Annotated in this window: 46 protein-coding genes and 2 pseudogenes (2 of these 48 cut by a window edge); 29 read left to right on the top strand and 19 right to left on the bottom strand. The window is 40.4% G+C overall.

What is annotated here, in order from left to right; translation table 11 throughout:
* Positions 1–1176, bottom strand: partial view of a gluconate transporter gene (gene gntU, locus H5158_RS05520; protein ID WP_182739631.1) — the 5' portion only. The gene continues 168 nt to the left of window position 1, outside the view; only the first 1176 of its 1344 coding nucleotides appear in the window; the start codon lies at positions 1174–1176; its stop codon lies off the left edge, out of view.
* Between the two features lie 150 nt (positions 1177–1326).
* On the opposite strand from gntU, the gene H5158_RS05515 reads away from it, so the two are divergent.
* Positions 1327–1839 (top strand): gluconokinase, encoded by a 513-nt coding sequence (locus tag H5158_RS05515; protein WP_310736229.1) that lies wholly within the window; start codon positions 1327–1329, stop codon positions 1837–1839.
* Positions 1840–1921: 82 nt separating this feature from the next.
* Here the strand turns inward: H5158_RS05515 and H5158_RS05510 are convergent, their stop codons facing one another.
* Both H5158_RS05510 and H5158_RS05505 read right to left on the bottom strand, forming a co-directional pair.
* Positions 1922–2317: a DUF2750 domain-containing protein gene (locus H5158_RS05510; RefSeq protein WP_145233101.1), complete on the bottom strand. Its 396-nt coding sequence runs from the start codon at positions 2315–2317 to the stop codon at positions 1922–1924.
* 72 nt (positions 2318–2389) lie between these two features.
* Positions 2390–2971 (bottom strand): TetR/AcrR family transcriptional regulator, encoded by a 582-nt coding sequence (locus H5158_RS05505; RefSeq protein WP_145233102.1) that lies wholly within the window; start codon positions 2969–2971, stop codon positions 2390–2392.
* 145 nt (positions 2972–3116) lie between these two features.
* On the opposite strand from H5158_RS05505, the gene H5158_RS05500 reads away from it, so the two are divergent.
* From H5158_RS05500 to H5158_RS05455, 10 genes are all read left to right on the top strand, one after another.
* Positions 3117–4160 carry an alkene reductase gene (locus tag H5158_RS05500; protein ID WP_149982560.1) on the top strand — a complete coding sequence of 348 codons (1044 nt, stop codon included), beginning with the start codon at positions 3117–3119 and terminating at the stop codon, positions 4158–4160.
* Between the two features lie 367 nt (positions 4161–4527).
* Positions 4528–6897, top strand: a complete 2370-nt coding sequence (locus tag H5158_RS05495; protein ID WP_182717389.1) for a TonB-dependent receptor domain-containing protein — start codon at positions 4528–4530, stop codon at positions 6895–6897.
* Positions 6898–6963: 66 nt separating this feature from the next.
* Positions 6964–8091 carry an alkaline phosphatase family protein gene (locus H5158_RS05490; RefSeq protein ID WP_182717390.1) on the top strand — a complete coding sequence of 376 codons (1128 nt, stop codon included), beginning with the start codon at positions 6964–6966 and terminating at the stop codon, positions 8089–8091.
* On the top strand, positions 8088–9152 hold the full coding sequence (locus tag H5158_RS05485) for an alkaline phosphatase D family protein (RefSeq protein ID WP_182717391.1): 1065 nt from the start codon (positions 8088–8090) through the stop codon (positions 9150–9152). The genes H5158_RS05490 and H5158_RS05485 overlap by 4 nt, the downstream gene beginning before the upstream one ends.
* Positions 9153–9319: 167 nt before the next feature.
* Complete coding sequence (gene recC, locus H5158_RS05480) at positions 9320–12628, top strand: exodeoxyribonuclease V subunit gamma (RefSeq protein WP_182717392.1); 3309 nt, start codon at positions 9320–9322, stop codon at positions 12626–12628.
* Positions 12615–16235 carry an exodeoxyribonuclease V subunit beta gene (gene recB, locus H5158_RS05475; protein WP_182739630.1) on the top strand — a complete coding sequence of 1207 codons (3621 nt, stop codon included), beginning with the start codon at positions 12615–12617 and terminating at the stop codon, positions 16233–16235. The genes recC and recB overlap by 14 nt, the downstream gene beginning before the upstream one ends.
* On the top strand, positions 16232–18205 hold the full coding sequence (recD, locus tag H5158_RS05470) for an exodeoxyribonuclease V subunit alpha (protein ID WP_182717394.1): 1974 nt from the start codon (positions 16232–16234) through the stop codon (positions 18203–18205). The genes recB and recD overlap by 4 nt, the downstream gene beginning before the upstream one ends.
* A 135-nt stretch (positions 18206–18340) precedes the next feature.
* Positions 18341–19207: a CARB/PSE/RTG family carbenicillin-hydrolyzing class A beta-lactamase gene (gene blaCARB / locus H5158_RS05465; RefSeq protein WP_182734283.1), complete on the top strand. Its 867-nt coding sequence runs from the start codon at positions 18341–18343 to the stop codon at positions 19205–19207.
* A 164-nt stretch (positions 19208–19371) separates the two neighbouring features.
* Positions 19372–20235, top strand: coding sequence for a PhzF family phenazine biosynthesis protein (locus H5158_RS05460; protein ID WP_182739629.1), 864 nt, complete (start codon positions 19372–19374; stop codon positions 20233–20235).
* Positions 20236–20350: 115 nt separating this feature from the next.
* On the top strand, positions 20351–20755 hold the full coding sequence (locus tag H5158_RS05455) for an MAPEG family protein (protein ID WP_145233112.1): 405 nt from the start codon (positions 20351–20353) through the stop codon (positions 20753–20755).
* A 25-nt stretch (positions 20756–20780) separates the two neighbouring features.
* On the opposite strand, the gene H5158_RS05450 is transcribed toward H5158_RS05455, so the two are convergent.
* A complete protein-coding gene (locus H5158_RS05450) occupies positions 20781–21980 on the bottom strand; it encodes an Nramp family divalent metal transporter (RefSeq protein ID WP_013464769.1) in 1200 nt (399 codons plus the stop codon).
* Between the two features lie 408 nt (positions 21981–22388).
* Entirely contained in the window at positions 22389–23651 is a 1263-nt protein-coding gene (locus tag H5158_RS05445; protein WP_182739628.1) for a valine--pyruvate transaminase, read from the bottom strand.
* A gap of 234 nt (positions 23652–23885) precedes the next feature.
* Here H5158_RS05445 and H5158_RS05440 point away from each other — a divergent pair, with 234 nt between their 5' ends.
* The 4 genes from H5158_RS05440 to H5158_RS05425 all read left to right on the top strand — a co-directional run bounded on the left by H5158_RS05440 (position 23886) and on the right by H5158_RS05425 (position 30172).
* The gene (locus H5158_RS05440; protein WP_182739627.1) at positions 23886–24899 is read left to right on the top strand and encodes an endonuclease/exonuclease/phosphatase family protein; all 1014 of its coding nucleotides are present in this window, start codon (positions 23886–23888) and stop codon (positions 24897–24899) included.
* A 355-nt stretch (positions 24900–25254) separates the two neighbouring features.
* Entirely contained in the window at positions 25255–26259 is a 1005-nt protein-coding gene (locus H5158_RS05435; RefSeq protein ID WP_128583623.1) for an HlyD family secretion protein, read from the top strand.
* Positions 26259–29048: a ribosome-associated ATPase/putative transporter RbbA gene (gene rbbA, locus H5158_RS05430; RefSeq protein WP_182739626.1), complete on the top strand. Its 2790-nt coding sequence runs from the start codon at positions 26259–26261 to the stop codon at positions 29046–29048. The genes H5158_RS05435 and rbbA overlap by 1 nt, the downstream gene beginning before the upstream one ends.
* Positions 29049–29050: 2 nt before the next feature.
* Positions 29051–30172, top strand: coding sequence for an ABC transporter permease (locus H5158_RS05425; RefSeq protein ID WP_182739625.1), 1122 nt, complete (start codon positions 29051–29053; stop codon positions 30170–30172).
* Positions 30173–30472: 300 nt separating this feature from the next.
* On the opposite strand, the gene H5158_RS05420 is transcribed toward H5158_RS05425, so the two are convergent.
* Entirely contained in the window at positions 30473–31639 is a 1167-nt protein-coding gene (locus H5158_RS05420; protein WP_182739624.1) for a DUF3103 family protein, read from the bottom strand.
* Between the two features lie 279 nt (positions 31640–31918).
* Here H5158_RS05420 and H5158_RS05415 point away from each other — a divergent pair, with 279 nt between their 5' ends.
* Positions 31919–32338: an MAPEG family protein gene (locus H5158_RS05415; protein WP_182717402.1), complete on the top strand. Its 420-nt coding sequence runs from the start codon at positions 31919–31921 to the stop codon at positions 32336–32338.
* A gap of 47 nt (positions 32339–32385) precedes the next feature.
* On the opposite strand, the pseudogene H5158_RS23285 reads toward H5158_RS05415, so the two are convergent.
* A pseudogene (locus H5158_RS23285) lies at positions 32386–32616 on the bottom strand (EamA family transporter); the annotation flags it as partial.
* On the opposite strand from H5158_RS23285, the pseudogene H5158_RS23655 reads away from it, so the two are divergent.
* Positions 32613–32830, top strand: a pseudogene (locus tag H5158_RS23655) (ClbS/DfsB family four-helix bundle protein); the annotation flags it as partial. The pseudogenes H5158_RS23285 and H5158_RS23655 overlap by 4 nt on opposite strands.
* 4 nt (positions 32831–32834) lie before the next feature.
* On the opposite strand, the gene H5158_RS05405 reads toward H5158_RS23655, so the two are convergent.
* Positions 32835–33464 carry a trimeric intracellular cation channel family protein gene (locus H5158_RS05405; protein WP_182717403.1) on the bottom strand — a complete coding sequence of 210 codons (630 nt, stop codon included), beginning with the start codon at positions 33462–33464 and terminating at the stop codon, positions 32835–32837.
* A gap of 387 nt (positions 33465–33851) precedes the next feature.
* Between H5158_RS05405 and H5158_RS05400 the strand changes: the two genes are divergently transcribed.
* Positions 33852–35741, top strand: a complete 1890-nt coding sequence (locus tag H5158_RS05400; RefSeq protein WP_310736695.1) for a peptidase M61 — start codon at positions 33852–33854, stop codon at positions 35739–35741.
* A gap of 107 nt (positions 35742–35848) precedes the next feature.
* On the opposite strand, the gene H5158_RS05395 is transcribed toward H5158_RS05400, so the two are convergent.
* Positions 35849–37159 carry an amidohydrolase gene (locus H5158_RS05395; protein ID WP_145233121.1) on the bottom strand — a complete coding sequence of 437 codons (1311 nt, stop codon included), beginning with the start codon at positions 37157–37159 and terminating at the stop codon, positions 35849–35851.
* Between the two features lie 51 nt (positions 37160–37210).
* Between H5158_RS05395 and H5158_RS05390 the strand changes: the two genes are divergently transcribed.
* The 4 genes from H5158_RS05390 to H5158_RS05375 all read left to right on the top strand — a co-directional run bounded on the left by H5158_RS05390 (position 37211) and on the right by H5158_RS05375 (position 40471).
* Positions 37211–37885 (top strand): Crp/Fnr family transcriptional regulator, encoded by a 675-nt coding sequence (locus H5158_RS05390; protein WP_182739623.1) that lies wholly within the window; start codon positions 37211–37213, stop codon positions 37883–37885.
* 585 nt (positions 37886–38470) lie between these two features.
* On the top strand, positions 38471–38974 hold the full coding sequence (locus H5158_RS05385) for a DUF962 domain-containing protein (protein WP_182739622.1): 504 nt from the start codon (positions 38471–38473) through the stop codon (positions 38972–38974).
* A 19-nt stretch (positions 38975–38993) separates the two neighbouring features.
* Positions 38994–39785, top strand: a complete 792-nt coding sequence (locus H5158_RS05380; RefSeq protein WP_182739621.1) for an SDR family oxidoreductase — start codon at positions 38994–38996, stop codon at positions 39783–39785.
* Between the two features lie 230 nt (positions 39786–40015).
* The gene (locus tag H5158_RS05375) at positions 40016–40471 is read left to right on the top strand and encodes a DUF4826 family protein (protein WP_220491234.1); all 456 of its coding nucleotides are present in this window, start codon (positions 40016–40018) and stop codon (positions 40469–40471) included.
* Positions 40472–40650: 179 nt separating this feature from the next.
* Here H5158_RS05375 and H5158_RS05370 read toward each other — a convergent pair whose 3' ends face one another.
* The 8 genes from H5158_RS05370 to H5158_RS05335 all read right to left on the bottom strand — a co-directional run bounded on the left by H5158_RS05370 (position 40651) and on the right by H5158_RS05335 (position 49358).
* Positions 40651–41109, bottom strand: coding sequence for a GNAT family N-acetyltransferase (locus tag H5158_RS05370; RefSeq protein WP_145233126.1), 459 nt, complete (start codon positions 41107–41109; stop codon positions 40651–40653).
* A 12-nt stretch (positions 41110–41121) separates the two neighbouring features.
* On the bottom strand, positions 41122–42267 hold the full coding sequence (locus H5158_RS05365) for a cupin domain-containing protein (RefSeq protein WP_182739620.1): 1146 nt from the start codon (positions 42265–42267) through the stop codon (positions 41122–41124).
* Between the two features lie 82 nt (positions 42268–42349).
* Entirely contained in the window at positions 42350–43720 is a 1371-nt protein-coding gene (gene purB / locus H5158_RS05360) for an adenylosuccinate lyase (RefSeq protein WP_182739619.1), read from the bottom strand.
* A 32-nt stretch (positions 43721–43752) separates the two neighbouring features.
* The gene (hflD, locus tag H5158_RS05355; protein ID WP_149982535.1) at positions 43753–44355 is read right to left on the bottom strand and encodes a high frequency lysogenization protein HflD; all 603 of its coding nucleotides are present in this window, start codon (positions 44353–44355) and stop codon (positions 43753–43755) included.
* On the bottom strand, positions 44355–45455 hold the full coding sequence (gene mnmA, locus H5158_RS05350; RefSeq protein ID WP_182739618.1) for a tRNA 2-thiouridine(34) synthase MnmA: 1101 nt from the start codon (positions 45453–45455) through the stop codon (positions 44355–44357). Before mnmA ends, hflD begins: the two co-directional genes overlap by 1 nt.
* 321 nt (positions 45456–45776) lie before the next feature.
* Entirely contained in the window at positions 45777–47624 is a 1848-nt protein-coding gene (locus tag H5158_RS05345) for an ABC transporter ATP-binding protein (protein WP_145233131.1), read from the bottom strand.
* Positions 47625–47737: 113 nt separating this feature from the next.
* Positions 47738–48049 (bottom strand): DUF962 domain-containing protein, encoded by a 312-nt coding sequence (locus tag H5158_RS05340; RefSeq protein WP_149982533.1) that lies wholly within the window; start codon positions 48047–48049, stop codon positions 47738–47740.
* Positions 48050–48068: 19 nt separating this feature from the next.
* Positions 48069–49358, bottom strand: a complete 1290-nt coding sequence (locus H5158_RS05335; protein ID WP_149982532.1) for an anti-phage deoxyguanosine triphosphatase — start codon at positions 49356–49358, stop codon at positions 48069–48071.
* Between the two features lie 176 nt (positions 49359–49534).
* Here H5158_RS05335 and H5158_RS05330 point away from each other — a divergent pair, with 176 nt between their 5' ends.
* From H5158_RS05330 to H5158_RS05305, 6 genes are all read left to right on the top strand, one after another.
* Positions 49535–50341 (top strand): glucosaminidase domain-containing protein, encoded by an 807-nt coding sequence (locus H5158_RS05330; protein ID WP_182717413.1) that lies wholly within the window; start codon positions 49535–49537, stop codon positions 50339–50341.
* A complete protein-coding gene (locus tag H5158_RS05325) occupies positions 50334–51002 on the top strand; it encodes a DUF2987 domain-containing protein (protein ID WP_182717414.1) in 669 nt (222 codons plus the stop codon). The genes H5158_RS05330 and H5158_RS05325 overlap by 8 nt, the downstream gene beginning before the upstream one ends.
* Positions 51003–51207: 205 nt before the next feature.
* Positions 51208–51684, top strand: coding sequence for a GreA/GreB family elongation factor (locus H5158_RS05320; protein WP_149982529.1), 477 nt, complete (start codon positions 51208–51210; stop codon positions 51682–51684).
* Positions 51685–51941: 257 nt separating this feature from the next.
* A complete protein-coding gene (locus tag H5158_RS05315) occupies positions 51942–53336 on the top strand; it encodes a RimK family protein (RefSeq protein ID WP_149982528.1) in 1395 nt (464 codons plus the stop codon).
* Positions 53336–54442 carry a ribosomal protein S18-alanine N-acetyltransferase gene (gene rimI, locus H5158_RS05310; protein ID WP_149982527.1) on the top strand — a complete coding sequence of 369 codons (1107 nt, stop codon included), beginning with the start codon at positions 53336–53338 and terminating at the stop codon, positions 54440–54442. Before H5158_RS05315 ends, rimI begins: the two co-directional genes overlap by 1 nt.
* Positions 54443–54456: 14 nt before the next feature.
* Positions 54457–54969, top strand: a complete 513-nt coding sequence (locus tag H5158_RS05305; RefSeq protein WP_145233140.1) for an MgtC/SapB family protein — start codon at positions 54457–54459, stop codon at positions 54967–54969.
* Positions 54970–54980: 11 nt separating this feature from the next.
* Here the strand turns inward: H5158_RS05305 and H5158_RS05300 are convergent, their stop codons facing one another.
* Positions 54981–56213, bottom strand: coding sequence for an EAL domain-containing protein (locus H5158_RS05300; RefSeq protein WP_182717416.1), 1233 nt, complete (start codon positions 56211–56213; stop codon positions 54981–54983).
* Positions 56214–56570: 357 nt separating this feature from the next.
* Between H5158_RS05300 and H5158_RS05295 the strand changes: the two genes are divergently transcribed.
* Entirely contained in the window at positions 56571–57389 is an 819-nt protein-coding gene (locus tag H5158_RS05295) for an ABC transporter substrate-binding protein (protein ID WP_182717417.1), read from the top strand.
* 93 nt (positions 57390–57482) lie between these two features.
* Here the strand turns inward: H5158_RS05295 and H5158_RS05290 are convergent, their stop codons facing one another.
* Positions 57483–57671 carry the final stretch of a GlxA family transcriptional regulator gene (locus H5158_RS05290; protein ID WP_149982524.1) on the bottom strand. The gene runs 822 nt beyond the window's last position, so 189 of the gene's 1011 nt are visible here — the last part of the coding sequence; its start codon lies off the right edge, out of view; it ends in the stop codon at positions 57483–57485.

Here is a 57671-nt window from a genome sequence, read left to right as displayed (position 1 = left end):
TATCGCAATCGTAATTGCAGCAAGTTGCGCACCACTGAGCCCAAGAGGCGCTAACATTGGGGTAATTAAGCCACATGCTGTTAGCATAGCAACGGTTGCAGAACCTTGAATTACTCTAACTGCTGCGGATAAAACAAACGCTAAAATAACAATGGGTAAACCTGAACCTGCAAGATAATTACCCAATGCATCACCGACACCAGAATCAATTAATACTTGTTTGAACACGCCACCTGCACCAGTGACAAGAATAATCACGCCAGCGGGTTGCAGCGCACTACCACAGATCGCCATTATTCGGATATTAGGCACACCTCGTCTGGCACCAAGAAGATAAAAAGCCATTAAGCAAGCGGTTAAAATGGCAGTAAAAGGATGACCAATAAATGCAAGCCAATGTGCGATGCTCGAGTCGTTTTGCACAAACCGGCCACCTAAGGTGTTTAAGCTGATCATAAACAAAGGTAGGGCAATTAAACCAAGGGCAAGAGCGAAGCTAGGAATGCCTTTACCTTCTCTTATTTCGCTCTCTGTTTGAGCATGAGCGGGCAGTTCAACATCAATAGATTTTGAGATAAACGCTCCCCAGATAGGGCCGCCAAGTAGCATCGCGGGAATACCTGCAAGTAAGCCAAACAAAATCATATAGCCATAGTCAGCCCCTAATTCAGAAGCCACTAAAATAGGGCCCGGCGCGGGAATTAAAAATGCTTGGCAAGATGCTATTCCTGCTAGTAAACCAATGCCAATTTTAATTACACTGCCGCCGCCTTTTCTGACCACCGCAAAAACAATCCCAATTAAAAGCACCACAGCAACATCAAAAAATAATGGTAAAGCACAAATGAAACCAGTAAAAGTCAGTGCCCAATTGGCATTTTTATCACCAAACCTGTGTAAAAGAGTATGTGCAATGCGATCCAGTGCACCCGTTTCTTCCATAACCTTGCCAAACATAGCACCTAAGGCAACCACTACAGCTACAAAGCCGAGTGTCCCAGCCATGCCTTTTTCAATTGTTTTTGTGATCATTTCAGGGCTCATGCCTGAGCACAATCCTGCGATCATCGAGACTAATATCAAAGATACAACGGCATGAAGCCTTACTTTCATTACGAGAAAAAGTAATAAAAAGATAGAGCCTACTGCAGTTAAAATTAAAGATAAATCTGACATATACTTCCTACTAATACGATCTTAATCATTTTTCGGTTAATTTTGTTTAACTTCACATAACCAATTGTTACGGGTAACATACTACCTGTAACTTAAAATAATAAATACATTGAACAGCAATGAATTTAAAATTAAATAGAGGTTAATCAAGTGAGCCAAACAAAAACTGGGCGTATATTTATTATTATGGGCGTATCAAGCACTGGTAAATCAAGTGTTGGTTCTGCATTAGCAAAAAAAATGAATGTTAAGTTTATTGATGGTGATGACCTGCATCCAAAAGCAAATATATTAAAAATGTCTGCTGGGGAGCCACTTAATGATAATGATAGAACGCCGTGGTTAGAAAGAATTCGTGATGCTGCTTTTAGTATTGAAAAGAAAAATGAAGTCGCAGTGATAGTATGCTCTGCCTTGAAGCAAAAATACCGTCAGCAAATATGTGATGGCAATGTGGGAATTACGTTTTTACACCTTCATGGTGAGTTTGAACTAGTGAAAAAAAGAATGCAGGATAGAACAGGCCACTTTATGCCAGTTGAATTGTTAAAAAGCCAATTTGATACGCTTGAAATGCCGGATGAAAACAATGTTATTACTATCGATATAGACCAACCATTTGCAGACGTAGTTGAAAGTTGTTTTAAAGCGACCTTGAAATAAACTGTAAAGTGCTTCTTTCAGAGGATGTGTGAGTAATAAAAGTCGCAGGAAACCAAGTAACCTGCGACTGATACATATTCAATTAGTAACGCTTTTTAGGTGCTTTTAGTTGTGAATCAAATTCATCAGGAAATAAAATTGTGCCGTCGTCTTCTTCGGTTGGAAAAACGGCGATAAGTAAGTCATCTTGTTCAAGACCGGGTGTCCATCGGGTTGTCCAATCTTTCAATGGAATTGCTTTAGCTGTGCAATTTTCCCACTCACCGGTAGCCCATGCCTCGGCATAAATACGTTCAGGCCATACCGGTACACAATCATCATCTTCGTTGGCGAGCATAACACAGCCATCGTCGTCATTTAATATCCACACTTGTTTGAACTCTTGGACGGTCTCAAACATAAAAGCCAATCTTTTTTTGGCTCCTAAATTTAAGATTGTCTCGAATTTTTCAGATGCGGTTGCAGTTGCATTACTCATTAATAGACTCTCTCTAGAATGGCTTAGGTATAGTATATTGACTAATATGACAAAATGTCGATTAGTTAAAAATTAATTACACATTGCGTGGTATAAATCGTCAGCGAGTTGGCTTAGATCTTGTTCGCAGCGGTTAGTCAGTGCATAGGTTCGCAAGCCGTAAAGGCCCATTGCTAAAAAACGAGCTAGATGCTCAGCTGTGCGTGTGTTTGGTATTTCACCTTCTTTTATCGCGCGCTCAAATTGTTCGGCGAGGGCGTTTTCGTAGGCGTTTAAATTTGTCATCAGTACGTGGCTGATCTGTGAATCTTGCCCTTCAACTTCACTAATACTTTTAGTCAGTAAACATACTTTCATCGCATCACCACTGATGCACTCGTTGACTATTGAGTCTAAGTATTGGCGTAGGCTTGGTAAAACGGGTTTATGTTGACAAAAAAGTGCCGTAAATTGCTGATTTCGATCAGCCTGATATTGCTCAATAGCCGCTAAAAAAATACCTTTTTTATTGCCAAACGCAGCATATAAAGATCCCGGATGAAGTGCTGTAACTTGCGTTAATTTTTGCATACTCGTTTTAGCATAACCGTGTTGCATAAAAGCCAGCATCGCTTGGCGAAGTACAAATTCACGGTCAAATTCGGCTATTCTCATAGGGCGCTCTGTTGCATTCTATTTGACTTATAAGGTGTATGTGGGGTTAGTTTACTTAATCTTGAACAAATATTCAAAAATAGACTTGAATGTTTTATTGTTCGCCCTTATCTTGAATGTACACTCAAGATAAGGATTGATAAGAATGACCACTGATCTACTGCAACCGTTTAAGCTTAATGACACGATTGAATTACAAAACCGTATACTTATGGCACCGCTAACGCGTTGTATGGCTGACGATAACTTAGTGCCAACCCAAGCGATGGTTGATTACTACGCACGCCGTGCTGAAGCCGGTTTAATAATTAGTGAAGCCACGATTATTCGCCCTGATGCGCAAGGTTACCCGAATACGCCAGGTTTATTTACCAGCGCACAAATTCAAGGCTGGAAAAAAGTAACCGATGCTGTGCATGAGCAGGGCGGTAAAATGTTTGCACAACTTTGGCATGTTGGTCGGGTTGCACATCCACACTTTTTTGATGGCGACGTTTTAGCCCCATCTGCGATTGGTGTTGAAGGCTCTGTACCACGTATGCGTGAGCTTACTTATATTACCCCAAAAGCAGCAACCACTGCCGATATTAAGTCATTAATTGCAGATTATGCAAAGGCTGCAGAGAATGCGCTTGAAGCTGGGTTTGATGGCGTTGAGATCCATGGTGCGAATGGTTACTTAATCGATCAGTTTTTACATTATGCAGCCAATGAGCGTGATGATGAATACGGGCAAACTCCAGAGAATATGTCGCGTTTTGCACTTGAAGTTGTTGATGCGGTAATTAACGTCATCGGCGCAGATAAAACTGGGCTACGTTTATCTCCTGGCGCTTACTTTAATATGAGCGAAGATAGCCGCGATAAAGCGGTATTTGATTACCTCTTAAACGAGTTGAATAGCCGAGCACTCGCTTACTTACATGGCGGTATTTTTGACGATAGCATGCGCTTTGCAAGCCTTGCAGATAAAACGACGTCAGAATATTTACGTGCGGCTTATTCAGGTACTTTAGTGGGTGTTGGTAGCTATGATTTTGACACGGCTAAAGCTGCTATTAACGCCAATAAGTTTGATTTAATTGCTATTGGTCGCCCGTTTATTGCAAACCCAGATTACATCAGTAAAATCAAAAATGCTGAAGAAGTGGTTCCGTATAGTGATGAAATGTTGGCTGAACTAATTTAAACGTAATTTATTTTAGTCACTAAACCACCTACGCCCGTAGGTGGTTGCATTAACGCCATGCATGTTGATTGCAAACTCGTTTTAGGTATTTATTTGCGATTAGCAATATTGCCTTTTAATCGTTACTAATACTGTGAAAAATACTCTTTCGTATTGATTTAACTCCCTCTCTATTTCCTACAAATATTACCGCGATAGACTGTTATTTAAATTATAATATCTTTATATGTTAATTGGTTAAGCTGCATTGTTGCCATAAATAATCAATATATTTGTCACTGTTACGTCAATTTTTTCGAGCTTTTTTGTCATATATTCCCTCCATACTTTGCCCGTATACAAAACAATAATTGCAAATGGGACAACAATGCGTACTTTTACTAAAAGATCGACTTTAAGCTTAGCAATCGCTTTAGCGTTTTCAACTAATAGCTTTGCAAATACCAACGAAATAGAAGAAGTCACGGTCGTGGCAAAACCAACGAGCTATGCAAATAGTGTGATTGAGCAATCAATGATTGAACAGCAGAGTTCGGTATCAAGTGTATTATCGGTGATGGATAACCTACCGGGAATTAGTATTAACGAAGGTGATGCATTTGGTGGTGATGATTGGTCTACCACTATTACGATGCGCGGCTTTAGTATCGATGGTAACCAGCAGCAGTTAGGTATGACGGTTGATGGTATTCCAAACGGCGGCTCTAATTATGGCGGTGGTGCAAAAGCTAATCGCTATCTAGACAGCGAAAACTTAGCCACGGTTGAAGTGGGCCAAGGTACCTCAGATATCGCCTCAGCATCACTTGAAGCACTCGGTGGTACGTTTAATTTTGTTAGTAAAGATCCTAGCCTTGAGCGAGGAACTACATTTGCTTACACCAATGGTGACCATGATGCGACCCGTTATTATTTTAAGCATGAAACTGGCACTCTCTTTGATAACACGCAAGCTTATGTGAGTTATTCACAAACCAATACTAGCCGCTGGATAGGTGATGGCAGTAATGGCGGTAAAGATAATCAACATGCTGAGGCTAAATTTGTATCTAATTTTAATGCGCTGACTGTAACAGGGCGTTTATCGTATGATGATGTAAGTGAGACCAACTATAACAGTGTGAGCTTGCAGCAATTTGCGCAAACACCAGATTGGGATCAACTAACTTGGAATTGGACTGGCGTGCCACACTTTGACCAAATGTTTGCAGAAGGTTGGGGTACATTGCGTGAAAATGCGTTAGGTTACGTAAAGTTTGAATACGCAATCTCACCTTCGTCATTATTAACAATCAGCCCTTATTACCATAAAAACTCAGGGCGTGGTGATTGGATCCCACCTTATTTAACATCACCTGTCGATAAAGACGGTAATCCAACAACCGAAGGCGGCACAAATGCTGGCTCATATGGTTTTGCAGATAGCCAAGGTAAGCCATTAACGCCTAATGCAAATTGTACGGATACACTCAGTTGGCCATGGGATTCAGGCACAGGGTTGAATCCGGCGTGTTACCCAGATTCCGCAATACCGGTAATGTCATATCGCCATACACACTATGACAAGGACCGTTTAGGTTTAACCGCCGATTATAAATTAACCTTAGGGATGCACGATATTGAAGCAGGTATTTGGCTTGAGCAAACTGATCGTGACGAATCTCGTGATTGGCATAAAGTTATTGACGCTCGCGTGTATCATCACTTTGATAGCACCCCATACTGGACGCAATATAAAAATACTTTTGAAACAGATACCTTTAAGTGGTACGTACAAGATTCTATCAGCCTAGGCGATTTTACAGTTAATCTTGGCGCTAAACAGTATTTAGTTGAATTACAAAAATACGATCATTTTGCAGATCTACGCTCTGATAAAATAAACAGTGATTCAGATGTGTTATTTAGTGCAGGTGCTTTGTACCAGCTAACTAGCAGTACTGAGTTATTTGCCAGTTTTAGTGAAAATTTCTCAGCAATTAAAGATGGAGTGCTGGAGCGTGATAGTTCTACACTCACAGAAATTGAACCAGAAACAGCTGAAAATATCGACTTTGGTGTACGTTATAAAGCAGACCGCTTGAGCCTAACTGCGACCGCTTATTCTATTGCCTTTGATAACCGTATTACTTTTATCGCACCTGGCAGTGATACCGGCGGGATTGATTATACGATAGGTACAAATGGCTCTTACATCAATGTAGGTGGTATTGACTCGCAAGGTATTGAACTATCAGCAAGTTATATGCTTACAAATGAATGGAATATTTATACTTCATACACTAATAACAGCTCTGAATACGCATCGCACGATCCAAGTGCCTACGATGCCGATGGTGTTATCCTCAAAGATGAAGACGGAAAAGCGCTACCGCCAAGCTTTAAAAAAGGCGATGACGTTATCGATTCACCAAGCGATATGTTTGTGCTTTCGACCGATTATTACAGTGGCGACTTCCGCTTTGGTATATCCGCTAAATATACCGGTGAACGCTTAGGTGCATTTTTAGATGAGCAAACTCGTACACGTAATAAAGTTGATGGTTATACCGTGCTTGATATCAATGCCGGTTATGCTGCAGACGTCAATGCCGGCCCATTTAAATCAATCGATATTGCTTTTGCTGTCACTAACGTAACAGATAAACAGTATTTAGCGGGTGGGACAGGTAATGGCAGCACTTATTTTATTGGTGCACCACGAACTGCAGCACTTACATTTACTGCTAATTTTTAAGCCCTAATTATAAAAATAATAACCAAAACCCATCCTTGTTGATGGGTTTTTATTGATAGGAATACTATGAAAGCAATAGCTAAACTGGCCGTAATAGGCTGTACATTAATGGTAAGTCATATTGTCAAAGCCAGTGATAATGTCGTGCTTGTGACGCTTGATGGAGTGCGTTGGCAAGAGGTATTTAACGGCGCCGATCAAAAATTGTTAGCAAATCCCGATTTTGTTAAACAGCCTGAGCAATTGAAACAACAGTTTTGGCGCGATGACAAACACGCCCGACAAGCTCAGTTAATGCCATTTATTAGCAATACGATTGCTCAACACGGTGTGTTAATTGGCGATAGAGAGAATGGTTCAACAATGTCGGTGAGTAACCCGTGGTATTTTTCATACCCAGGCTACAGTGAGATCTTAACTGGCAGTGTTGATGAGGCAATTAACAGTAATGATAAAACGCCAAATCCAAATAAAACTATTTTAGAGCGATTAGAGCAACGCGCTGACTATAAAAATAAAACCGCCTTATTTGGTAGTTGGGATGTATTTCCGTTTATTGTTAATACCAAACGCAGCGACGTATATGTAAATGCGGGTTTTATGCCAATTGAGGCAGACTTATTTGCCGATGCGCCACTATTAAATGCTTTACAACAGGAGATCCCAAGTCCTTGGCATAATGTGCGTTTAGACAGTTTTACATATCGTTTTGCCAAAGCTTATATGCTGGCAAAAAAGCCTAAGTTATTAGTGATCAGCTTAGGTGAAACCGATGATTTTGCCCATGATGGTCATTACGATCACTATTTGCAGTCGGCTAAACAAAGTGACGCTTTTATCAAAGATTTATGGCAAACCATTCAGACTACACCTGGCTATAAAAATAACACAACGCTTATTATCACCACGGATCATGGCCGTGGCAGTAACGCTAATGATTGGCAGCATCATAGTTCAAAACAAGCAATGGCAAAATCGGAGCAAGGTCGTAAAGCTTTTCCTGAGGGAATTATTGGCTCTGAGCATATTTGGTTAGCTGCAATTGGCCCAGATATTAAACCGCAAGGTTTATTAAAAACAACAACAGAGCTCAAACAAGCACAAGTTGCGGCAACGATTTTAACCGTACTTGGCGAAAACCCTAAGCAGCTTAATCCCGCTATGGCGGATGCAATTAATGAGATTTTAAAATGAAGCATTTAATTAAAGCGGCCGCATTGGTAAGCATTGTTGCGAGTTTTTCAGTATTAAGTACACCGCAAAAACTAACGCCACAAAAAATACTGTTTGGCTCATGTGGGCATCAAGATAAAGATATTCCGATTTTTGACGCGATCAATAAAGAGCAGGCAGATTTGTTTATCTTTTTGGGTGATAACATCTACGGCGACACCAACGATATGCGCGTACTTGCCGATAAATATCAGCGCTTAGGCGCTAAGCCCGGCTTTAAAACGTTAAAAGCACAGACTCCCCTTATTGCCATGTGGGATGATCATGATTTTGGCCAAAATGATGCAGGTAAAGAGTACCCACATAAAGAACAGTCTCGGGAAATTATGCTCGACTTTTGGCAAGAGCCACCGGGTTCAGTGCGTCGCACACGTGCCGATGGGATTTATACCTCGTATATGTATGGTGAAGGTGAGCACACGATACAAGTGATCATGCCTGATCTGCGTTGGAACCGCGATGCACTTAACCACGTTAGTGAAACACAATACAAGACTGAGCGTAAAGCGAATAATCAAGGGCCTTATAGCCCAAGTGAAGTAAAAGGCGCATCGATGTTAGGTGAGGCGCAGTGGCAATGGCTTGAACAAGAGCTTAAAAAGCCTGCTGCAATTAAACTGATTGCTTCGAGCTTACAGTTACTGCCTGACTTTACCGGCTGGGAGTCATGGGCTAATTTTCCGGAGGATAGAAACCGTTTATTTGCGTTAATTAAAAAACACAAAGTAAACGGCGTGGTAATTATCAGTGGTGACACACATTGGGGTGAGATATCAAGGTATGAACAAAACCTTGATTATCCACTGATTGAAATGACCAGCTCAGGCCTTACTGAAAAATGGAAAAACGTTAGTCCTAATAAACACCGCGTGGGGAAGTTCACACATGACGTTAATTACGGTGATTTAAGCATTGATTGGCAACAAACAGATCCAGCTATTTCACTCCAGCTAAAAGGCATTGATGGCGATGTGATCATGCAAAGCCAATTTAGCTTATCAAGTATTAGCCCATATAAATAATGACTCCCTCAGAAAATAAAACGCACAGTAGCTATACTGTGCGTATAAAAAGTGAGTTAATTATTGTGCTAACTCGCTGATTTATTAATGCCAATTAGCGACAATGGCTACCCCTATAATTGAAAATATCTTACACTGTTTTTATCTCAAGCAAGAACAGTGTCGCTATGCTCAATATTATTCAATCTAACCGTATGGAAGCCCTGCAAGCGCAGTTTCATCAGCTTTTAAAAGTAAACCCATTAAGCAGCCCGTTTGATAAAGAAGTGGTGTTGGTGCAATCTCCGGGTATGTCGCAGTGGCTGAAAATTGGTTTAAGTGAAAGTTTGGGGGTGGCAGCACAGGTAGATTTTCCACTGCCGTCGAGTTTCATTTGGCAGTTATACCAGCAGCTATTACCGAATGTACCCAAAGAGTCGGCGTTTAATAAACCTAATCTTGCTTGGAAGTTATTTGCTATTTTACCAAACTGCATTGATGAACCGTTATATTTACCCCTTAAAACCTACCTAGCAGGTGATACTGACGGTCAAAAAACCTTTGCTTTATGTGAAAAAATAGCCGATGTATATGACCAATATTTAATGTACCGTCCGCACTGGATAGCCACATGGGACAGCGGCACTGATAAATTAGATGATGTAGATATTAGTATCGCGCCGTGGCAGCCTGATCTGTGGCGAAAAATAGTAGCGCATAGTCAAGTGCTTGGGCAAAGTCAGTTTCATCGCGCCAATATGCAAGGGCAGTTATTAGCCGCGCTTGATAAAATGGACAGTAGCTTATTACCAAAGCGGATCAGTTTATTTGGTATTTCAGCCATTGCCAGTTCGCAACTTGATGTGTTTGATGCATTAAGTAAAAAAACTGAGGTGTTTTTATTCTTTTTTAATCCCAGCGAACATTATTGGGGGGATTTAATTGATGAAAAAACTGCAGCTAAAATAACGGCTAAATACGCCAAAATGCCATTGCTGGAAGCGCAGCAAAAAAAGCAAAGTGAGCCAGAGCAAGACTACTATTTTATTGGTAATCCGTTGTTATCATCGTGGGGTAAATTAGGCCGTGATTACTTTGAACAACTGGTACAGCGTGACGCAAGCTGGATTGATGGCTTTATTGATGTGTTTGACGACAGTTTACTTGGTCAAATTCAAAGCGAAATTTACCAGTTAGCGTTTAAAGGTGAATCCCTTACTGACAATAAAGAATGGTTTATAAACGATGAAGGTAAGCTTGCAATAAGCGCTACCGATACCAGCATTGCTCTAAGTGATTGCCATACTCCACTTAGAGAAGTTGAGCGTTTGCACGATTACTTACTTAATTTATTTAATCAAAACCCCGCACTCACCCCAAAAGATATTATAGTAATGATGCCGGATGTTGGCACTTATAGCCCTTACATCGAAGCGGTATTTGGTGGTGCGCAGGGTAACCGTTTTATTCCCTATGCGTTAGCCGATCTAGCCATTGAGCAAGAAAAACCGGTACTGAGTTCGTTTGCAAGCTTAGCTGATCTGCCGTTTTCGCGCTTTGGTGTGTCAGATATCCTTGATTTACTGCAAGTGACGCAAATAGCTGAAAAGTTTAGTGTTGAAGCGCACGAATATGAGCAAATTCAATATTGGCTTGAGCGTGTTGGCGTCAAGTGGGGAATAAACGCCGAGCATAAGCATAGCTTTGATTTACCCGCGATAGAATTAAATACCTGGCAACATGGCTTAAACCGCTTATTGTTAGGTATTGCCCAACGTGATGAACAATGCCCGTTTAATGGCATATATAGCGCTGATGAAGTGGAAGGGATGGCACTTGATACACTCAATAAATTAGTGCATTTTATTGATGTATTGCAACACTTTAAACACAGGCTCACCCCAGACGACACGCTAACTAATAAAACCCTTATCCTGAGTGAACTATTAACGGCTATTTACGAGAGCGAAAGCGACGATAGCTGGGATTTACTGGTACTGCAAAAGGTGCTCGAAGAGCTGCAAAAGCACCATGATAATGGCGATTACACGCAAGTAGTGTCACAGCGTATTGTGAGTTATTTAATTAAACAAGGCATTCAAGAAAAAGGTGTAGGGCAACGCTTTTTAGTCGGCCAAGTGAACTTTTGTACGCTAATGCCAATGCGTGCTGTGCCATTTAAAGTGGTGTGTATGTTAGGGCTTAACGATGCCGATTACCCACGAACTGTGCAGCCGATTGGTTTTGATTTAGTGCCTTATTCGAAAAAGCAAAAAGGTGACCGATCGCGCAAATTAGATGACCGTTACTTATTTTTAGAAGCGCTGCTCAGTGCCCGTGATAACTTATACATGAGCTATATTGGCCGTTCATGTTTTGATAATCAACCGCGTATGCCATCAACCTTAGTGAGTGAATTACTAGAATACATTGGCCGCAGTTTCAAATTTGCTGAGCCAAGTGAGCAAACCTTGCCTGAGTGTTTGATCAATAAACAGCATTTACAGCCTTTTAATAGCCTAAATTATCAGGCAGATACCACTAATACGCTGCAATCCAATCACAGTTATAATCCAATTTGGTTACCCGCTCAGGCGATAATCCCAGAGCCACTGACGGCGCTTGAGGTCAGCGCACCTGAACATCTTGAGCTGGATATGTTTATCCGCAGCGTATGCAATGCACAAGAGAGTTTTTATCAGCAAAGTTTAGGGTTGCGTTTAGCACAATTTAACGAAGTAGCTAAAGATGAAGAGCCATTTAGTTTAGACGCACTGCAGCGTTATTTTTATCTCGACGAAATACTCGAAGCGGCTATTTTTGAGCAGCCCCTTAGTCGTGAGCAAATACTGCAACGAGGCGAGTTACCGCAGGCGCATGTTGGAGATTTGATCTTTGAGAAAATGCAGCACCGGGTTGATGCACTGGCAGGGCAAGTTAAAGAGCACATCAAGGGCGGCAAAAATGAACCGATTGAAGTTGCGCTAACACTTCACAGTGATAACAACAGTACTGAGCTTGAAGGCTGGTTAAATCATCTTTATCAGCACAAACAAGTGTTTTATCGTAGTGCCAGTATCAAGGCAAAAGATCTCATCAAGGGCTTTATATATCACCTTGTTGCGCAGTGCGTGGATCAACATGTAGAAACTGTATTACTTGGGCTTGATAAACAAATCACTTTTGCAGCTTTGGATAAAGCAGATGCCCAAGCACTGTTGCAAGATTGGTTTACTTTATATAACGCGCTACTTAAAGAACCCGTAGCGTTTTTTCCTGTGAGTGGCTATGAATACGTAAAAAGTGGTGGCGATATTGGCAAAGCAATGAGCAAATTTAGCCCACAATATATTGGCCGAGGCGAGGGCGAGAACCCCTATATTCGCTTAACAACGCAATCGTTGAATGAGTGCCAAGAGGAATTTATACGCTGGAGCGATATGCTACTTGCGCCGTTATTTGCACATGCAAAGGAGAGTGACCATGCAAGCGCTTAATCCACTTACGATGCCGCTTATTGGGCAAAGTCTCATTGAAGCCAGTGCAGGCACCGGTAAAACTTATACTATTACAGGTTTATATTTACGTTATTTACTCGGCATGCAAATCGCGCAACAACACTCATCGCCCGTAAATACTCCGTTGAGTGTTGAACAAATATTGGTCGTTACGTTTACCGATGCCGCCACCCAAGAAATTAAAGACCGTGTGCGCACTCGTATTATAGCAGCACGTGATGCACTGCTTGGCCAAGCAACAGAGGATGAGCTGATCAATGCTGTGATCGCCACAATCGATGATAAACACCGTGCATTTGATTTGCTCGATGCCGCCGCTAAATCGATGGATGAAGCAGCAATATTCACCATTCATGGTTTTTGCCAACGAATGTTAAAACAGCATGCGTTTGAGTCTGGTGTGGCGTTTAATTTGGAGTTTATTTTAGATCAACGGGAGATCTTGCTTGAAACCATTAAAGATTTTTGGCGAGTGTTTGTATATCCACTCAATAAAGAAAAAACCGATGCAATTTTAGAGGTATTTGCTGCCCCTGAAGCGTTATTTAGTAAAGTGGCCAACATACTTAATAAAGGCAATGCGCTGGTTACTCCGCAAATAAAACTAGATGATGTGTGGCAAGCACGCGAGCTATATCTTGGTAAAGTCGCGAGCTTTAAAAAAGCCTGCCTTGATAGCGAATTTATTGCAGCTGTAAAAAGCTCTGGCTTAAGTGGTGCCAAAACACCTGCACGTAAAGGTAGCCTTGCAGCGCTTGAGGCATTTTGTAAAGGTGATGAGCTATTTTTTGAGTTTGGTACAAACAAGTACTCTTATGAAATATGGAGTACTGAAAACCTCAGTGACGAAGCTAATTATAAAAAAAATCAGCCTTTGTTTAGTCATGTAATGCTTAGCCAGTTTGATGAAATGGCTAAGCTTGTTAACACTGTTAATCAAGGCTTGGCAATCGCTATTGTGCAACATGCGGCAAGTTGGGTTAAACAAGCCATTGTAAAACGCAAGCAAGAGCAAAGCGTTATAACTCCTGATGATTTATTAACTAATTTGCACAGTGCACTCAATACAGAGCAAGGCGCAGCACTGGCAGAAAAAATAGCGCAGTTGTTCCCGGTAGCGATGATTGATGAGTTTCAAGATACTGATCCCATTCAGTACGGTATTTTTAGTAAAATTTATAGCCAAGAAAACACCACGCTTGCCATGATAGGCGACCCTAAACAAGCTATTTACGGTTTTAGGGGCGCGGATATTTTTACGTACATTGGTGCTAAACACGAAGTGGCAAAGGAGCAGCAATTTACCCTTGGTACTAACTTTCGTTCCAGTAGCGATGTGGTTGCAAGCGTCAATGCACTGTTTAGTAAACACGATAACAGCTTTATTTATAACGATGCGATCCCGTTTAATCGCGTGGCGGCACAAGGTAAAAAAGCCGATAAATCGTTTTTAATAGATGGCCAACCTGCCACCGCCTTTGAGTTTTGTGTGTTTGCAGATAGCGCCGCAGATGAAAAAAATAAACCAACTAATAAAGGCATTGGCCAGCAACATTTAGCTAGCTATTTTGCCAATAAAATAGTGATCTTACTTGAGCAAGCACAGCAAGGGCGTGCGTGTATTGCGAATAAGCCAGTCACGGCGGCAGATATTTGTATTTTGGTGCGTGATCGGGTTGAAGCGCAAATTATGAAAAAAGCCCTCAGTGATGCCAAAATTGCGAGCGTGTACTTATCCCGTGAGAGTGTATTTAGCCAAGAGCTGAGCCATCATTTACTTAATTTTTTATCGGCTTTACATGGCCAATACAACGAATCATTGTTGCGAGGCGTGTTAGCTGGGCCACTATTTTGCTTAAGTTATAATGACATTTATGCCTTGGCTGATGATGAAGCACAGTGGCAAGAGCATCTTAACTTTTTTGCTTACCTGAGCTCTATTTGGTACAAACAAGGTGCAATGGCAATGCTTGAGCACTTACTCAGTCACAATCAATTAAGCGCGAAATGGCAAGGGTTGGGTTACAACGTTGAACGTTGGCTGACCGATTTTCGTCATTTAGGCGAGATCCTACAGCAAAAACAAATCGAGCTAGAGGGTACTTTACGGTTATTACGTTGGTTTGCGCAGCAAGTAAGTCAACAAGATGGTGAAACCGTGCAAGTACGCCTTGAGAGTGATGCCAATTTGGTAAAAATAGTCACTATGCATGCTTCAAAAGGGCTTGAATACCCGCTGGTATTTATGCCATTTGCCAGCGGTTATCGTGAAACGAAAGATGCGTTGTATCATCAGGATGGCCAGCTGATTTACGATCTCAGTAAAAACGATGATGCGTTACAAAAAGCGGAGCAAGAACGCCTAGCTGAAGATCTACGGTTATTGTATGTTGCACTCACTCGCGCCGTTCATTACTGCGCAATTGGTATGTATAACCTAGGCCAAGGACAAAGTAGTCGGTTGGCAATTCAAAGTAGCTCCTTAGGGCATGTATTATTTGCAGGACTTGATATCACCAGTAGTTTAGTGTGGCGCACGCATTTACAAGAGTTTTGTGCTGACAAACCAGCCATGAGCTATCAACAGTTTACTAGCGAAGAGTTATCTCAGCAGGGTGCATTATCACTGCAATCAAGCCAAACACAAAGTCACAGTGTGAGTGTTAATAAGGTTAAAGTTAAAATTGAACGTGATTGGCGCATCACCAGTTTTAGTGCGCTGAGTTTTAAAAGTCATAGCGAGCATTTAGAACCTGGGCGCAGCGACGAAGATCATCAAAAAGATGAGTTTGCCACGCAACAAGACGATATTCGCTCACCTTATAGCTTTCCCAAGGGGGCAAAACCGGGTAGTTGTTTACACGAGATTTTTGAGCAATTGGATTTCACCAGCCCAGAGCAGCACCCCACAAACCATGAGCAAAACCTAAGCGTGGTAGTTGAGCGCAGCTTAAACAAATACCATATTAGTGAGCAATGGCAAGAGACAACTGAGCAATGGGTGCTTGCCGCGTTAAACTGCCCATTGAATGAAAACGGTTTAAGCTTAAGTAAATTAACGCCACGGGATTGTTTGGTTGAAATGGAGTTTAATCTGCCAATTACCAGTTTAACGGCAAAAGGCTTGAATGAAACATTGATTAAGCACTTTGGTTTTAATCAAAGTAGGCTCGATTTTTATGATGTAAAAGGCTTATTAAAAGGGTTTGTCGATTTAATATTTTGTCATAACGAGCAGTATTTTATTTTGGATTATAAGTCTAACTTTTTAGGCAACCAGCCAACTGATTATGAGCAAGAGCATTTAGAGCAAGCTATGAGTAGCCACCAGTACCATTTACAGTATCTAATTTACACCGTGGCATTGCATCGGTTATTAAAACAACGGATCAACAATTACAGCATTGAGCAGCATTTAGGTGGCGTATATTACACCTTTTTACGTGGTATGGCAGATGGAAAAGGTGTGTACTTTAAAAAGTTGACCGCCGAGCAAGTTATTATTTTAGATGGGCTTTTTAGTCAAGGCAGTGTTGCCCAAAGCATAGATGAGGCAACCGAAAATAGCCAAGGAGCAATGCTATGAGCGTGTTAGATACCAATACAGCCATTGCAACAGCAGCGACGAACGACGTACAAATAGTGCCATTATTTGATTACCTACTTAGCGAAAACCGGCTACGAATGGTTGATATAAAACTGGCAGAATTACTGTGTAGCAGTGAGCAAACTCAACAACCAAACGACGTTTATTCACTGCTTTTATTACTCTGTTTATCGCAGCAAAGTCAGCACAGCTGTTTAGATTTAGCGCAGGTAGATTGGCGTAATCCGTTTAATTTACGCCAAAGTGATTTTACCAAACTAGCGGGCATAATTCCTGACACACTCAGCCCGTTTAACGACACATTTACCACCGCAGAGGCAATTAATTGCTTGCAAAACCATCCTAGTGTCGGGGAGACTAAACCGTTACAGTTACTTGAACAACGACTTTATTTTGCACGTCTAAGCGGTTATGAGCAAACACTGGCATCAAGATTGTTGTTAATGAGTGAGCGTAAGCTCGATATTGATAGCGATAAGTTAACTCAGTTACTTTGTGACTATTTCCCCGAACAAGATGCACCAGAGCAAGGGCTCGATTGGCAAAAGGTTGCCTGTGCGATGGCAGCAACCAAAGGCTTTAGCGTTATTACCGGTGGCCCAGGAACAGGTAAAACCACGACCGTGACTAAGCTACTAGCAATTTTACAATCGCTTTATCAAAATGCCCCACTGAGTATTAAGTTGGTGGCACCGACAGGCAAAGCCGCTGCGCGATTAAGTGAATCAATCCTTGGGGCAAAACAACAGTTAAAAGATAAAATAAGCGCTGCTATTACGCCGCTGATCCCAGAAAGCGCGCAAACGATTCACCGGTTACTGGGGGTAAAACCGTTTACTAATAAGTTTAGGCATAACCGCAGTAATCCATTGCATTTAGATGTATTGATCATTGATGAAGCGTCGATGGTTGATTTATCGCTGATGGCTAAACTAATTGAGGCCTTACCAGAGCATGCGCGACTTATATTACTCGGTGACAAAGACCAGCTTGCCTCGGTTGATACCGGCAGTGTAATGAGCGATTTATGCCAAGGTTTAGTGCTTGGCCAAACACCAAGTTATTCAGAGGCGCGTTGCGCTGAACTAAACAGCTTATGCTTTAATAACCAGCGCAAATTAGTCGCAGGTAATAGTCAATTCAAACTGGCCGACTGTATCGCGTTTTTACAGCACAGTTACCGTTTCACAGCCGACAGCGGCATAGGTCAATTAGCATTAGCGGTTAATACCAATAACAGCGGCAAGCTCAATTATGTAGAGCAAGAGCTGAGCAGCGGCCAATTTAAAGACGTTATTTTAGACTATGACATTGTAAGTAAACCGATTGATAAACTAGTACAAAGCGCCGCCAGTAAATACGCTCAGTATCTTAATTTAATTAAACAACACGCGAGCGTACAAGACATACATAAAGCTTTTGCCAGTTACCAGTTGTTAGCCGCAGTACGCGAAGGCGATTATGGCGTTCATAGTTTAAATAAACGCATTGAAACGCAATTAAGCCAGCAAGGATTGATTAATGTAAACTCAAATCAGCGGCATTATTTGGGCATGCCGATTATGATTGCGCAAAACGATTATCAGCTAAAACTATTTAATGGAGATATTGGGATTTTAATGCACGACGACAGTGCCCAGCTCAAAGCCATATTTATTGACGAGCAGGGCAATCAACGGGCATTTTCACCAGCCAGACTACCAGCCCATGACACAGTTTATGTAATGACTATTCATAAATCACAAGGCTCCGAGTTTGCCTATACGGCTATGGTACTGCCACCACAAAACCAAGCAACTGCCGGCATCAACCGCCAGTTAGTCTACACCGGCATTACCCGTGCTAAAAACACTTTCGAGCTGGTGGCTGATAAAAAAGTGTTGTTAATGGCAATGAATAAATCAGTCAGCAGGGCATCAGGATTGTATGAGAGGTTGGTGGAGTTTTGAAAGGGAAAGCTTTAAGTTTTAAGCTGCTTGCTCTGACCCCGTTAAATTTATCATGTAGGTCAAGCTTTAGCTTTTTTGTTGTCACAGATGCTTTGATATAAAATGCTGGTTAATCAGAATCATGGGATTAAATAGATGAATTCTTTATTGGTTATTTTGCTTTTAATACCATTTGTGGCATTTTCACATAGCCCAAAATTTCAACAAGTGGAGCAAGAAGCTAGGTTAATCGAAGTGACGCTTTCGGGCCGGATAGGGGTAACGGTTCTTGATACTAAAAATGGAGAATACTGGGATTACAAAGGTGATGAACGCTTCCCTTTGACAAGTACTTTTAAAACAATTGCTTGTGCAAAGTTATTGTATGACTCTGAGCAAGGGGATATTAATCTTAATAGTACAGTCAAAATTAAAAAGACAGATCTTGTGACGTATTCTCCGGTTATAGAAAAGTATGTAGGACAAGCAATAACCCTCGATGATGTGTGCTCTGCAACCATGAAAACAAGTGATAATACCGCGGCAAACATCATCATAAATGCAGTAGGGGGCACAGAAAGCATAACTGATTTTGTAAGGCACACAGGGGATGAAAAAACTCGCTTAGACCGTTTTGAGCCCGAGTTAAATGAAGGAATACCAGGAGACTTAAGGGATACAACGACTCCTAAATCAATAGCAAACACTTTAAATGAACTATTATTCGGCTCAACACTTTCTCCAATGAGCCAAGAAAAGTTAAAAGCATGGATGGTCAATAACCAAGTAACTGGTAACTTGTTGCGCTCAGTGTTGCCTGAAGGTTGGAACATAGCCGATCGTTCCGGAGCTGGTGGCTTTGGTGCTCGAAGCATTACAGCTGTAGTATGGAGTGAACATCAATCACCGATCATAATTAGCATCTATATAGCGCAAACTGAGGTCTCAATGAAAGAACGCAATGAGGTGATCGCTAAACTAGGGAACTCCATTTTTAAAGTTTATACATCGCAGTCTCGTTGATAAAGCTAACGTTGAGGTCTTTCATGGATAAAGAGTTAAGTCTGATGATCCTGCCAGAACAGCTAAACCATTGAATCAAAATAGCAACTCGGCTATGGTTGATGGATTAAAAGATAAATAAAACGAGTCACTTTTAAGGCTCGTTATAGAGGGAGTAGGTACAGGTGGATATTGAAGTTGCTTTGGTAAGTGCGTTTACAGTAAATGGCAAAGGTGGCAACCCTGCTGGTGTTGTGTTTAATGCTGACAGGTTCACAGATGCTCAAAAATTAAAAATTGCCCAAGCTGTTGGGTATTCAGAAACGGCTTTTGTTGCTAGTGATAATGAAGCTGATTTTGAGGTGTCTTTTTTTACTACAACAGCAGAAGTTGATTTTTGTGGCCATGCTACGTTAGCTACTTTTTCTACTATGTTCCAAGAAGGTATGCTTACTGCGGGCACTTATGTTCAGCGCACCAAGGCTGGCATGTTATCAGTGAGTATTGAACCAAATGGTAAGGTTGTCATGGATCAGCAGTTACCTGAAAAAATAGCTGGTTTTTCATATCAAGAAATTGCCCATGTGATAGGTATTGAAAGTGATATACTTGAAAGCACAAACTTACCTATTGAAGCTATTTCAACAGGACTAGCCGATGTCATTATTGCTGTTCCTCATGGCTATTTAGATGCAATAGAGCCAAACGATGAACGTATCGCTGATTTTTGCAAACAGCATAACCTTGTTGGCTTTCATGTTTTTGAGCTTTGTGAAGTGCAAAGTAAACATACAGCCAGCTGCCGTAACTTTGCTCCTTTGTTTGGTATTTCTGAAGAGTCAGCAACAGGAAGCTCTTGTGGGGCTTTAGCATGTTACCTTACCGAGCACCTTACTGAGTTAGGAAGTGAATATGTTTTTGAACAAGGTAGGGCTATGAATTGCCATTCAATAATTACAGCATCAGTTGAGTCTAACAATTCAATAATAAACAGCGTAAAGGTGGGTGGTTTTGCCAATAGTATAGGCTCAGTAATAGTTGCCGTATAACAGCTACTCTCTTAAGCCTAGTAATTGACAATAGCGTACAATTGACTGTTTTTATTCTATGTTGAAGAAGCTTGTTTTAGCGAAGGTTAGATTACTTTAAAGGACTCAGTGTGAAATGAATACTATATTTTTGCCCATGTTCGCGCACGTGATTTTGTGTGTTGTGCTATATGGTTTGCTCACTATTGCCAGAGCCCCAAGTGTATGGGGGCTTGGTAAAAGAGCGGATGGCTCTAATCCATTTCAATCTATACAGCCAAAACTCAGCGCTAATTTGAGCAACCAATTCGAGTGGCCGGTATTTTTTCATCTGGTTTGTGTGCTTTTAATTTCTACTGATTCAACAATTAGTTCAGCTTATTATTTGCTAGCTTGGGTCTTTATCGCTGGGCGAGTGTTGCACAGTGGTGTTCAAATATTCACTTCAAACATCAGGCTGCGAGGAAGTGTTTTTACAATTAACTTCATCGCAGTACTCGCAATGTGGGTGATGTATAGCATTGAAAAAATGAGCAGTTAACAAGGTGGAAAGACTCGCAAACGTATCAAAAAATCAAACTAAACAGCTTGTAACCACTTAAGCCAAAAATAAGCACTAACACCGGTAAAGTAAGTAAGTTTACCAACATTGAGTTGGTGTATTTGCCCATTACTGTTTTTTGGTTAACCAGCCACACTAGGTAGGTGGTTACAATAGGCAGTAATAGTCCATTAGCTGCTTGGGCAAAAATTATCACGGCAACAGGGTCTAAACCCAGAGACGCCACGGCTGCACCAAATAATAAAATAACAATGGCGACACTTTTAAAGCGGGTGTTATCCATTTTATTTGACCAACCTAACATGCCACATACTGCATACGCACCGGCAAGAGGGGCTGTTATTGCGCTGGTTAAACCTGCTGCAAATAAGCCAATAGCAAAAAAGTAATGGGCAGCATCGCCAAGTAATGGCTCAAGTTGTACCGCCATGTTGGCAGCGCTAATTTGCCCTGCATCTGTGCCATAAAATGCCACTGACGCGGTTGATAAAATAGCCAGCGTGATCACGCCACCTAAGGTGATAGACACACCCGTATCTACATTAGTTTGCTTAATGACTTTTTGCTTATCACTTTTGCTGTCGTGTCTTGCAGCTAAAACACCTGAGTGTAAAAATAAGTTATACGGCACTATGGTGGTGCCCACTAATGCCAATACGGTGGTAATTGAACCCTCAGGCATACTAGGAATAAACCCTGCTAACACATCACTCAGCGAGGGAGCAGCCATAACTAACGTAGAGATAAACACTAGGCTCATTAAAATCACTAATAAAATAAGCGCGTTTTCAACGACTTTGTGTTTACCGCTGTAAAGTAACACCGCACTTAAAAATGCAATGAGTGGCGTCCAAAGCTGGGCATTAACATGAGGGAATATTTCAATTAATCCCATGCTGGCACCGCTAAGGTTGCCAGCTTCATAGGCGGCACTGCCTACTCCAATGGCGCTGATCACTAAAAATATAGCGAGAGATTTAAATAGGGGCGTTTCAATGTGAGCTCTTAGCGCTTGCGCTAAATCTTGCCCGGTGGCTACGCCAAGGCGCGCCGCCATAGATTGTAATAATATGGTGGCAATAACTGAAAACAGTAATGTCCATATTAGTGCAAAACCAAAGTTTGCACCTGCCACGCTGGCAGTCGTAATAGTCCCTGGTCCAATGAAGGCAGCGGTGACGAGTAGTCCTGGTCCTAATCGCATAATTGACCTTAATAGTACTTTTGTATATTGCTATTTAAAGTTACATCTAACGTTTTATAACGCGATGCCTGTATTATTGCTGCCACTTATATTAAGTGCCTTGCAGCGATAGCCGCCCCTTGGCAAACCCTTTTTTGATGATAATCATATGTTAAAAAAGGTCGCGTAGCATACCAACTTATATATAAATTTAAAGGGGGTGTGGCGCGTTTGCACAAAATTAATACAATCAATAAATAACAGTAATAACCGCTTACCTCAGTTTAGGGCTTATTTAACGGCTTAGAGGATGACTGAATAACCTTAAATTGTTTACAGGTTTATGCCAATAACTATAGGCACTATAAACGCTTTGCACGCACTGTATTCACGCAAAGGGTTTGAATGCCCCACACAATATCACTCCATTCATGCCATCACGGCTTTAATGGCCTCTAAGCCTTTTCGCAAAGTGTTGGCATCGGTTGCATAATTAATGCGAATGCACTGGTGTTTGTGTGCCCAAGCATCATCAATACCAATAAAAAAATTATGCCCGGGAATAATATAAACATCCTGCTCTTTAAGCTTTTGGTAAAGTTGTTCGCTGGTTATTTTTGCCTCTTTAAACCACAGCCACATAAAAAATGCGCCTTCTACTTTGTGTAAGTAAACGGGGAGGTGGGCAAATATTTCATCAAACAAGTTCATTGCTGTTTGTGCTTTTTCTCGATAAAAAGGCAGCACTGAATTTTTACACAGCGGGAGGAGTTCATCTTCATTAATTAGGCGTGTTACTAAACTTGGGCCAAAACTGTTAGGCGATAAAACCATACTGCCATTTACACGGCCAATGGCTTTAATTATGTCATTGTTAGCCACTACAATACCGGTTCGCAACCCCGGTAGGCCAAGCTTTGAAAGCGACATGCATAAAATAATGTTTGAGTTCCAGGTTAAGTTTACATCGGTATAAATACACCCAGGGAATGGGTCGCCGTAGGCGTTATCAATGATCAGTGGGATATTATATTGCTTAGCCAATAAATCGAGATGATGTACTTCTTCATCAGTAATGACATTGCCTGTAGGGTTAGTAGGGCGCGATACACACAGTGCGCTAATGCTGCTGTCGCTTGCTAATACTTGCTCAACAGCTTTAAAGTCAATGATATATTTAAATTGGTTTGAGCCACTTTCAGTATTTAAAATTTCGATATCGGGCTTTATTGCTACAAACATATCGTCAGTTAAGCCCTGATCTGCATAGCCTACATATTCAGGTGCCAGCGGAAATAAAACCTTTTTATGGCTACCATCAGGCATACTTCCAGCTAACAGATTAAATAACACAAAAAAATTGGCTTGGCTGCCATTACCAAGCGCTATATTATTTGCGGTTAAATCCCATGAGTATTCACTTCTTAGTTGCTTAGCCAGAGCTGCACGAAATGCATCATTACCCGTAGGGCCATCGTAAAGTCCAAATACGTTGGAAAGTGTATTATTAGCAACAAGCTTTTGTAACTCATTGATAAAAATATTATTAACCTCAGGCACTAGGGCTGGATTACCACCACCGAGCATAACAATATTTGGATTGTTACTGTTTTTAGCATCGCCTAAATCTTCCATTAACTGTGTAATACCATTAGGTTGAGTAAATTTAGTGCCGAAGTTTGAGTAATCCATAATGACCGTGTGCCTTAAAAAATGATAAGTTAGTGTAAATTAACGCTATGAATTTGATATTGAAAAATTTTCACCGCTTAGATTACTATAGCGATAACCCGCTATAATCGTTTTTCTTATTTTAAGTAGGGCAGCCTTATCAGCAACCTTGAATCACACACTAAAACACCTTTAAACACCACTGCAGACGATTCGGTTATTACTGATACGATTCTTAAAATTGCCACTTTTAATTTGTTTAATTACCTTGAGCCGCCTAATGCCTATTATGAATTTGAACGCATATACACCACAGAGCAGTGGGCTAAAAAGCAGCGTTGGCTTATTAATTACTTAACCGAGCATCAGCCTGATGTGATTGGCTTTCAAGAAGTATTTAGTATTGAGTCGCTTAAAGAATTAGTTAAAGAGCAAGGTTATGCGTACTTTGCCGTGGTAGATGAGCCCCAGGTAATCGACGACTTTATTTACAAACGCCCTGTAGTAGCGCTTGCTGCTAAATACCCCATCGTTGAAGTGGCAACTGTTGAGCATGACCATGAGCTTGCTAAAACCCTTGGCTTAACTGAGGATTTTACATTTAGCCGAAAGGTGCTTAGAGCTACAATAACTTTACCACATATCGGCAACACGGATTGTTATGTGGTGCATTTTAAGTCTAAGCGCTCAATGATAGAGCTTGATGAGCAAAACAAAGACCTCACACCCGAAAAAAATATTATCGAGCTATTAAAAGCCGATATAGCAGGGAGTTGGGGCTCAACTATTCAGCGCGGCAGTGAAGCCACATTACTGATGATAGACATCATTGCGCGCCGCGAATCTACACAAAATCCAATGGTTTTAATGGGCGATTTTAACAACGACTTAGCTGATGGCGTTTTAAGCCATTTACTAACAAATACACTGCGCTTTGCCCCCACGTTTGACAGTAACACTTACCTTGCAAAATATTGCCTTAACGACGCATGGCAGTTATTTGCAAGGTCGCAATTAAATTTGGCTAATCAAAATAATGAAAATACAGTGGATTTAAAGCGAAAGCCTACCCATTATTTTGGCGCGAGCAGTTCAGTGCTTGACTACATTTTGTTGTCTTGCGAGTTTGACTCAAGTTACGACGACAGCTTTTTTGAGGTGAGCCATTACCATACTTATGATCGTCATTTAATTAACCCTGAATTTGAGCGTGATGATTTAAGCACAGATCATGGCGTGGTATTGATTAGCTTAGCATTAAGGTCGTAGCGGATTTTGTTACTATAAATTGCAAGCTAATTTGCCGCTGACATAATTAATATTAAGGCGCTCAGTAGGTGCCTTGATGTTTTCCCTTTCTTTTATCCTGCTGTTTTAAAAAATCACTAATAATTAGTGCATTAACTCTAATTTATATTGATCCACATCATCTTTATTAACGGTGAGAGTGGTAGATTAGTGACGGTGGATTTTTAAGTTCGTTTAAATCGCTTATTACAACTACCCTTGTTGTACTTACAAAGCAGGGTTGCTTTCATATAACAAATAGCGTGCTGTATCCTAAAAATTTTTACCTTGATTACCCTCACTTACATTACTTTATACATACATGGAGTTTTAGCACATGACAATTAAATCAACGTTCAAATCTTTGAGTAAGCTCGCTGTATTGGTCATTGTGGGGGGGGCTGGCTGGTATGCTTGGCAAACCTTGCAGCCTACATCATTTGCTGAACAACTCCCTGACAGTGTTGCCTATGGAAATGGGCGAATTGAAGCGACTGAGTACGATATTGCTACAAAATTACCGGGCCGCTTAGTTGACGTTATGGTGCAAGAAGGCGATATGGTCAAAGCGGGTCAAACGTTAGCGGTTATTGATACTGATGATTTAAATGCACAGTTACGTGAAGCTCAGGCGGGGCTTCGTGTTGCTAATGAGTCTCGTAAATACGCATTAGCGATTGTAGAGCAGCATAAAAGTGAGCTTAATTTTGCACAAACTGAATTGCGCCGCTCTGCAAAATTATTAGAAAAAGGCCATATTTCAAAAGAAGTGGTAGATCAACAACGAACCACCTCTGCTATTGCGCAAGCTGCTTTAACCGCGGCAAACGTAAAAGTTGTGCAGTCGGATGCTGAAATAGAAGCAGCGCAGGCACGTATTGAGCGATTACAAAGCAACATAGCCGACAGCACGCTCACAGCACCAATCAATGGACGCATATTGTATCGATTAGCTGAGCCTGGCGAAGTGCTTGGCAGTGGTGGTAAAGTTTTATCGTTATTGGATTTAACCGATGTTTATATGAGTATATATTTACCAACAGCGCAAGCGGGCAAGGTAACAATAGGCTCACAAGCACGCATTGTTATTGATGCTGTTGCCGAGTATACATTACCGGCTAAAGTGACGTTTGTATCTGCACAGGCGCAATTTACCCCTAAATCGGTAGAAACCCGAAACGAGCGCGATAAACTGATGTTTAGAGTTAAGGTAAAGCTCGACTCGCAGTTATTAAAAGATCATATCAAACAAGTAAAAACAGGGGTGCCAGGGCTTGCTTATGTGTTGTTAGCGCCTGAAAAAAATTGGCCTACGTCATTACAGGTACGAGTGCCTGAATAATGGATAACGACGATAAAAACATTCAAAAGCCACCAAGTGAAAGTGTGGTTACGCTTACTAAGGTGAGCCATCGCTATGCTAATAATCGCGTGCTGGACAACATTAGTATTTCATTACCTGCCGGGAAAATGGTCGGGTTTATAGGCCCTGATGGCGTAGGAAAATCAAGCTTGCTGGCACTTATAGCGGGGGCAAGGGCGATTCAAGAGGGGGAGGTTGAGGTATTAAACGGCAATATGCGCAGCAGTGGTTTTCGTAATACGGTGTCGCCACGCATTGCTTACATGCCTCAAGGGCTTGGCAAAAATGTGTATCCAACACTTTCTGTGTTTGAAAATATAGATTTTTTTGGTCGTCTATTTTCTCAAAATAAAGCCGAGCGAAAACAACGAATTAATAACCTTTTAAAAAGTACAGGCTTAGAGGCGTTTGCCGATCGCCCCGCAGAAAAGCTCTCTGGCGGGATGAAACAAAAACTCGGTTTGTGCTGCGCACTGATCCATGACCCTCAATTATTAATTTTAGATGAGCCAACAACCGGAGTTGATCCGCTATCGCGTCGTCAATTTTGGCAATTAATAAACAGTATTCGCGCTGAAAATACACAAATGAGCGTACTGGTTGCGACCGCCTACATGGAAGAAGCCGATGATTTTGACTGGCTAGTTGCTATGGACGATGGAAAAGTAATCGGTACGGGCAGCCCACAAAACCTGAAAGCGCAAACTAATAAAGAATCGCTTGATGAAGCCTTTATAGCATTACTTCCTGAAGAAAAGCGCCATGATCATCAGCGGTTAGTTGTGCCACCTCGTAAACAAGACATAAAAACAACTCAGTTCGCTATAGAAGCAAATGGATTATGTAAAACATTTGGCGATTTTACCGCCGTTAACAAGGTGAGCTTGAGTATTGAACAAGGTGAAATTTTTGGCTTTTTAGGCTCAAATGGCTGTGGAAAAACTACCACAATGAAAATGCTTACGGGGTTACAACCGGCAACCAGTGGCGAAGCAAAATTGTTTGGTGAAAAGGTCGATGCCAATAACATCGAAAGCCGCAAGCGCGTTGGTTTTATGTCACAAGCGTTTTCGCTTTATAACGAGCTTACAGTGAAGCAAAACTTGGTATTGCATGCGCGTTTATTTCACTTACCCGCAGAGAAAATAGAGCCGCGCGTTAAAGATTTAATTACTCGGTTTAACCTTAAAAAATACAGTGACGATTTTCCTACCGATTTGCCCCTAGGTATTCGCCAGCGTTTATCGCTTGCTGTTGCGGTAGTACATAGCCCTGAAATGCTCATACTTGATGAGCCCACATCGGGGGTAGACCCCGTTGCAAGGGATGACTTTTGGCAGCTACTCATAGAGCTTTCGCGCGAACAAGGCGTGACTATTTTTATTTCGACTCACTTTATGGATGAAGCGGCACGTTGCGATAGAATTTCGTTAATGCATGCAGGTAAAATACTTGCCAGCGATACGCCAGCTGCACTGTGCCAAGCGCGTAATACCGACACACTAGAAGCTGCCTTTATTGAATATTTAGAAGAGGCGGTAAATGCAGCGGGAGCAAGCTCGGCGATACAAGCATCGATAACGGATAAACCCAAAGCATTGGCTACAGCGCCCGCTACTCGTAAAAATAACACTAACCCCACATTTAGTTTGTTGCGGTTATTTGGTTATGCGCATCGCGAAACGCTAGAGTTATGGCGCGATCCTATTCGCCTAACGTTTGCTTTGCTGGGCTCGATAATTTTGCTGTTTATTTTAGGTTATGGCATTACATTTGATGTTGAAGATTTAAGCTTTGCGGTACTAGATCAAGACCAATCACCCGAGAGCCGCAACTACATTCAAAATATGGCAGGTTCGCGTTACTTTATTCAAAAAGCAGATATTAAAAGCCCGCAAGAACTTGATAAACGAATGCGCAGTGGTGAGTTAAGCGTGGCCGTTGAAATTCCACCTAACTTTGCTCAGCAATTTAAACGCGGCCGTAAACCTGAAATTGTAGTGTGGATTGATGGTTCTATGCCGTTTAGGGCAGAAACGATTAATGGTTATATGAGCGGCGTGTATTACAGCTATTTAACCAACTTATCTTTACGCACTTATGCACAAGTACCAAACTTAGTGCCAGCTAATATTGAATCTCGATATCGTTATAACCAAGATTTTAAAAGCATTGAGGCCATGGTGCCGGCGGTTATTCCACTACTATTGGTATTTATACCTGCGATATTGATGGCGCTTGGCGTAGTGCGGGAAAAAGAGTTGGGTTCAATCATAAACTTATATGTAACACCGGTTAACCGGCTGGAATTTATTATTGGCAAACAGCTGCCTTACATTTTAGTGAGTATGATCAGCTTTTTTGGCTTAGTCGCACTTGCTATTACCGTGTTTGGTGTGGCGCTAAAAGGCAGCTTTTGGGCGCTTAGTTTGGCTGCATTATTATACGTTACAGCGACTACGGGGGTGGGGCTGTTAATTTCGGCTTTTACAAAAACACAAATTTCAGCACTGGCAGCCACTACGGTGGTGGTGTTGATGATTGCCGTTAACTTTTGTGGGCTAATTGACCCTGTTTCTTCCTTGGAAGGGTTTGGGGCGATTATTGGCAAATTGTTTCCGACCACCTACTTTTTAGAAGCGTGTCGAGGGGTCTTTAATAAAGCGCTTAATTTTTCTGATTTATCAGCCCAGCTACTGCCTTTATTCGCTTTTATACCCGTGCTGACTCTGGCCAGTGTATTTTTACTTCCAAAGCAGGACAAATAGCCATGCAACGTCGCGGAAACATTATTAATTTAGGTATTAAAGAGTTGCGTAGTTTATGGCGTGATAAGGTTTTACTGCTATTTGTTTTTTTTGCTTTTACTGGGCTGATTTATGTAGTGGCTTCAGCCACGTCGATAGAGTTAAATAATGCACCAATTGCAGTTGTTGATCACGACCAATCGCAATTATCCAAGCGTATTATTGATGCCTTTTATGAGCCTTACTTTAAAACGCCAGACAGTATTTCATTAAGCGATGTTGACTCAGCTATGGATAATGGCCGTTATACTTTTGTGCTTAATATCCCGCCTTATTTTGAGCGTGATGTACTTGCAGCTAAGCAACCTACAATTCAAGTAAATATAGATGCTACGCGCATGTCGCAAGCATTTATTGGTGATAACTATATTCAAACCATTATTAACGGCGAAGTAAATGAGTTTGTGCAAGGTTATCGAACCGTTTATTCATTGCCAATAAAGCAATCGGCGCACATTATGTTTAATCCAAACATGACAAGCGTATGGTTTGGTAGCGTAATGGAATTGATGAACGTGATCACAATGATTTCGATTATTTTAACTGGCGCCGCGGTGATCCGTGAACGCGAACACGGCACATTAGAGCATTTATTAGTGATGCCATTAAGCCCTTTTGAAATAGTGATGGCGAAAATTTGGGCCAATGGGTTAGTGATTTTATTACTGACTACGTTTTCATTATTTATTGTGATCGAAGGTTTGTTACAAGTGCCTATTCATGGCTCGCCAGGCTTATTTTTATTTGGCGTTGCTATTCATTTATTTGCGACCACATCACTGGGTATATTGTTAGGGACGCAGGCGCGTACCATGCCGCAACTCGGGTTATTGATGATCTTAATTTTATTACCATTACAAATGCTCTCTGGCGGTGTTACGCCGCGAGAAAGTATGCCTGAGGTGGTGCAAAATATTATGTTATTGGCGCCAACAACGCATTTTGTAAAATTTGCTCAAGCAATTTTATACCGAGGGGCAGGGTGGGATGTAGTTTGGCCTTACTTTTTAGCGTTAGTTGTTATTGGCAGTGTGTTTTTTACTGTTGCATTAATGCGCTTTCGTAAATCAGTGGCGCAAGGTTAGGGTAATATACCAACCTGCATAAATATTTGAACAATTTAACGAATTAAATCACCCTATAACGTTGTTAAAAATTTTTCATTTAGAACAACTAGATATCAAAAATTTTGCCTAGTTATAGAGCAATTTTCTTATCGTTAAAATAGATCCCATATCCAAGCAGATTGGTATTAAATATAACGCGTGTTTTCAAAAAAGTGGCTGTGATAAAGCCACCCGTTAACGTTAAAGCGCTAATGGGTGGCTATTGAAGTATGGGGGAGTGATACCATCCGCAATAATAATTAAGCGAATGGGGATGACTTAGTTTAGTCTTGGGTTAATTTCTAAAGGAGACAGCGTAATGGTCGCATTACTGCTTGCTCCTTTATATTCTTGATAGTCTTTGTTTTCAAACAGCGTGTAAAAAACATCAACATAATCGTCATTATTAGTAAACCATTCATCCGGCATTGCTTTTAGCAGTTCATTGGTCAGCTTAGGGATAATGGCATAACCCTGCGCTTGTAAATCAGGAATGCTCGCCATCACTTGCTCTGATATTTCTAATAATTTTATTGCTAAAGTTTTATAGTTGGTGTTGTCATCTTGTTCCATTAAGAGTAAATCAACCGCCTGCCAACGATAACGCTGCCAATGAATGAGTACCTGATTAGGGCTGTAATCGGTTTGATCATGATCTAAATACGGTAAATCAACGATATCTAATATTGGTTCATCTCGTGTCGGGTCGATACCCGTTACAATGGCATAAATTTCAGCACCACCTGAGATCCAAGGTTCTTTGTCATCTTCTAAGCGTATTTTTTTCAATACACTGGTTTGCAGAGGTTTTTCATTGCTTAACTGGTTTTGTGGACTAACCGTGGTTTTACTGAATTTGTTAGCAGATAAAATTCCTCTCATTACTGCAATACCCGCATCTTGTACTTTTTGTTGATCTAATTCGACAATAAATACAGGTTGGGTCGGCATTTGATCAACACTAAGATAGTGAATGTCACCAAACTGATCGAACGCTTCAATCTCGCTCCATTGCGAATCGTCACCAGCAGGTGCAAATGCAAATAAAGGGCGTTCGCCTTGCTGCCAAGCGCTAAGCATTTCATCGCTAGCCAAACGCACTTGTAACAAACTACCGGTGTTTTGTGGTAAACCTTTAAGCTGTTGTAATGCGCTGTTTGCTAAACGAGTATTTTGTTGTGTGTGCATGCCTAAAGACGGTAGCTGATCCGCATTCAAAACCAGTTTATATTGGCTTAGCGTTTGTTTAAGATCAGCGTTTAATACACTGTAATTAAGCGCTATTTGTTTTGCGAAATTGCGTTTAATGGTGGTTACGTCTTTGTATTGCGCCAACTTAGACAAGTTTTCACCTTTTTCGATTTCATATTGAGCTGAAAAAGCGGACGCTGATACACAGTTCAACAGAGCTAAGGTTGCCAAGCATTTGGTTATTTTATTCATCATATTTATTTTACCGTTCCGTTATCAGTAACACTATAAAACAACACTTAGAATAAATATTCAAATAAAAATTATAAAATACGTAATTAGTACTGGTTTTAAGTTGCACTCAGACTCTAAAAAAATACCAAGACGCTGTGATAGAGTAAGTTTTATATAAAGAATGAATCTATTACAAAAAATTATTTTACTAAAAAGTAATTGCTATATACATCAGTGGCTTATCTTTGGCTTGATAGTTGCTGTAACTACTACTCTAATAACAACACAAAGGATTAAACAATGACCGATATAGCACATTCAGCGTTTATAGCATTTTATTTATATTTAATTATGATGTTAGTACAGTGGGCAGTGGCGACGTTTAGTAAAGCCAAACAGCCTGGGGCTGTGCCAGGAAAAATTGATAAAGACCTATCTCATGAGAGTTTTATATTTAGAGCGCATCGCACCTTTCATAACACATTAGAAAACAGCGCGTTATTTATAGGAACGGTTTTATTTGCTTTTGTGATGAATTACCACAGTTCAGTTTTTGCAATCTGTATTTGGGTTTACGTCATTGCACGTTTAATTCATATGGCACTGTATTACGCAATTGCCACCGAGAAAAACCCCAGCCCGCGTAGCTACTTCTTTTTGATTGGCGTAATTGCGAATCTAGTTATGCTGGTGATGCTAGGGCTAAGATTAGCCAGCTAATAAAACCTGATAAAGCGAGAAGCATTATTTACTTCTCGTTTTTAAATTTAATTATCTACTACAGGTTTTTTTGTGCGAGAAACCCAAAAGCAAATTAACGAACCAATCGTCACCAGCACAACACCTTGTTAAAAAGAGTCAGCTAAAGCAACGGATAAGTAAATAGAGACAAACACAGTTGAAAAAATAGGGGTAAAATAAGACAAGGTGCCTAAAAGTATCATATTGCCACCTATAACGGCCTGATTTCAAAAAGCATATCCTGACCCAATAACAAGAGTATCGAGACTGGAAATACGATGATCTACTTATGGAGCTTGAATTTAAGGCAAACGATATACTCTTGCTTATTTCAGCTTAAATAACTATGAATTTTATGCTGTAACCTGGTACGAAAAATGGACATTGGGATGTAAGATTCAGTTTAATACGTCATCATCGATGAAAAAGGTACGTACAAAAGTTCGGCGTTTTAATCGGAACTTCACATAGCAAACTATTGTTTTCTAACCGACCTTTTTCTAAATATATTTGGTTGCCATCCCCAGTGTAGGGAACCGAGCCGTAAAAATACGGTAATAAAGAGTGCGCCTAAAATACACCAAACATAAGGTACTTCTAATAGAAACAGTGTGGCATAAGTTAAGCCACCAGATAGGCACGCGGTGGAGTAGAGCTCTTCGCGCATGACAAGGGGGACTTCACGGCATATTACATCGCGCATTAGACCACCAAAGATGCCCGTGGTCATGCCCATAGTAATAGCCACAATCATCGTAGTGCCTTCGATTAAGGATTTTTCAATGCCAACAATATTAAAAATTGCCATGCCCAAAGCATCGACCAGCAACATGTAATAGTTTGATACGTGAGGTAAATGACGAATAAATATTACGGCGATAAATATGGCGCTGTATGTTGCGTATAAGTAATCCGGTTCGGCTATCCAAAATACTGGCTGGTTTAACAATACGTCGCGCAGTGTGCCACCGCCGAGCGCTGTTACTGACGCGACAACCACAACACCAAAACCTCCAATGTTTTTTTCATGGCCCATCAGAGTACCTGAGATGGCAAAAAACGCTACCCCGATCAAATTTAACAAATGAAAATAGTCAGATGCCATTGTGGTCTCCATACCATTACCAAAAAAGTAGCTTATTAGGATAGCGTACTGATGATTTATTTAGCCTGAACATAGGTATTGTGCATGATTAAGTTTTAAAACAGTGCTTGCAGGGCTCTTATATTCTCAGTACAAGAATGCAAATAAGCGCTGATACAGATAAATTCGGCACTATAAATTGACTTAAATCGCAAATAAATTGAACGCATTAAATGGTTGTTCGTCCATAAATCATTGCTATTAGCTGTTGTTATAGTTATAACTGATGTTGGTTGTTTCAGAAATTTCTGAAAGTAAAAAGGAGGTTGCCGAGTGTTTTGCACTCAAATTACCAGAATAATACCCATCTAATGCGCGTGCTTTGCGCCTCTCTAATTGGAGAAGTAAGTGAATAAACATGTTTTTGCTGCTGCCGCCCTCAGCTCTGTTATGGGCTTTACGCTTCCAGCGTTTGCTGATGTTCCAAACCCGATTGATACTCCATATTCCGGCACTATAAAAATAGCGGTTGATGCCACAGATCTAGCTCATCGTATTTTTAAAATAAACGAAACTATCCCTGTTAGTGCTGGTGAAATGACTTTGCTTTATCCACAATGGATACCTGGACATCACTCACCAGTTGGACCAATAAGTCAGTTGGCTGGATTGAAAATGTCAGCAAAAGGTAAAGTGATCGAATGGCAACGAGATCCTGGCAATGTATATGCTTTTAATCTTAAGGTTCCTAAAGGTGTACGTGAGTTGCATGTTGAATATCAATTCTTGTCACCACAAAGTTCAGCGCAAGGGCGCGTTATGATGACGCCAGAAATGCTCAATTTACAATGGGATACAGTAGCGCTTTACCCTGCTGGGCACTATAGCCGTAAAATTAAATTTCAACCGAGTGTAACGTTACCAAAAGGGTGGCAGTTTGCTACTGCACTTGAAAAATCTTCGCAAAAAGGCAATACAGTTACCTTTGAGGGAATTGATTTTGAAAACCTTGTAGACTCGCCAATGTTTGCCGGTAGCCACTATAAGCGTGTTGATTTAAACCCAAATGCAGATACTCCGGTGTTCTTAAATGTCTTTGCCGATAAAGAAAAAGATCTTGAGATCAGTGCTGAAGGGTTAACAGCACACCGTGAGCTTATTCAACAAATGTATGCGCTTTATGGTGCACATCACTTTGATCATTATGACTTTTTACTTGCCCTGACAGATAAGTTAGGCGGTATCGGCATGGAACATCATCGCTCAAGTGAAAATAGCGCGAAAGAAAATTATTTTACTGACTGGGATAAGTCATGGGTCGGTCGCGATTTATTAGCACACGAATTTAATCATTCATGGAATGGTAAATATCGTCGCCCTGACGCATTATGGACACCGACCTATAACCAAGTTAAAGAAGCTAATGGTTTATGGGTATATGAAGGGCAAACACAGTTTTGGGGGCAAGTCATTGCGGCTCGTTCTGGACTTTGGAGCCAAGAAAATGCGATGGATATGCTAGCTCGTTTAGGTGCAACCTATGACCAAGGACGCCCTGGCATGGCATGGCGTAATATTTTAGATACAACCAACGATCCAACTATCGCTCAGCGTTCATCATTGCCTTATCGTAGTTATCAAATGAGCGAAGACTATTACTCTGGTGGAGAATTAATTTGGTTTGCAGTTGATGCAAAATTACGTGAATTGAGTAACAACAGTCATTCATTAGATGATTTTGCCCAGAACTTTTTTGGCGTAAATCCGGGTGATTGGAATGTGTTGACCTATAAATTTGATGATGTGATTAACACGCTTAATGGCATTGAAAAGTATCAATGGGATGACTTTATTAATTCGCGTTTAAAAGGCCATGTTAACTTATCTAAGTCGCTGGAAGACCAAGGTTGGAAATTGACTTATAACGATAAAGCATCTGATGGAATTAAAGCGATTGAAAGCCGCTATAAATCAACTGATTTACTTTATTCTCTGGGCTTTTCAGTAAATAAAGAAGGCAAAATGCGTGATGTATTATGGGATAGCCCTGCATTTAATGCGGGTCTTGCGCCAAGTATGCAAATTATTGCCGTTAATAATACTCAGTTTAGTGCTGATGCACTCAAAGATGCAGTGACAGATGCTAAAGGTTCAAAAGCGCCAATTAAGCTATTGGTGAAAAACTTTGATCAGTACAGTGAAATCCAGATTGATTATCATGATGGCCTTAAATATCCTCACCTTGAACGTATTGAAGGTAAGCCTGATTATTTATCACAGTTACTAACAGCACGATAAAATAAGTCCGTATAGGTTTATCAATACTTTTAAATATACCCACAGAGTGTGGGTATATTTATTCTATGCCAACCGATTATGATTTTGCATATACGCTGGTGTGCTGGTTATTTTTTCATTGCAAAGTAATCCACAACTAACTGCGTCATAGCATTCACGCCTAATTGCAGTGCTTGCTCGTCAGCGAAAAACTGTGGTGAATGATTACTTGCTGCCGTTTTTGCATCTTGGCCTTGTGGGGTAACACCTAAAAAGAAAAACAATCCAGGAGTTTCTAAAGCGTAATAGCTGAAATCTTCAGCGCCGGTGATCAAATCAGTGGTAATGATATTCTCAGCCCCAGCAACTTTAGTTAGTGTTGGCGTCATTTTTTGCGTGAGTTTTACATCGTTTACGGTGACAGGGTAGCCGTGGTCGATATGTACATCAGCTTTAGCACCACCGGATTCAGCGACCATTTCAGCTGTTTTCACTAAACGCTTTTTGATATCAGCGCGCATTGCTTGGTCAAAGGTGCGAATCGTGCCAATTAACTCGACACTATCCGGAATGATATTGGAACGTACGCCGCCATTAATAGCACCAAACGAAATAACTGACGGCGCTTTAGTAACATCAACTTGGCGAGATGAAATTGTTTGTGTGGCCATAATTATCTGTGATGATGCCACAATCGGATCAACACCATTCCATGGTCGTGAACCATGAGTTTGGCGGCCTTGTACATTGATTGTAAATGAATCTTCACTGGCCATAAGCGGACCTTCACGGAAGCCAATTTGGCCTGTGTTTAATGAACTGGTTACATGTAAACCAAACACGGCATCAGGTTTTTCTTTAAATAAGCCTTCTTTTAGCATGAGTTCAGCACCGCCTTCTTCACCTTCTGGGGCACCTTCTTCAGCTGGTTGAAAGACAAATAATACATCACCCGCTAAGTCATCTTGAATTTTAGCCAAAGATTCAGCTACAGCCATTAGAATAGCGACATGGTTATCATGGCCGCAGGCGTGCATAACACCGACTTCATTACCACGGTAGGTTGAGGTCTGAGTTGAAGCAAACGGTAAATCAACTTGCTCAGTGACAGGCAAGGCGTCCATATCGGCACGCAGTGCCACCAAAGGGCCTTTTTTACCACCTTTGAGTTTAGCAACTACACCAGTATGGGCTATCCCAGTTTGTACTTCGAGCCCCAGTGCTTTTAAATGTTTAGTAATGTATTTAGCCGTTTCAAATTCGCGGTTACTAAGCTCTGGGTATTGGTGAAGATGGCGTCGCCAAGTGATCACTTTTTCACTTACACTGTGGTTAGCTTTTTTTAGATTCTTGTTGAGCTGTTGATCAGGAGCTGCTGCAAAACTTGGTGCAGATAACGTACTTAGCAATAAGCCGCTGTAAATAACTTTGTGTAACATAGTGATCCCTTTTATTATTTGATTATTAAAACTAATGTAGAGTAAAACGATATGAATGAACAGGACCGTGCGATAATTAACCAAGGAAATTGGTTTAGTAGCCGCTCGGAAGAATTTCAACACCAGCTATTGTTACATGCAAAAGTAATTAAACTCGATGCGGGTGAAGCATTATTTTTAAGAGGAGATGAAAATGCGGGTTTATACGCTGTTGTTAATGGAGTTATGCGAGTCAGTGGAGTAAATGGAGAAGGTAAAGAAGCGGTACTGAGTTTTATAGATCCCGCTATTTGGTTTGGTGAAGTTGCTTTATTTGATGGTGGTTTGCGTACCCACGATGTTTATGCACAAACACCCGCTCGATTGCTACATGTACCGCATCGGGCACTGATACAATTATTAACAATCACGCCTGTTTATTGGCATGATTTTGGTGTTTTACTTTCACAAAAAATGCGGCTGCTGTTCACTTCATTAGAAGATCATGCTTTATTAACTGCACAGCAGAAAGTCTGTAAACGGCTGGTTATGATGGCAACCATGTCGCTGCCCAGTAATACCGCTACTATTATGTTATCGCAGCAACAACTCGCAGATATGACCTATTTAACTCGTCAAACTATTAATCAAATCTTGCAGTTATTAAGTGCAAAAAAGCTTATTTCCCTGCATTACCAGCGTATAGAAATTCTTGATAAACAACAGCTGGCTTTACTTGTACATTAGCTGCGTTATTATTTTTACCTGATATGGGTTCATTGGCCTTAAATTTGCTTTATAAAATAAAACTATCAATGGATTTGAAGCAATGATCTCACTAACATTTAATAACCATTACCGTACAGAACCTTATAACCTCCTGTGCAAGCGAAAAGCATAAGCCGTTCTAAAGCGGCAACCGAATTGCCAGAAACGGCAAAAAATAGCCAAGTTGATACTGTTAGTAGCCTTAAAAACCCTTCATATGGAAAGACTTTTTAGAAAAAGCAAATGAAGCGCTTATTTATCAACGATTAGGTGTTGATAAAGATAAAATAGCTGAACTTAAGGCCGCGATTGAAAAGCTGACAGAAAAAATACAACAGCAGGGGGGAATGACGAATTAGCAAAACAAATGGAATCGTTACAAAAAATGCTTGGACAAGAATATCAAAAAGGCCGTGAGTTACAATCTAAAACTCCAGATCACGATAAAGGTAAAATCATAAGCGCATTTGTATAAGTGGATTTTACAAATGTCGGGTAGAAGACATTCTCGCGTTGTGTTAACTGCTAAAGTAAATAATAAGATAATTATATAAAGTAGAGAAAATGAAAACACTGCAACAACAACTGGGCAATTATGGCTTATATCACCGTTCAAAACGCAATGTACTCACACACTTTTTTGGTATTCCACTCATTGTATACGCTGTATTGTGTTTATTAGCGCGTATTTATTTACCGGTTGCTGATCATGTTATCAATGGCGCTCATGTTTTTGTGTTAGCTACTGTGATTTATTATTTACTGCTTAATGTCTCACTAGGTTTGATAATGGCTGTTATTTTAGTAGTAATGAGTATAGCGGCTGCGCCAATTGCATCACTTAGTTTTACTAGCTGGTTAGCTGTTAGTATAGGTGTTTTTGTGTTTGGCTGGGTTTTACAGTTTATTGGGCATTATTTTGAAGGTAAAAAACCAGCTTTTGTTGATGACTTAATCGGGCTTATCATTGGGCCATTATTTGTGCTTGTTGAGGCGCTTTTTTTACTCGGACTATATAAACAACTTGAGCAACAGATCACAGACATTGCGGGTCCTACAAAGCCTTAATAATAATCATAGGTAGAGCATGAACTTTAATAATAAAACGGTGTGGATCACCGGGGCATCATCAGGTATTGGTAAAGAGTTAGCGATACAGTTAGCACACTTAGGCGCTAATATTATTTTATCAGCCAGAAGTGCAGATAAACTAAATCAACTTTGTAGCGAGTTACCGGCTGGACAACACAAAGTAATACCTCTTGATTTATCACAACCTGAACGGGTACTTGAGTATGTTACAAATAGTATGGCTACGATTGGTAACGTTGATATTTTAATTAATAATGGTGGCGTGTCGCAGCGTAGTTTGTTTTTAGAAAATGAATTTATTGTGTATCGTCAACTTATGGAAGTTAACTATTTTGGTTTGATTGCGCTAACTAAAGCGGTATTACCGAGTATGGTTAAAAATGGCGGCGGCTGTGTAGTATCAATCAGTAGTGTCGCAGGTAAAGTTGGCTCTAAATTCAGAACCGGTTACTCAGGCTCTAAATATGCAGTTGTTGGTTTTATGGATTGTTTGCGAGCTGAAGTGGCCGATAAAAACATTCATTGTTTGACTATCTGCCCAGGCTCTATAAAAACGGCTATTGCTCATAATTCACTTAATGAACATGGTATTGCGCAAAATAAGGCTGAACACTCCATTGAAAATGGTATGGATGTAACGGCTGCTGTAAAGCAAATGGTCAGTGCAATAGCTAAACGTAAAGATGAAGTGGTGGTTGGCGAGGGGATCAGTGGCTGGGCTCCGACTATAAAACGTTTCTTTCCTAGCTTTTTTAATCGTATGACAGCGAAAAAGAATTATCGTTAAACAAACGATGAATAATACCGTCGTGCTGGTATGCATTAACAGCGGCTTTATAGTTTATAAATTAGCTATAAATTGATGTTTTTGCTGTATTAGTAAACAGTTGTGCGTAGAACGATGGGTTAGAGTGTAGAAAAAACAGGCGATCGTTTATGATCTCGCTGGAATTGGTCTTTTATACTTGCACCGATAATTATATGCCCTTAAAGTAGCTAAAATGATGTAAACGAGTGATGAATACTGTGGAACAAAAACAACTTAAAGAATTAACACCAGAAGAACAAGAACAAGCAAAGCAGCAAAGTATTGCATGGCAACGTGAGTGTTTTCAAAATGCACAAAAGCATTTAGCAGAGAAGGGCGTAATGCCAAAAACTTTGCTAGAAAAAGAAAGCCGCTTTATCGCTCCGTTATGTGCCCTATGGAAGTTTAAAGGCCAAGACGGTAAAAGTTATTGGGTTATCACCGGTCGCTTACCAACGGATCATGCGTTAGCATCAGTTGCCGAAAATGCGCGTGATGCGCTGCGATATTTTTCTCTGCAATGGCAGTTAAAAGCAGATCAAATTATGCAAACTGGTGGACACGATAAAACTAAAGTTGATTTTGCAAACCTACTAATTAATCGTGCGCATGGTATTTATGAAATGTACGAAAAAGAACAGCTGTGGGCAAATGAAGTTAATTAATCTGAAAGCTTATTTATAATTTTAACTTAAAGATTTTAATATAAAAAACAGCTTTAAAAATTAAAAAAGCGAACGTGTTATGTGGAGTTACACATTAATATGTTCGCTTTTTTTTATGCCTATTGCATTAAATTGGTGGTTTTTAACTCGCTAGGATGGCCATTTTTAATAAATTTTTATCAATGCACCAGTGTAAATGGTTTCGTATTGAATTTATTAATGGGGCATTGCATACGAAGCCGTGGAATACCTGCTTCCATAAACACACAACCTTGTTGTTCAAAGCCATTACGTTTAAACCGTTCTACCTCATTTAAAATACAATTAATGCTGACGCAATCACAACCTTGCTGTTGTGCAAGCTCAACGATATAATTCAGCAATGAACGATAGACGGAGCGATTACGGTGCTCTGGCAGCACCGCAATACGGCCAATAAGGCCATCGCTACATAATCGGCCTGTTGCAACTGGGCCTTGGCTGTCATCTGTTACCAGTATATGATGAGCATACCTATCAAGATTATCAAACTCGATATGTTTGGGAATATGTAGTTCACATACAAATACCCGCTCTCTGATCTGTTGTAGTAACTCCTTACCTATATCCCATTCTACCTTGTTGATATGATAGCCCATACAAACACACTCCTAGCAAAACCAAATCCCCTCATTAATTAGTGTAGTAAAGGTTTGTATAAAAACTAAACTATTTTTTGAACTATTTAGTTGCTCTGCTGTCACCATAGTGTGGTCAGTGAGTAATTTAACCGCAGTTAAGTCACTAACAGGGAGCGGGTAGTTTTCACCATTTACGCTGAGAAGTATTTCATTTTCAAAAACTTGATACAATGCACGGGTGCCACCGAGGCGCTCAAAAATCACATCATTATCATTCAATAGCTCAGCTATTTGCTCACTATCAAATAAATCTTCTGGTGGCATTAAATCCATTTCATGCTTAGGTTGACTAAGTGTATTACCTAACCAAGATTTAAGTAATGCATCGTCATTTAGGGCCGCTTGCATTAATAGTTTAATGTTTTCGACTTCGCAAGCTTGGATCTCACCTTTAGAATCGCGCAGTGTTATTGCAGGGTCTTGATAACGGCTATTTCCCGCTTCTTTATCAATAATGTGATCAGCAAAGTTTGATAATAGATCGCGTTGATTTGGTGCACGAAATCCGATCGAGTAGTTTAATGCGTTTTCTACAGCATAACCTTCATGTGGACAGCCCGGCGGGATGTATAAAATATCGCCTGGTTCTAGGATGCAATCAATCACGGCTGGAAATTGTTCAACTTGTAATAAACTTTTATTTTGTGCAAATTGTTTTAGTTTATTATCTGGCATACCGACACGCCAATGACGCTTGCCTTCACCTTGAATAATAAATACGTCGTATTGATCTAAATGCGGACCGACTCCACCCCCAGGCGTTGAAAAGCTGATCATTAGGTCATCAATACGCCAATTAGGAATAAACCGAAATGGTTCCAGCAGCTGCGCAGCATTAGGATGCCAATGATCGACTGCTTGTACGAGTAGGGTAGAATGTTGCTCGGTTAGTAATTCAAAATCTTCAAATGGGCCATGATGCGCTTGCCAGTCATTATCATGATTAGTGATAATACGCGATTCAATGCTCTCTTCCATGGCAAGACCGGCAAGCTCATTAGCATCAAGCGGGTCGGCAAAGTCTGTAAACCCTTGCTTGATCAAGAGCGGTTTTTTTTGCCAATACTGTGTTAGAAAGTCTTGCTCGGATAAGTCGTTAATCGTTAATTGATACATGCTGCGCCCATTAAAATGAAAAAAGCGAAAGGCAAGAGCCTTTCGCTTTATAGTGTATATAAAATAAGTTGTCGCAGAAAGCTTAAACTAGGTTGTCGATAAACTCGACAGCACGACCAATATAGTTAGCCGGTGTTAGTTTTTTCATTTCTACTTTTGCTTCTTCCGGTAACTCTAAACCATCGATGAAGTCAGCCATGATCTCTTGATTTACACGTTTACCACGGGTTAAATCTTTTAGCTTTTCGTATGGTTTTTCGATACCGTATTTACGCATTACCGTCTGAATTGGCTCTGCTAGCAGTTCCCAGTTCTGATCTAACTCGTCAAGTAAACGTTGCTCGTTTACTTCTAACTTGCTTACACCTTTTAGGGTTGATTGGTATGCAATTAGCGCATAACCCATACCAACACCTAAGTTACGCAGTACTGTTGAGTCAGTAAGGTCACGTTGCCAGCGAGATACCGGCAGCTTTTGCGCTAGATGAGCGAAAATAGCATTTGCTAGGCCTAAGTTACCTTCTGAGTTTTCAAAATCAATCGGGTTAACTTTATGTGGCATAGTTGATGAACCAATTTCACCCGCAATGGTTTTTTGTTTAAAGTGATTTAGCGCTATATAGCCCCATGCATCACGGTCAAAATCTAATAAGATAGTGTTAAAGCGAGCAATCGCATCAAATAACTCGGCAATGTAGTCGTGCGGTTCAATTTGCGTTGTAAATGGGTTGAATGTTAACCCTAGGCTAGTTACAAATTGCTCAGCATGATTGTGCCAATCGTAATCAGGGTAGGCACTGAGGTGAGCATTGTAGTTACCTACTGCACCGTTGATTTTACCTAGCATTTCAACTTGTTCAATTTGGTCACGTTGACGCTTTAAACGCATATATACGTTGGCAAATTCTTTGCCCATAGTTGAAGGTGTTGCAGGTTGACCGTGAGTACGTGTCATCATAGGTACTGCTTTGTACTCAATGGCTTTTTCTTTAATTGCATTAAGTAGTTGATCACAGTAAGGAAGTAATACTTCGTTACGTGCTTCAGTGAGCATTAAACCGTGAGACAGGTTATTGATGTCTTCTGATGTACATGCAAAGTGAATAAATTCATTAATTGCATGTAACTCGGCGTTGTCAGCTACTTTTTCTTTTAATAAGTATTCAACGGCTTTAACATCGTGGTTTGTAGTACGCTCGATATCTTTTACACGTTGCGCATCGGCTTCGCTGAAGTTATCAACAATCGCGTTAAGTAAAGCATTGGCTTCGTCGCTAAATGCCGGTACTTCTTTGATCGCATCAGCTGCTGCAAGGGCTTGTAACCAACGAACTTCGACTGTTACACGGTATTTTATCAAGCCAAATTCGCTGAAAATACTGCGTAGTTCAGTGGTTTTGCTGCCGTAGCGACCATCCACCGGAGAGATAGCTGTTAACGCTGAAAGCTCCATAATAACTCCTAAATTTTAGTTTTGAACGATAATTAAATATGGTTTTTAGCAATGGCGATAATTCTTCTTTTCGCAAAGAAAAAGTGACGGCGTTTACCGCCCATTTGTCGCCATAATACTGCACTGCGAATACCTGCTAATAATAATGCACGTATTTTGTGTTGTACTAATTGCTGTTTTAGTAAGTCAGGCTTGCCATAAACCTGAATTCGGTGCCCTAGGGGGCTAAGCACCTTTGAATAAATATCGGCAAGAGCCGTAATAACAGTGTCATCAGTAATAGCAAAGTGATCAAGACGTCGCTTGATATCATCAATGCTTTTACCAAGCTCTGCTAAGCTACTTGCTTTTGCGCTCAGTGCACGCTCAAGTTGCATTAAACCGCCAACGTATTTGACGATTTCAACATCTTTCTTTTCACCTGCACTGAGTTGATCAAGTAAGATTTTATAACCATCTCTTAGATTCTCAGTGCCTTGATACACATCACTGGGTGAATCAGGGGAGGTTTGTACAATACTGGTTAATAGTTTTTCTAATTCGTAATCGTTGCTACTGCCGTACTGCGCTATTTTTTGAACTTGTTTAGCAACTTGGCACATGGCTGCTAATGCCATGACTTGGTGTTCATTCATTATTTGATCACCGAATCAATAATACCGCCACCTAAACATATTTCGTTGGCATAAAATACCGCAGATTGTCCTGGGGTTACTGCTTTTTGTGGTTCATCAAATAATACTCGGGCAAAACCATCATCGCCAACGAGCAGCGTACAGTTTAGGTCTTCTTGACGATAGCGAGTTTTTACCGTGCAGCGGGTGGTACCTTTTGGCCCAACACGATCAACCCAGTGTAATTGGTTGGCATTTAGTCCATTGCTGTAAAGACGCGGATGGTCTTTACCTTGACCAACAATCAATACGTTGCGTTCTAAGTCTTTATCTACTACATACCATGGTTCGCCAGAGCCTTCTCTCATGCCACCAATTAGCAAACCTTTGCGTTGACCGAGAGTGTGATACATTAAGCCTTCGTGCTCACCAACGTTGTTACCGTCTGTGTCTTCAATAACACCCGGTTGTGCAGGTAAGAATTTTTGTAGGAAGTCTTTAAACTTACGCTCACCGATAAAGCAAATACCGGTACTGTCTTTTTTATCGTGGGTAATTAAGTCTTGCTCTTCAGCAATGCGACGCACTTCAGGTTTGGCAATATCACCAACTGGGAACAGCGTTTGTGCAATATGTTCATGACTTAATGTGTATAAAAAGTAGCTTTGGTCTTTGTTATCATCAAGACCACGACACATAACGTATTTATCATCGCGTAATTCACGGCGTACATAATGGCCCGTGGCTATAAAATCAGCGCCAAGCGCCGTTGCTGCAAATTCTAAAAAAGCTTTGAATTTGATTTCTTTATTACACATGATGTCAGGATTTGGCGTACGGCCTGCTTTATATTCAGCAAGAAAGTACTCAAATACGTTATCCCAATATTCTGCGGCAAAATTAACTGTGTGTAGTTCAATCCCCAGCTTGTCACAGACTGCTTGCGCGTCTTTTAAATCGTCGGCAGCAGCGCAATATTCATCATTATCATCTTCTTCCCAGTTTTTCATAAACAGGCCTTCAACTTGATAGCCTTGTTGTTTTAATAAATAAGCTGATACAGAAGAATCAACACCGCCGGACATGCCAACGATGACTTTAATGTGACTATTTTCGCTCATGGATAATTTCGCTTATACAGGTTGCTGTCATTTACACTACTAGAGCTTATGCGAACAAAACAGGGTGATAAAAGCAACCTTGATTGACTACATAGGCTATGAAAGGCCGCGATTATAGCATGTAAATCGACAGCCAAGCCACCCAAAATATGAGTTTTGTCGTGGGGTTAAGTGTGTATAAAAATCTTTGCGTAATTGAGCATTAAGGATATACGGGGGGTTAAGGCTATAAGTTTAGCTTCTAAGCTTGATATGGCTGAGTTTAAGTTGCAAAGGCTCTTTCAGCGATAGTGAAACTTAAACTCATGTATATGTAAGTTGTTATTCTACACCAATAAACCCGCCGGTTTGGTGTGTCCACAACGCGGCATAAATACCATTTTGTGCCAGCAGTTCTTCATGGCTACCTAGCTCTACAATGCCGCCCTCATCAAGTACGATGAGCCGATCCATTTGTGCAATAGTGGATAGTCGATGCGCGATGGCAATGACGGTTTTACCGGTCATTAAATCATCAAGACTAGCTTGAATAGCCGCTTCAACTTCAGAATCGAGCGCGCTGGTGGCTTCATCTAAAATTAATATCGGGGCGTTTTTCAGCAGCACCCGAGCAATGGCGATACGTTGGCGTTGACCTCCAGAGAGTTTTACGCCGCGCTCACCCACTTGGGCTGCAAAACCTTTGTTGCCTTTGCTATCTTCAAGGTCATCAATAAACTCTAGCGCTTTGGCTTGTTTAGCCGCTTTCATCATTTCTTCATCGCTGGCATCTGGGCGGCCATAAAGGATATTTTCTTTGACTGTCCGATGCAGTAAAGAAGTATCTTGGGTAACCATCGCAATGTACTTACGCAGGCTTTCTTGACTCACTTTTGAGATATCTTGGCCGTCGATGTTGATACTACCGCTATCAATATCGTAAAAACGTAGCAACAAATTAACGAGTGTTGACTTACCAGCGCCAGAGCGACCAACAAGACCTATTTTCTCTCCGGCTTTGATGTTGAGATTTAAGCCATTGATAACAGCGCCGCGATTCGTTTCGTTTGCGGCCTTACCATAGTTAAAATGCACATTATTAAAGTCAATTGCACCTGTGGTTACACTTAATGTGCTGGCATCAGGCAGATCATCGACTTCAATTGGGTTTGATAACGTTTTCATACCATCAGCGACAGTGCCGATGTTTTCAAACAAGCCACTAATTTCCCACATGATCCACTGCGCCATGCCATTTAAACGCAGTGCTAAGCTTACCGCAATTGCAATTGCGCCGGCACTAATGGCACTCAGAGTCCATAAATACAAAGATAATGCCGCAACACTAAATACTAAGAAGTAGTTAAGCGTTTGAATGGCAAAATTTAAACTGGTAACTAAGCGCATTTGCTTATACACAGGTTGTAAAAATACATCCATGCTGTCTTTTGCGTACTGCTCTTCACGTTGGGTATATGAGAACAATTTAATAGTCGAAATATTCGTATAACTGTCAACTATTCGGCCGGTCATCTCAGAGCGAGCGTCTGCTTGCGAGCTAGCCACTTTTTTGAGCTTAGGTACATAGTACATTTGGATCAAAATATACAGAGCTAACCATACAAGCAAAGGAAGCATTAAGCGCCAATCGGCTTCGGCTACTAAAAACACCATAGCGCCAAAATAAACCACTATGTACATTAATACATCAAGTAGTTTCATCACGGTTTCACGCACCGCGAGGGATGTTTGCATTACTTTGGTGGCGATGCGCCCTGCAAATTCATTTTGGTAAAAGCTCACACTTTGGCGAAGCAAGTAGCGATGTGCTAACCAACGAATTGACATCGGGTAATTACCTAACAAGGCTTGGTGCAATATCGCAGAATGAAAAAACACCACGATAGGTAGGACAACAAGTAGCACTATCGCCATTTTTATGAGTTCAGATTTTTGCTCAACAAATAATGTTTCAGGGGTGTAGATACTTAGCCAATCAACAAGCTGGCCCATATAGCTAAACAGTGATACTTCTAAAATCGCGAGCAATGCTGCGCTTAGCGACATAAAAAATAGCGAGACTTCCATACCTTTAGTGTAGTGACGACAAAATGCAAATAGCGTCGCAGGAGGCTGGGTAGGCTTTTGTTCGGGAAACGGCTTGATCATCCGCTCAAATAATCGATACATTTTAATATCTTGAATAGCAAAAATGGCGTTAACTATATCACTGAAAAGCGACAAAAACAGGTTTGCATAATGATCTTTTTGCTTGTTTGTCGGTTATTACAAAACAACAGTGACTACCATTTTATTTTGCCAATCAGCATATCTTTAAACATCACCCAGTCTGCCCATAAGCTATAAAACGGGTATTTGAAGGTAGCAGGGCGGTTTTTCTCAAAGAAAAAATGACCAACCCAGGCAAAACCATAACCAATAATGGGTAGCAACCACAACAGCATAAATTGTTGGCTATACAGCACATACAAAACGATAATAAGCACCAAAGAGCTACCAAAAAAATGTAACCGTTTGCAGGTAATATTTTTATGTTCTTGTAAGTAGTATGGGTAAAACTTCTTAAAGCTAGTAAATTCTGGTGTACTTTTCATATCACATATCTTGTTAATGCTAGCTATTACTTGAAAAAAGGCGTTGGTGTGTTTTAAACGCATACTCGTCAGTCATGCCACTTAAATAATCACAAATTACTCTGTGTGTATTACCATTTTGTTGTTGTGCTAGGCGAAACACATTTGCTGTGGTTTCAGGTAAAAGTCGTAATGGTTCGCAGGCAAATGCTTCAAATAATTCAATAATTAACTTTTGTCCTTTAAACTCAATTTGCTGCATATGTGAAGCACGAATGAGTCGTTGATAAATAAATGACTTTAAAGTCTCAAGTAAATGCTGATAACAGTGGGGTAGTTCAACGGTGTAATTTAAAATTGGATTTTCAAACTCAAGTTCTGTGTGCACAATGGATGATTGAGTAATAAATAAGTTTACTAATTCCCCAATCACATCTTTACGTTGTGCTTCGCTACCTAAAAATAGCCGCTCGGTTAAGTTACTGTCGCCAAGCCACTCACATTGCACAAGCTCAAGTGCGGGTAAGGCATGATTTTGCCACTCTTTTAGGGTGATTTGCTCTGTTGCAATTGCGTCTTCAAGGTCATGTACGGCATAAGCAATATCGTCGGCAAGTTCCATAATTGCTGCATCAAGGGATTTAAAACTGGTTTTAGATCTAAACTCATCGACGGCCTTAAAATCGCCTAAGCGTTGTTTATCAGCGTCAGATAAAGGCGCTACAATCCAGTCAAAGGTCGCTTTATCATCCTTGTATAAACCTTTTGCTGGACGCCAGTCGTCAGCTTTTATAAATGCACGTTGCGGATCATGATGTGGGATGGTGTGCCATAAGTCATCAATAAAAGCCGGGTATTTTATAAAGCCAAGCAAAGTACGGCGCGTTAAGTTCATACCATGACCATCACTGTATGGTTCGAGTCTTGAAACAATGCGCAGTGTTTGTGCATTGCCTTCAAAACCACCATGTTCACGCATCATGTAGTTAAGGGCAATTTCACCGCCATGGCCATAAGGAGGATGGCCTATATCATGCGCCAAACAAAGCGTCTCAAGCAAACTAGGGTCGGGAAAATGTGTGAAGTCAGGGTGTTGTTTCTCTAAATGACGAAGTAAACCACTGCCAATTTGCGATACCTCTAAAGAATGAGTTAATCGTGTACGATGAAAATCATTTAGGCCAATTCCCATTATCTGAGTTTTAGCTTGCAAACGTCTAAATGCAGCTGCATGGATTATCCGGGAGCGGTCTACTTGCCACGCTGAGCGATTGTCATTAGGGCGAAACTTGTTTTGATTTATTATGCGGCTTTGCCAGTCTAATTCCATTAATGAGTATCCGGTAACTTTTTTAGCGTTTCTATGCGCATAATTGTAGCTGATTTTTTTAGATTATAAATCCTTCAAATGGGTATATTCGCCTTTATTGAAGGGCTTAGGTATAATGAATGGTCAGATGCGTGTGGATATACCATGCATAAATGTTAGTTTCTTTGAGAGAATACATGCTTAAGTATCTTTTTCGTTTAATCGTTAGCCTATTTTTTATTTGGGCATTGAGTTACCCATTTATAGAAAAATCGGATCCAGTTATTGAGGACGAAACAACCTCAATCAAGCCACAAGTCAAAAAGAAAGAAAAGCCATTACATAATGTTAAACTTCCTGACTTTGATGGTTTTAGTGATGTAAAAGAAAAAAAACATGCTTTTTTTAACTTTATTCGGCCGCATGTTGAGGCTGAAAATAAAAAAATTCTGCAGCAGCGGGCAACGTTGGAGATTGCATTGATGATGATGCAATACGATGAGCCATTAAGTCGCACGCAAACCAAGCAAGTTAAAACGATTTTAAATAGCTATAAATTACCAGAAACGATTGATAGTTTGTCTTTGCGTAAGGCATTAAGCCGAGTTGATATTATTCCTAAAGAGTTAGCGCTGATGCAAGCGGCCAACGAATCAGCATGGGGAACGTCTCGATTTGCTCGAATAGGTTTAAACTTTTTTGGTCAGTGGTGTTATAGCAAGGGCTGCGGTATGGTGCCTAATCGTCGTAATACCGGTGCAGATCATGAGGTGGCTGCATTTAAATCTGTGCGCGCAGCCGTGACTTCTTATTTTAAGAATATTAATACTCATGCTGCCTATAAACATTTACGTAGTATCCGCGCCGATTTACGTTTACAAGAAAAGCCAATTTCAGCGACTAAACTAAGCTACGGATTAACCTCATACTCTGAGCGTGGTGAGGCGTATATCGAAGAATTAAATCAAATGATCAACCAAAATAGAGCCTACTTTGATGAATAACCCAGTACGTAGTATCAGTCATATTATGGCAGCTGCCGCTGTACTAATAGCAACATTTACTGTGCAAGCAAAAGAGTTTGTGGTCTCCTATGATGGCTTTTATGATCGTTTAAAAGTCGTCAATAAAGGTGATTTTCAATTTGCTCAGGTCAATTTTTATATCACCGACATTGCTAGTAATGATGAATGTTTAATTAAAACCGGGCGCATTATTACTGAGCGAGAGGAGTTTCCACTTAATTACACTGAGCATGCTCAGCTTTTACTTCCTTTTGATAAACAACTTGATACAAATAAAGCTGTGGTGGTTATCGAGCCTCAGAACGAAAATCACGATTGCCAGTTAAAACTGCAAATTGAAGCGCGTGAGTTTAATAATAGTAATTTGAATAAACACCAGTTGTATCAGCTTAATAATGAATTTGATGAATTATTATCGGATCTGTCGGGTTTTTTTGTTAGCAAACTGATGAGCTTTTTATTGCCTGAACAACAAGGTGTAGTGCTGACTTTTGCAGATCCAGTCACTATTGCCGATCCTGCTTTTGATTGCCAAGGGGCAATTTGTCATGTCAGAGTTACTGAGCAGTGGGAAGACGATAAAACAGCATTTGCTGTGTCGGTGCCATTACTAAAAGTAACGCCATGGATAGCTAAGTAGTAAAAAACAGTTCAGCAAGCGTTGTTAACAGCAGCGCTTGATTTATGTTATTACTAATCAAGAGTAATCAAGACTAATTAAAAAATATCCTTCCATATTTACTAATCAATGCCTATGAATGACCATGTTTTTAGGCAATTCAGTTACACGCAGCCCAAAGCACGTTAAAATACAGTCATTATAGATTTAAAATAATTCCTTAGATATGAATAAAACCCATGTGATTGAATGCCTGCGTTTTGCTTTAGAAGCGCAACTTACTACCGCGCAGGCTGCTGCAAAGACAGCCCATGACACCGCCACTCATGAAGAAAACATTGCTGAAAATAAATACGATACATTAGGCCTAGAAGCTGCCTATTTGGCACAAGGGCAAGCACAGCGTGTGAATGACTGCCATTTGAGTATTATCGAGTTTGAAAAGGCATTTAAAATCGCTGTATCAAGTAAAGTTACCATTGGTTCGCTGGTCTGTATCTGCGATGAAGACGAAAATCTAAAATGGTATTTTTTAGGACCACTTTCTGGTGGTTTAAGCATTAAAATAAAAGACACCACAGTGTATGTTCTCACACCACTGTCGCCATTAGGTCAATTACTGATGGATAAGCAACAAGGTGATGAGTTTAGTTTTACAATAGCAAATAAATCCACGTTATTAGAAATTGTTTCAATAAGTTAGTGGTGCTGAAAGGCGCTTTAACCAGCTTTATTAGACCTTACTGTGGTTGATTAAATTTACTTATCTTAACGCTAAAAATTACTCGTTGGTAAGGTAGCGAAAAACCCTTTATAAATCACCTGTAGATTAAGCAGTAGCTGAATCTAAAGCACCCATCCTGTTAAGTACACCAGTAGCACAACAATGACTTAGCAGTATGGGTGTTTCTATTTACATTCACTCTTATATTTGTATTTTGACTTATTTTAGGAAAAGTCGTGTTTAAAACCTTGATTGTGGTTGATAACAACGAGCAGGCACTTGCTCATTCATTCGAAAACGTAATTACCTTCAACACTTACTTACGAGATTACCCAAAGCATAATGAGCCAAAAACGCGCATTATTAATCTATGCGACTCAAGCCAATACTTGAGTAAAGGCTATTATTGCTCATTACTTGCTGAGGCACGTAAACATCAGGTATTACCAAGTGTAAAAACGATTAATGCGCTACGTAGTGGCCAAACTTTAATGCTTAATGTTGGTCATCTTGATGATGCCTTATATTTTGGGCACGCAGTAAATGAATTACAAAACAAAGCGGCAAAAATGGTATTTAAACAATATCCAGCGCCTATTTTATTTGTAGATGAAGCTGGGCTGTTACAGCAAGGTTCATTGGCGTCGCTTAATGCTCAGCAGCATCAAGACTTTGTTGCTAAATTAACTGAGTTTACGCAAACACAGTGGCGTATAAGCAGTACGCAAAAACGTTACCGCTGGGATATGGCTATTTTAGTTGATCACAATGAAAAAGTACCACCAAGCGATAAAGATGCTATAGCCCGTTTTATTAAAGCGGCAGCTAAACATGGTATCTATGCTCAAGCGCTAAGCTTTGACGAAATAGATAATATCGCTCAGTTTGATGCGCTATTTATTCGCCAAACAACTGCAATTGACCACCCAACTTATCGTCTGGCAAGTAAGGCGCAGAGCCTAGGATTAGTGGTGATTGATGATGCTGAGTCTATTTTACGCTGTTGTAATAAAGTGTATTTGCATGATGCGTTTAATTATCAAAAAGTACCGAGCTTAAAAACCGTAGTAGTAGCTGATCAAAGTGATGAAACCATCAGTCAGCTTGAAGAGGCATTTACTTATCCATTAGTGCTTAAAATGCCGGAAGGGTCGTTTTCAAAAGGTGTCTACAAAGTAACTGATCGCAATGAGCTGGCAGCAAAATTGGCTGAGCTATTTGAATTTAGCGCTTTAGTTCTAGCCCAAGAATATATGTACACAGAATACGATTGGCGAGTAGGGGTACTAAATGGTCGTGCTATCTATGCATGCCGTTATTTAATGGCTCGCAATCATTGGCAAATTTATAATCATGATGCAAAACGGTTTTTCTCTGGTGGTTTTGAAACACTGCCTACTTTTGAGTTGCCAAAAGCAGTTTTAGATGCGGCATTAAAAGCATGTAAAACTGTGGGCAAAGGGCTCTATGGTGTGGATGTTAAAGAACACCAAGGCCGTGCATATGTGCTTGAAGTAAACGATAACCCAAGTATTGACCATAAAGTAGAAGATGGTTACTTAGGTGATGAACTCTATATGATCATTATGGAAGAATTTAAACAACGCCTCGAAGCACGAGGCCGGAGTTAATGACCGAGCATAGTGTGGCAGTTCGCGCTGCCACAGATAGCGATTTAAAAGCGTTACTTGAGATAGAGCAGCAAAGTTTTAATCAAGATAGATTAAGTGCGCGTAGCTTAAAGCGCTGGATTGCAGCCAAACATGGTATTTTAATGGTTGCAGAGTTAGATCAACAGATACTCGGCTATGGCTTAGTGTGGTGTCATAAAGGCACTCGTTTAGCACGTTTATATTCGCTAGCAGTTGCACCAAATGCACAAGGCAAAGGCATTGCTCAGCAGCTTTTGAAAGCACTAGAAAGAGCAACGGCTGAACGCGGGCGGTTATTTATGCGTCTTGAAGTGGCGGTAAATAATAAAGCTGCAATCGCACTTTATGAAAAGCTTGGCTATCGGGTATTTGGGCAATACAGTGACTATTATGATGATCATAGTGATGCCTTGCGGATGCAAAAAAACATTCGTAAAACTAATGAGCTTGAGTTTTCGCGTGTAACGCCTTGGTATCAGCAAACAACCGAATTTACTTGCGGGCCAGCGGCATTACTAATGGCAATGTCATCAATAAAAAAAGCGATTATTTCACAAGTGAATGAGCTTGATATTTGGCGTGAAGCAACCACTATTTTTATGACCTCTGGTCATGGCGGTTGTCATCCATTAGGACTTGCTTTAGCTGCCAATAAACGCGGTTTTACAGCCGATGTGATTATTAATACACGTGATACATTGTTTGTTGATGGCGTAAGAAGTGATAAGAAGAAAGCAATTTTACACACGGTTCATAATCAATTTGTGGTTGAGGCAATTAATCACAAACTAGATGTGAAGTATCAAGACTTAACCCTTGAGCACATAGAGCGCTGGTTAGCAGCCAAAATGGCCGTGGTGCTATTGATCAGTACGTATCGCTTTGATGGTAAAAAGTCACCGCATTGGGTGTGTGTAACGCATTTAGATGAGCATTGTCTATATGTTCATGACCCTTTTTGTGAAAGCGATAAACAGCTGGCGATTGATTGTCAACACGTACCAATCGCTAAGAGTGACTTTTTAAAAATGGCCAGTTTCGGTAGTTCTCGTTTGAGTACGGCACTGGCTATACACATGCAGTAATTTTAGGATTTTGAGTGACTTTTTTTGAATTAGTAGATATCGCCCCCTATTCGTGGTCGGCAATAGGCAGTGCTGCATTTTGTGGCGCTTTGATTGGTATGGAACGCCAGTTACGAGGCAAACCAGTAGGAATAAGAACCTCAGTACTGATTATATTAGGTACTTATTTGTTTTTAGCCACGGCGTTTATGCTCCATGGTGATGTTATTGACCACTCGCGAGTGGTTGGTCAAATTATTACTGGCATCGGCTTTTTAGGTGCTGGAGTGATGCTCGCTAAAGATGGTGCTGTGGTTGGGGTAACATCGGCGGCAACTATCTGGGTTTTGGCATCTATTGGTGTAGTGATTGCAACCGATAATTTATTGGCAGCTATTAAACTATCCATTTTAGTGGTGGGTATTTTATATGGTGTAGATGTCCTTGAAGCTAAGTTTAAAAGCTTAAGTAAAGGTGTACACGCTAAAGTTAAAAGTTATCACAAACGATACTATCGAAAAGAAATTAACGAGTCAGAACGCCACTAAGAGTGGCGTTTTTATGTTGATAAAGTCATGCTTTGATAGCTCAATGCATCTTCAATAGGAGCAGGGCGACCAATAAAGTAACCTTGCACATTATCAACATTTAATTTTCTTAATGCGTTAAGCTCTGCTTGCGTTTCAATGCCTTCGGCAACAATCGTACAGTCTATTGCTTTAGCAAAGCCACACAGTGCCTTGGCCAGTAAAAACTTCCGATTGTCTTTATTTATATTTTGCGTAAGGCTGATATCTAATTTAATAATGTCGGCTTCTAGTTCTAAAATATGTTGAAACGACGAAAAGCCAGCACCTACATCATCAATAGCCAAACGTAGCCCTTTTTTTCGCAGTGGCGCTAATGCAGCTCGCATTACTGTATAGTCTGATATTGGTGAATGTTCAGTTATTTCTAATACCAACCTTGAACAATCGGCTCCTTGCAGAGTATATTCAAGTGCACCCGAGAGTATATGGGATGGTGAACAATTAATGGCGATATAAGTGGTATCATTAAATTGCGCAATATAGGCGAGGCTGTTTTTTATTGCCAGCATTTCCAGAGATTCATCTAGGCCCACATCTGTTGCCTCTTTAAACCAGAGATCAGGTGTTTTATAAGGTTTGGTAAAAAAGCGTGACAGTGATTCAAAGCCCGCAATTTTATTACTAAATAGATTAAAAATAGGCTGAAAATAAATACTTATATTGTTGCTTGCAATAACCTCTTCAATTGCTAATTTGGTTTGGCCATGCAATGCAGTGTTATGCAGGTTTTTTTCAATTAATCCAGTTGCAATTTCAGAGATTATGTTTAAAAAAGACAAGTCCCGCTCGTTTAAGCTTTCATCATGATGCGATTTGTAACAACAAAATGTACCATATAATTTACCATTTGAAAGATTGATAGGCACACCAATATAAGCGCCTATGTTTAACTTGTCGGTTACTGGCATTATTTGAGTAATTGGATTTGTTTTTGAATTGGTAATAATAGGGCTAAGCTGTTTCTCACTGATTTTATGGCAATATGTTTCATTAATAGGATCGGAATTGCCCACTTTAACCGTTTTATTCGCTGATGGATTATCGACAACTTTGAAAACGCGCTCATCGTTAATAAACTCTGAAATAAAAGCAACATCCATATTTAAATGTTTGCGCACCAATCCCAGCAAATTTGTCAATTTAGCATCGATTGTTGAATTATCTTTTTGATCCAAAAGCACATCGCTAAAATTTGCCGTCATGGCGCCTCCATGTAATTTTTAGCACTTTTAATGCTATTACTATAATTTATATAGATATAAACGTCTAATTAGCGTTTGATTTTATTTGCTGCTTAGTTCGGTTTTCTCTATCTATGATCGAGGGACTAGCTCGTTTAAAGATTTACAGTCCAGCGCGATTAAATCGGTTGTTAGTGGCCTAGCAAGTCCGGCATCTAGATGGTCCTTGTCGTACGCTTATCGTAATAATAAGAGTAAGCCTATGCTTTTGTTATTTTAGCGTTTGAGTAGGTATACTAATTGGGGAAGTTAAGATTTGTAAAAAATATTAATCTGACTACGCTAATAACCAGTGATTATTTATTTAGGTGTTGTTTAATGGAATCGAGTTGGCAAATAATACAGTGGAATGGGCCGAAAAGAATTGCATTACTGCTGTTTGCTTTCTTTTTTACAATACCGGTAGTGGCCCAACCAAGCTATCGTGTTGTGATATTAGTCGATGATAGTTATCCCCCATATTCTTACCTTAAAGACGGTGAGTTAGTGGGCTTATATGTTGATGTAGTTCGTCAAGCTGCCGATTTGGTCAGTGAAAAATATATTATAGAGTTGCAACCAGTACCTTGGAAGCGCGGTGTTGACGCACTTAGACGAGGAGAGGACTTTGCCTTACTACCTCCTTATAAAAATGTGCAAGGGCGCAGTTTTATTTGGCCTTACTCAGAGCCGCTGCATGAAGAAGTAATACAAGCTTTTTGTAATCCAAACTCAAGCTTACTCAAGATTGAAAACACAGAATATCCATTAAAGCCGATTAATGTTGGTATCAATGCAGGGTATCTCTTATTCGATCAAGCATTGAACACTGCCCTGGAGCAAAACAAAATAAAAATATGGGAAAACAAAGATACATTATCAAATATTTTGAAGCTGGCTAAAAATAGAATCGACTGTTATATCAATGACAAGTGGGCCATCTTATCAGGTATTAAAGCACTTAAGCAAAGCCATCCATTTGTTGATTTGAGTCAACTTCAGCAAGACAGAATTATTTTCAAGCGAACTGCTCACATTGGTTATTTGAAAGCGCCATCAGAAAAATTTCCATTTAAGGATGACTTTATTAAAGAAATGGACGCAGCATTAAAGTTAGTATTTGAAAGGCGTACTCAAATCGACAGCGATGGTAAATGATGCGCGTTAAACGTCGATACTCATGTTTAACCCGCACTGTATATTTTGCTATCTAAAAGGTTTAACTGTTTAAAAATAACACCCCGCAACTTATTAACCAAATAACTTTCTTCTAACCACTTTTCGATACTCGCTAGGCGTTTGCGAGAGCACTTTCTTAAACACGCGGGTTAAATGACCTTGATCATTGTAACCCACCTCTAAAGCAACCTCCTGAATTGATAAGTTAGATGATGCAAGTAGCTCTTTGGCTGTTTGTACGCGTAATTGCTGCCAATATTC

The organism is Pseudoalteromonas sp. SR45-6 (assembly GCF_014163545.1).
GTDB classification, from domain to species: Bacteria; Pseudomonadota; Gammaproteobacteria; order Enterobacterales; family Alteromonadaceae; genus Pseudoalteromonas; species Pseudoalteromonas rhizosphaerae.
The sequence above is the reverse complement of the archived record's forward strand: the minus strand, read 5'-3'. Positions and strand labels throughout refer to the sequence as shown.

Bases quoted from the DNA above. Each gene is read 5' to 3' on its own strand.
- H5158_RS05510 (WP_145233101.1), bottom strand. From the start codon at position 2,317: ATGAGTAATGCAACTGCAACCGCATCTGAAAAATTCGAGACAATCTTA.
- H5158_RS05505 (WP_145233102.1), bottom strand. From the start codon at position 2,971: ATGAGAATAGCCGAATTTGACCGTGAATTTGTACTTCGCCAAGCGATG.
- H5158_RS05500 (WP_149982560.1), top strand. From the start codon at position 3,117: ATGACCACTGATCTACTGCAACCGTTTAAGCTTAATGACACGATTGAA.
- H5158_RS05495 (WP_182717389.1), top strand. From the start codon at position 4,528: ATGCGTACTTTTACTAAAAGATCGACTTTAAGCTTAGCAATCGCTTTA.
- H5158_RS05490 (WP_182717390.1), top strand. From the start codon at position 6,964: ATGAAAGCAATAGCTAAACTGGCCGTAATAGGCTGTACATTAATGGTA.
- H5158_RS05485 (WP_182717391.1), top strand. From the start codon at position 8,088: ATGAAGCATTTAATTAAAGCGGCCGCATTGGTAAGCATTGTTGCGAGT.
- recC (WP_182717392.1), top strand. From the start codon at position 9,320: ATGCTCAATATTATTCAATCTAACCGTATGGAAGCCCTGCAAGCGCAG.
- recB (WP_182739630.1), top strand. From the start codon at position 12,615: ATGCAAGCGCTTAATCCACTTACGATGCCGCTTATTGGGCAAAGTCTC.
- recD (WP_182717394.1), top strand. From the start codon at position 16,232: ATGAGCGTGTTAGATACCAATACAGCCATTGCAACAGCAGCGACGAAC.
- blaCARB (WP_182734283.1), top strand. From the start codon at position 18,341: ATGAATTCTTTATTGGTTATTTTGCTTTTAATACCATTTGTGGCATTT.
- H5158_RS05455 (WP_145233112.1), top strand. From the start codon at position 20,351: ATGAATACTATATTTTTGCCCATGTTCGCGCACGTGATTTTGTGTGTT.
- H5158_RS05450 (WP_013464769.1), bottom strand. From the start codon at position 21,980: ATGCGATTAGGACCAGGACTACTCGTCACCGCTGCCTTCATTGGACCA.
- H5158_RS05445 (WP_182739628.1), bottom strand. From the start codon at position 23,651: ATGGATTACTCAAACTTCGGCACTAAATTTACTCAACCTAATGGTATT.
- H5158_RS05435 (WP_128583623.1), top strand. From the start codon at position 25,255: ATGACAATTAAATCAACGTTCAAATCTTTGAGTAAGCTCGCTGTATTG.
- rbbA (WP_182739626.1), top strand. From the start codon at position 26,259: ATGGATAACGACGATAAAAACATTCAAAAGCCACCAAGTGAAAGTGTG.
- H5158_RS05425 (WP_182739625.1), top strand. From the start codon at position 29,051: ATGCAACGTCGCGGAAACATTATTAATTTAGGTATTAAAGAGTTGCGT.
- H5158_RS05420 (WP_182739624.1), bottom strand. From the start codon at position 31,639: ATGATGAATAAAATAACCAAATGCTTGGCAACCTTAGCTCTGTTGAAC.
- H5158_RS05415 (WP_182717402.1), top strand. From the start codon at position 31,919: ATGACCGATATAGCACATTCAGCGTTTATAGCATTTTATTTATATTTA.
- H5158_RS05405 (WP_182717403.1), bottom strand. From the start codon at position 33,464: ATGGCATCTGACTATTTTCATTTGTTAAATTTGATCGGGGTAGCGTTT.
- H5158_RS05395 (WP_145233121.1), bottom strand. From the start codon at position 37,159: ATGTTACACAAAGTTATTTACAGCGGCTTATTGCTAAGTACGTTATCT.
- H5158_RS05390 (WP_182739623.1), top strand. From the start codon at position 37,211: ATGAATGAACAGGACCGTGCGATAATTAACCAAGGAAATTGGTTTAGT.
- H5158_RS05385 (WP_182739622.1), top strand. From the start codon at position 38,471: ATGAAAACACTGCAACAACAACTGGGCAATTATGGCTTATATCACCGT.
- H5158_RS05380 (WP_182739621.1), top strand. From the start codon at position 38,994: ATGAACTTTAATAATAAAACGGTGTGGATCACCGGGGCATCATCAGGT.
- H5158_RS05375 (WP_220491234.1), top strand. From the start codon at position 40,016: ATGAATACTGTGGAACAAAAACAACTTAAAGAATTAACACCAGAAGAA.
- H5158_RS05370 (WP_145233126.1), bottom strand. From the start codon at position 41,109: ATGGGCTATCATATCAACAAGGTAGAATGGGATATAGGTAAGGAGTTA.
- H5158_RS05365 (WP_182739620.1), bottom strand. From the start codon at position 42,267: ATGTATCAATTAACGATTAACGACTTATCCGAGCAAGACTTTCTAACA.
- purB (WP_182739619.1), bottom strand. From the start codon at position 43,720: ATGGAGCTTTCAGCGTTAACAGCTATCTCTCCGGTGGATGGTCGCTAC.
- hflD (WP_149982535.1), bottom strand. From the start codon at position 44,355: ATGAATGAACACCAAGTCATGGCATTAGCAGCCATGTGCCAAGTTGCT.
- mnmA (WP_182739618.1), bottom strand. From the start codon at position 45,455: ATGAGCGAAAATAGTCACATTAAAGTCATCGTTGGCATGTCCGGCGGT.
- H5158_RS05345 (WP_145233131.1), bottom strand. From the start codon at position 47,624: ATGTATCGATTATTTGAGCGGATGATCAAGCCGTTTCCCGAACAAAAG.
- H5158_RS05340 (WP_149982533.1), bottom strand. From the start codon at position 48,049: ATGAAAAGTACACCAGAATTTACTAGCTTTAAGAAGTTTTACCCATAC.
- H5158_RS05335 (WP_149982532.1), bottom strand. From the start codon at position 49,358: ATGGAATTAGACTGGCAAAGCCGCATAATAAATCAAAACAAGTTTCGC.
- H5158_RS05330 (WP_182717413.1), top strand. From the start codon at position 49,535: ATGCTTAAGTATCTTTTTCGTTTAATCGTTAGCCTATTTTTTATTTGG.
- H5158_RS05325 (WP_182717414.1), top strand. From the start codon at position 50,334: ATGAATAACCCAGTACGTAGTATCAGTCATATTATGGCAGCTGCCGCT.
- H5158_RS05320 (WP_149982529.1), top strand. From the start codon at position 51,208: ATGAATAAAACCCATGTGATTGAATGCCTGCGTTTTGCTTTAGAAGCG.
- rimI (WP_149982527.1), top strand. From the start codon at position 53,336: ATGACCGAGCATAGTGTGGCAGTTCGCGCTGCCACAGATAGCGATTTA.
- H5158_RS05300 (WP_182717416.1), bottom strand. From the start codon at position 56,213: ATGACGGCAAATTTTAGCGATGTGCTTTTGGATCAAAAAGATAATTCA.
- H5158_RS05295 (WP_182717417.1), top strand. From the start codon at position 56,571: ATGGAATCGAGTTGGCAAATAATACAGTGGAATGGGCCGAAAAGAATT.